At 47.0% G+C, this 57671-nt stretch carries 54 protein-coding genes, 1 tRNA gene, 1 other RNA gene and 1 pseudogene (1 of these 57 running past the window's edge); 29 read left to right on the top strand and 28 right to left on the bottom strand.

All coding sequences use genetic code 11. From position 1 onward, the window contains the following. Window positions 1-8, top strand: the end of a protein-coding gene (locus ACT53C_RS09385) for a beta-1,6-N-acetylglucosaminyltransferase (RefSeq protein ID WP_476145669.1). It extends 889 nt beyond the left edge of the window; 8 of the gene's 897 nt are visible here — the last part of the coding sequence; the start codon falls outside the window, past its left edge; its stop codon occupies window positions 6-8. Then, window positions 1-807, top strand: a complete 807-nt coding sequence (locus tag ACT53C_RS09380) for a glycosyltransferase family 2 protein (RefSeq protein ID WP_476145667.1) — start codon at window positions 1-3, stop codon at window positions 805-807. The genes ACT53C_RS09385 and ACT53C_RS09380 overlap by 8 nt, the downstream gene beginning before the upstream one ends. Before the next feature lie 21 nt (window positions 808-828). Next, complete coding sequence (locus tag ACT53C_RS09375; RefSeq protein ID WP_476145666.1) at window positions 829-1905, top strand: glycosyltransferase family 2 protein; 1077 nt, start codon at window positions 829-831, stop codon at window positions 1903-1905. A gap of 61 nt (window positions 1906-1966) precedes the next feature. Continuing rightward, window positions 1967-3379 carry an O-antigen ligase family protein gene (locus tag ACT53C_RS09370; protein WP_476145665.1) on the top strand — a complete coding sequence of 471 codons (1413 nt, stop codon included), beginning with the start codon at window positions 1967-1969 and terminating at the stop codon, window positions 3377-3379. Window positions 3380-3664: 285 nt separating this feature from the next. Continuing rightward, window positions 3665-4885 (top strand): glycosyltransferase family 4 protein, encoded by a 1221-nt coding sequence (locus ACT53C_RS09365; protein ID WP_476145664.1) that lies wholly within the window; start codon window positions 3665-3667, stop codon window positions 4883-4885. A 1-nt stretch (window position 4886) separates the two neighbouring features. Then, window positions 4887-6563 (top strand): GMC oxidoreductase, encoded by a 1677-nt coding sequence (locus ACT53C_RS09360; protein WP_476145663.1) that lies wholly within the window; start codon window positions 4887-4889, stop codon window positions 6561-6563. Then, entirely contained in the window at window positions 6532-7968 is a 1437-nt protein-coding gene (locus ACT53C_RS09355; protein WP_476145662.1) for an Atrophin-1 multi-domain protein, read from the top strand. The genes ACT53C_RS09360 and ACT53C_RS09355 overlap by 32 nt, the downstream gene beginning before the upstream one ends. Before the next feature lie 22 nt (window positions 7969-7990). Then, complete coding sequence (locus ACT53C_RS09350) at window positions 7991-9175, top strand: glycosyltransferase family 2 protein (protein ID WP_476145661.1); 1185 nt, start codon at window positions 7991-7993, stop codon at window positions 9173-9175. Window positions 9176-9207: 32 nt separating this feature from the next. Beyond that, window positions 9208-10326 carry an acyltransferase family protein gene (locus tag ACT53C_RS09345; protein WP_476145660.1) on the top strand — a complete coding sequence of 373 codons (1119 nt, stop codon included), beginning with the start codon at window positions 9208-9210 and terminating at the stop codon, window positions 10324-10326. Between the two features lie 85 nt (window positions 10327-10411). Here ACT53C_RS09345 and ACT53C_RS09340 read toward each other — a convergent pair whose 3' ends face one another. From ACT53C_RS09340 to ACT53C_RS09330, 3 genes are read right to left on the bottom strand one after another with little or no spacing between them, the layout of a single operon-like run. Further along, window positions 10412-11503, bottom strand: a complete 1092-nt coding sequence (locus ACT53C_RS09340) for an acyltransferase family protein (protein WP_476145659.1) — start codon at window positions 11501-11503, stop codon at window positions 10412-10414. A 52-nt stretch (window positions 11504-11555) separates the two neighbouring features. Beyond that, window positions 11556-12527: an NAD-dependent epimerase/dehydratase family protein gene (locus tag ACT53C_RS09335; RefSeq protein WP_476145658.1), complete on the bottom strand. Its 972-nt coding sequence runs from the start codon at window positions 12525-12527 to the stop codon at window positions 11556-11558. Between the two features lie 12 nt (window positions 12528-12539). Next, window positions 12540-14222, bottom strand: a complete 1683-nt coding sequence (locus tag ACT53C_RS09330) for an FAD-dependent oxidoreductase (protein ID WP_476145657.1) — start codon at window positions 14220-14222, stop codon at window positions 12540-12542. Between the two features lie 277 nt (window positions 14223-14499). Here ACT53C_RS09330 and ACT53C_RS09325 point away from each other — a divergent pair, with 277 nt between their 5' ends. The 4 genes from ACT53C_RS09325 (at window position 14500) to ACT53C_RS09310 (ending at window position 17984) form a co-directional block, all read left to right on the top strand. Further along, entirely contained in the window at window positions 14500-15270 is a 771-nt protein-coding gene (locus ACT53C_RS09325) for a WecB/TagA/CpsF family glycosyltransferase (protein ID WP_476145656.1), read from the top strand. 51 nt (window positions 15271-15321) lie between these two features. Beyond that, window positions 15322-16296, top strand: coding sequence for a UDP-glucose 4-epimerase GalE (gene galE, locus ACT53C_RS09320; protein ID WP_476145655.1), 975 nt, complete (start codon window positions 15322-15324; stop codon window positions 16294-16296). Window positions 16297-16743: 447 nt separating this feature from the next. Next, on the top strand, window positions 16744-17253 hold the full coding sequence (locus tag ACT53C_RS09315; RefSeq protein WP_476145654.1) for a PEP-CTERM sorting domain-containing protein: 510 nt from the start codon (window positions 16744-16746) through the stop codon (window positions 17251-17253). A gap of 215 nt (window positions 17254-17468) precedes the next feature. Then, complete coding sequence (locus ACT53C_RS09310; protein ID WP_476145653.1) at window positions 17469-17984, top strand: FxDxF family PEP-CTERM protein; 516 nt, start codon at window positions 17469-17471, stop codon at window positions 17982-17984. Between the two features lie 68 nt (window positions 17985-18052). Here the strand turns inward: ACT53C_RS09310 and dapC are convergent, their stop codons facing one another. Continuing rightward, window positions 18053-19243, bottom strand: a complete 1191-nt coding sequence (gene dapC, locus ACT53C_RS09305) for a succinyldiaminopimelate transaminase (protein WP_476145652.1) — start codon at window positions 19241-19243, stop codon at window positions 18053-18055. A gap of 15 nt (window positions 19244-19258) precedes the next feature. Here dapC and ACT53C_RS09300 point away from each other — a divergent pair, with 15 nt between their 5' ends. Next, the gene (locus ACT53C_RS09300) at window positions 19259-20179 is read left to right on the top strand and encodes a DMT family transporter (RefSeq protein WP_476145651.1); all 921 of its coding nucleotides are present in this window, start codon (window positions 19259-19261) and stop codon (window positions 20177-20179) included. On the opposite strand, the gene ACT53C_RS09295 is transcribed toward ACT53C_RS09300, so the two are convergent. The 11 genes from ACT53C_RS09295 to ACT53C_RS09245 all read right to left on the bottom strand — a co-directional run bounded on the left by ACT53C_RS09295 (window position 20165) and on the right by ACT53C_RS09245 (window position 31830). Further along, entirely contained in the window at window positions 20165-21946 is a 1782-nt protein-coding gene (locus tag ACT53C_RS09295) for an O-linked N-acetylglucosamine transferase, SPINDLY family protein (RefSeq protein WP_476145650.1), read from the bottom strand. The genes ACT53C_RS09300 and ACT53C_RS09295 overlap by 15 nt on opposite strands. Next, on the bottom strand, window positions 21943-23919 hold the full coding sequence (mnmC, locus tag ACT53C_RS09290; RefSeq protein WP_476145649.1) for a bifunctional tRNA (5-methylaminomethyl-2-thiouridine)(34)-methyltransferase MnmC2/FAD-dependent 5-carboxymethylaminomethyl-2-thiouridine(34) oxidoreductase MnmC1: 1977 nt from the start codon (window positions 23917-23919) through the stop codon (window positions 21943-21945). Before mnmC ends, ACT53C_RS09295 begins: the two co-directional genes overlap by 4 nt. 36 nt (window positions 23920-23955) lie before the next feature. Next, on the bottom strand, window positions 23956-25245 hold the full coding sequence (locus ACT53C_RS09285; protein WP_476145648.1) for a class I SAM-dependent methyltransferase: 1290 nt from the start codon (window positions 25243-25245) through the stop codon (window positions 23956-23958). 16 nt (window positions 25246-25261) lie between these two features. Further along, complete coding sequence (locus ACT53C_RS09280) at window positions 25262-26035, bottom strand: DUF1365 domain-containing protein (RefSeq protein ID WP_476145647.1); 774 nt, start codon at window positions 26033-26035, stop codon at window positions 25262-25264. After that, the gene (locus tag ACT53C_RS09275; RefSeq protein ID WP_476146043.1) at window positions 26032-27279 is read right to left on the bottom strand and encodes an NAD(P)/FAD-dependent oxidoreductase; all 1248 of its coding nucleotides are present in this window, start codon (window positions 27277-27279) and stop codon (window positions 26032-26034) included. Before ACT53C_RS09275 ends, ACT53C_RS09280 begins: the two co-directional genes overlap by 4 nt. 5 nt (window positions 27280-27284) lie before the next feature. After that, entirely contained in the window at window positions 27285-28229 is a 945-nt protein-coding gene (locus tag ACT53C_RS09270) for an acyl-CoA desaturase (RefSeq protein ID WP_476145646.1), read from the bottom strand. Between the two features lie 73 nt (window positions 28230-28302). Further along, window positions 28303-28800, bottom strand: a complete 498-nt coding sequence (locus tag ACT53C_RS09265; protein ID WP_313989159.1) for a lipocalin family protein — start codon at window positions 28798-28800, stop codon at window positions 28303-28305. A 38-nt stretch (window positions 28801-28838) separates the two neighbouring features. Beyond that, on the bottom strand, window positions 28839-29477 hold the full coding sequence (locus ACT53C_RS09260; RefSeq protein ID WP_476145645.1) for a DUF6134 family protein: 639 nt from the start codon (window positions 29475-29477) through the stop codon (window positions 28839-28841). Then, window positions 29474-30241 carry a DUF1295 domain-containing protein gene (locus tag ACT53C_RS09255; protein WP_476145644.1) on the bottom strand — a complete coding sequence of 256 codons (768 nt, stop codon included), beginning with the start codon at window positions 30239-30241 and terminating at the stop codon, window positions 29474-29476. Before ACT53C_RS09255 ends, ACT53C_RS09260 begins: the two co-directional genes overlap by 4 nt. Next, window positions 30238-30771, bottom strand: coding sequence for a DUF2878 domain-containing protein (locus tag ACT53C_RS09250; RefSeq protein WP_476145643.1), 534 nt, complete (start codon window positions 30769-30771; stop codon window positions 30238-30240). The genes ACT53C_RS09255 and ACT53C_RS09250 overlap by 4 nt, the downstream gene beginning before the upstream one ends. 15 nt (window positions 30772-30786) lie before the next feature. Next, complete coding sequence (locus ACT53C_RS09245; protein ID WP_476145642.1) at window positions 30787-31830, bottom strand: SAM-dependent methyltransferase; 1044 nt, start codon at window positions 31828-31830, stop codon at window positions 30787-30789. Between the two features lie 206 nt (window positions 31831-32036). On the opposite strand from ACT53C_RS09245, the gene ACT53C_RS09240 reads away from it, so the two are divergent. From ACT53C_RS09240 to ACT53C_RS09220, 5 genes are all read left to right on the top strand, one after another. Further along, window positions 32037-33824, top strand: coding sequence for an outer membrane protein assembly factor BamB family protein (locus tag ACT53C_RS09240; RefSeq protein ID WP_476145641.1), 1788 nt, complete (start codon window positions 32037-32039; stop codon window positions 33822-33824). A gap of 363 nt (window positions 33825-34187) precedes the next feature. Continuing rightward, complete coding sequence (locus ACT53C_RS09235; protein WP_476145640.1) at window positions 34188-34556, top strand: hypothetical protein; 369 nt, start codon at window positions 34188-34190, stop codon at window positions 34554-34556. A gap of 121 nt (window positions 34557-34677) precedes the next feature. Then, complete coding sequence (locus tag ACT53C_RS09230; RefSeq protein WP_476145639.1) at window positions 34678-35175, top strand: chemotaxis protein CheX; 498 nt, start codon at window positions 34678-34680, stop codon at window positions 35173-35175. 5 nt (window positions 35176-35180) lie between these two features. Continuing rightward, window positions 35181-36071: a response regulator gene (locus ACT53C_RS09225; RefSeq protein WP_476145638.1), complete on the top strand. Its 891-nt coding sequence runs from the start codon at window positions 35181-35183 to the stop codon at window positions 36069-36071. Between the two features lie 10 nt (window positions 36072-36081). Beyond that, window positions 36082-36840, top strand: coding sequence for a hypothetical protein (locus tag ACT53C_RS09220; protein WP_476145637.1), 759 nt, complete (start codon window positions 36082-36084; stop codon window positions 36838-36840). An 88-nt stretch (window positions 36841-36928) separates the two neighbouring features. Here ACT53C_RS09220 and ssrA read toward each other — a convergent pair. After that, window positions 36929-37294: a transfer-messenger RNA gene (ssrA, locus tag ACT53C_RS09215) on the bottom strand. 82 nt (window positions 37295-37376) lie between these two features. On the opposite strand from ssrA, the gene ACT53C_RS09210 reads away from it, so the two are divergent. Together ACT53C_RS09210 and aroA are read left to right on the top strand one after the other, a co-directional pair. Continuing rightward, window positions 37377-38246, top strand: coding sequence for a prephenate dehydrogenase (locus ACT53C_RS09210; RefSeq protein ID WP_476145636.1), 870 nt, complete (start codon window positions 37377-37379; stop codon window positions 38244-38246). 12 nt (window positions 38247-38258) lie between these two features. Then, window positions 38259-39557, top strand: a complete 1299-nt coding sequence (aroA, locus tag ACT53C_RS09205) for a 3-phosphoshikimate 1-carboxyvinyltransferase (protein WP_476145635.1) — start codon at window positions 38259-38261, stop codon at window positions 39555-39557. Window positions 39558-39563: 6 nt separating this feature from the next. Here the strand turns inward: aroA and ACT53C_RS09200 are convergent, their stop codons facing one another. After that, entirely contained in the window at window positions 39564-39791 is a 228-nt protein-coding gene (locus ACT53C_RS09200; protein ID WP_275355173.1) for a DUF2061 domain-containing protein, read from the bottom strand. Between the two features lie 94 nt (window positions 39792-39885). Between ACT53C_RS09200 and cmk the strand changes: the two genes are divergently transcribed. From cmk to ACT53C_RS09170, 6 genes are all read left to right on the top strand, one after another. Beyond that, the gene (gene cmk, locus ACT53C_RS09195; protein WP_476145634.1) at window positions 39886-40560 is read left to right on the top strand and encodes a (d)CMP kinase; all 675 of its coding nucleotides are present in this window, start codon (window positions 39886-39888) and stop codon (window positions 40558-40560) included. A gap of 207 nt (window positions 40561-40767) precedes the next feature. Next, a complete protein-coding gene (gene rpsA / locus ACT53C_RS09190) occupies window positions 40768-42234 on the top strand; it encodes a 30S ribosomal protein S1 (RefSeq protein ID WP_018985242.1) in 1467 nt (488 codons plus the stop codon). Window positions 42235-42248: 14 nt separating this feature from the next. Further along, window positions 42249-42536 (top strand): integration host factor subunit beta, encoded by a 288-nt coding sequence (locus ACT53C_RS09185; protein WP_018985241.1) that lies wholly within the window; start codon window positions 42249-42251, stop codon window positions 42534-42536. Between the two features lie 128 nt (window positions 42537-42664). Then, window positions 42665-43897 (top strand): lipopolysaccharide assembly protein LapB, encoded by a 1233-nt coding sequence (gene lapB, locus ACT53C_RS09180; RefSeq protein ID WP_194746693.1) that lies wholly within the window; start codon window positions 42665-42667, stop codon window positions 43895-43897. Window positions 43898-43948: 51 nt separating this feature from the next. After that, entirely contained in the window at window positions 43949-44644 is a 696-nt protein-coding gene (gene pyrF / locus ACT53C_RS09175) for an orotidine-5'-phosphate decarboxylase (protein ID WP_379076282.1), read from the top strand. Between the two features lie 110 nt (window positions 44645-44754). After that, complete coding sequence (locus tag ACT53C_RS09170; RefSeq protein ID WP_194746691.1) at window positions 44755-45066, top strand: ComEA family DNA-binding protein; 312 nt, start codon at window positions 44755-44757, stop codon at window positions 45064-45066. Window positions 45067-46121: 1055 nt separating this feature from the next. Here ACT53C_RS09170 and ACT53C_RS09165 read toward each other — a convergent pair. From ACT53C_RS09165 to ACT53C_RS09155, 3 genes are all read right to left on the bottom strand, one after another. Next, window positions 46122-46478 carry a hypothetical protein gene (locus ACT53C_RS09165; protein ID WP_275355188.1) on the bottom strand — a complete coding sequence of 119 codons (357 nt, stop codon included), beginning with the start codon at window positions 46476-46478 and terminating at the stop codon, window positions 46122-46124. A 594-nt stretch (window positions 46479-47072) separates the two neighbouring features. Then, window positions 47073-47192 carry a DUF4113 domain-containing protein gene (locus tag ACT53C_RS09160; protein WP_476145633.1) on the bottom strand — a complete coding sequence of 40 codons (120 nt, stop codon included), beginning with the start codon at window positions 47190-47192 and terminating at the stop codon, window positions 47073-47075. 681 nt (window positions 47193-47873) lie between these two features. After that, window positions 47874-47963: transfer RNA gene (locus tag ACT53C_RS09155), tRNA-Ser, on the bottom strand. Between the two features lie 322 nt (window positions 47964-48285). On the opposite strand from ACT53C_RS09155, the gene exaC reads away from it, so the two are divergent. Next, window positions 48286-49806 carry an acetaldehyde dehydrogenase ExaC gene (exaC, locus tag ACT53C_RS09150; protein ID WP_194746687.1) on the top strand — a complete coding sequence of 507 codons (1521 nt, stop codon included), beginning with the start codon at window positions 48286-48288 and terminating at the stop codon, window positions 49804-49806. Between the two features lie 101 nt (window positions 49807-49907). Further along, a complete protein-coding gene (locus ACT53C_RS09145; protein ID WP_194746686.1) occupies window positions 49908-50285 on the top strand; it encodes a DUF779 domain-containing protein in 378 nt (125 codons plus the stop codon). Window positions 50286-50364: 79 nt separating this feature from the next. On the opposite strand, the gene cheZ is transcribed toward ACT53C_RS09145, so the two are convergent. The 8 genes and pseudogenes from cheZ to ACT53C_RS09105 form a co-directional block, all read right to left on the bottom strand. Beyond that, window positions 50365-51045: a protein phosphatase CheZ gene (gene cheZ, locus ACT53C_RS09140; protein WP_194746685.1), complete on the bottom strand. Its 681-nt coding sequence runs from the start codon at window positions 51043-51045 to the stop codon at window positions 50365-50367. 2 nt (window positions 51046-51047) lie between these two features. Beyond that, window positions 51048-51446, bottom strand: a complete 399-nt coding sequence (gene cheY, locus ACT53C_RS09135) for a chemotaxis response regulator CheY (protein WP_194746684.1) — start codon at window positions 51444-51446, stop codon at window positions 51048-51050. A gap of 112 nt (window positions 51447-51558) precedes the next feature. After that, window positions 51559-52629, bottom strand: coding sequence for a protein-glutamate methylesterase/protein-glutamine glutaminase (locus ACT53C_RS09130; RefSeq protein ID WP_275355195.1), 1071 nt, complete (start codon window positions 52627-52629; stop codon window positions 51559-51561). A 26-nt stretch (window positions 52630-52655) separates the two neighbouring features. Beyond that, entirely contained in the window at window positions 52656-53264 is a 609-nt protein-coding gene (gene cheD / locus ACT53C_RS09125) for a chemoreceptor glutamine deamidase CheD (protein WP_124551641.1), read from the bottom strand. Continuing rightward, window positions 53261-54160: a CheR family methyltransferase gene (locus ACT53C_RS09120; protein ID WP_476145632.1), complete on the bottom strand. Its 900-nt coding sequence runs from the start codon at window positions 54158-54160 to the stop codon at window positions 53261-53263. The genes cheD and ACT53C_RS09120 overlap by 4 nt, the downstream gene beginning before the upstream one ends. 41 nt (window positions 54161-54201) lie before the next feature. Continuing rightward, entirely contained in the window at window positions 54202-54909 is a 708-nt protein-coding gene (gene fae, locus ACT53C_RS09115; protein WP_194746681.1) for a formaldehyde-activating enzyme, read from the bottom strand. A gap of 56 nt (window positions 54910-54965) precedes the next feature. Next, window positions 54966-57095: a methyl-accepting chemotaxis protein gene (locus ACT53C_RS09110; RefSeq protein ID WP_476145631.1), complete on the bottom strand. Its 2130-nt coding sequence runs from the start codon at window positions 57093-57095 to the stop codon at window positions 54966-54968. A 282-nt stretch (window positions 57096-57377) separates the two neighbouring features. Continuing rightward, window positions 57378-57671 (bottom strand): annotated as a pseudogene (locus ACT53C_RS09105) (methyl-accepting chemotaxis protein); the annotation flags it as partial.

Here is a 57671-nt window from a genome sequence, read left to right as displayed (position 1 = left end):
ATGGCTAAATATACAGCATTGATTAGAACCTATAATAGTTTGCCGCTGCTCAATGAGGTGATTGCGGCTTTAAACAAACAAACAGTTCCGCCGACTGATTATGTACTGGTAGATTCTTCCAATGATCCCAAACAAAAAGCAGAAATTAAAAAGCTGGGATTCAAGGTGGTGGATTACCCGGATGAGGCTTTTAATTATTCAAAGGCGATCAATATCGGAGTTGATAATGTAGAGACGGATTTGGTGCTGATTATCAGCTCCCATGTCATTCTTGAAGACCCGACCTTGATTGAGCGTGGGCTGGCGTTACATAGTTTTGACCACAAAGCCTATCTTGGTTTTTGTTTAACCCCAGGTCATATGGCGTCGCAACAATGGATTCCAGACTATGTGGATAAGAAGAACTTTGGGATGCGTTTTGCAGCATCCAACTCATGCACCTTGCTGGCAACGCACTTTATTAAAGTGCGTCCTTTCCGGGAAGATGTATTTTCAGCCGAAGACCAGGAATGGGCAGCTTATTATTTAAGAACGCAGGATGCCTATTTTTATCGTGTGATCTCTTATGACGTGAAATACCTGAACAGTTATGTCAACGATCAAAAAATAGTCAACGAATTCGTAGCGTTGGCTTATTTTACACATCCAAAACTGTTGGGATGGCATTATATTCTGTACAGGATAATGCGCGCAGGCTTTGCTAAGTTGAGGCGGCATCCGATGCGGGCTAAATTGCACATGGCCATTGCAAGAGAGTTGTATGCAGCCAGATACCAAAAACCGGTGAAAAAGTCGAAATATTTTTAAGACATATTTAACGCATTAATCATGGCTACTTTTGATATTTTATTGCCGGTGAAAAACGGCGCTGATTACCTTGCAGAGGCGATTCAAAGCCTGATTGATCAGACTTACAAGGATTGGCGTTTGCTGGTACTTGATCATGGCTCGACAGATGGTAGCCTTGAAATGGCACAAGACTTTGCGAAGCTAGATGCGCGTATTGAGGTACATCAGTTCTTGGACGCGGTTGGATTGTCTGGCTTGCTCAACAAAGGGCTAGAGCTATGCCGTGCTGAATATGTCATGCGCCATGATGCGGATGATGTTGCCATGCCTGACCGTATGCAAAAAACACTGGATGCATTTTTAAGCCATCCTGAGGTTGTCGTGGTCGGGGGGCATGCCATAAAAATTGATGCGGCAGGTAATGAAACAGGGTTTATTCAGGCGCCCACGCTACCTAATCGACTGCAAGCGGCTTTTTTCTTTAAAAATCCGATGATTCATCCTACTGTGACAATGCGCTTTTCGGCGATTGAACAAATGGGGATCCGCTACGGTATTGATTTTGTAAAACTGCTGCCTGAGTCTAAGCGTTTGACTGTCAATGGTCTTGCCGAAGATTATTATTTATTTGGCCAGCTTGGGGTGTTGGGCAAGTGCCTGAATATTGATGAAGTACTGATAAAGTACCGATGGCATGGTGGGAATGTGGGGGCCAAAAAGTTTATGGATCAGATTCAGTTGTCCATCAAAATTTCAAGGTATCTTGCAGAGCTTTTTTGTGCCCGCCATCAATTGCCAAATTTTGACCCTGCACCCTTTTGTACGTATGGGGGCACTGTGTTAAATCTAGAGGATGCAGTCGGTATTAATTTGCTTGACCGCTTTAACCAGATGGAGTCCGCTCTTGAAAAGGGAATAGGAGCCTCTGTAGGTTTACACCGGGAGTTGGCGTTCAGAGCAGTGATGACCACCAGAAACGAGATGGTAATGCTGTTTAAATATGCCTGTTTCCGTTTGAAAAACACTCCCGATCTGGATGAGTGGTATGCCGTGAAGAGCTGGGTTTCAAGAAAAATTAAACAGCGGCAGCTTGTGAGCGTCGCTTTATTAAAGTAATGTCGTTTTGTATGAGTAATTGTCTGCGCTCATCGAAAAATAGAAAAACTAAGGGTTTTCAGTGACCAGTCTGCTAAAACATAAAACCACCATCCTTTTGCTGTTACTAGCAACATTTTCCGCATTCTTTTTCGGATTGGTATCCTTTTTTCTGATCCAGTTTGTAGGCAAATTCTATGTCATCCTGGCAGCGTTACCAGTCGCAATGCTGCTGGGTTTGCTTTTTATCCTGAATCGCAATGTGTTCTTTATTCTGGTCGTGCTCAGCCGAGCATCTTTGGATTCTGTATTTAATGCGATCAAGTTTGGCAGCTTTGGTTTAGGGGCGGTGCTGAATGCGCTGGTTATTATTATCGCGATTCTCATGGTATTTGAGCGCCCCTTAAAACACGATCTCAAGCTTGAGCCGATCAAGCTCTCATGGTTTATTTTGTTAGTTCTCTCATTTGCATCGGTATTTTACGCGCCTGGCTTTGTGCCCAGCCTGAAGATATTTCTCATATTTGTGTCTTATTGCTCCATGTTTACGCTCGGCATGTATGTAATACAAAAGCCTGAGGATCTGAGCAAGTGGATGAAAATTATTATCTTTTCATCAATTATCCCGACCATTTATGGTTTGTTGAGCATGGCGCTGGGCTGGAGAGGCTATTATTTGTCCCTTAACGAGGGCATGCGTTTACAAAGTACCTTCCCACACCCTAATACCTATGCGCCATATCTGGTGATTGTGATTACGATAAGCTTTTATTTGTGGCGCGCCAAACCTTCCATTGTGTCACCTACCTTTAACAAGTTTTTGCCGCTTTATATCATGCTGCTATGTTTTCTATTGCTCATGACTAAAACGCGCTCTACTTGGGGGACTTGTTATCTGTTCTTTTTGCTATACGCCACATTTCACGAAAGAAAGTTCCTGTTACCCGTCTTGCTAGCTCCTTTGTTGGGATTGCTTATTCCTGACGTGAGAGATCGTGTGATGGACCTGGCACAAGGGACTGACTTTGGCTCAAATGGTTATGGCCGCTTGAATTCTTACGCCTGGCGCAAGCAGGTTTGGGGGGACGCTTTGCTATGGATGTCCAAGACCCATTACTTCTTCGGTTATGGCTTATCCAGCTTTATTCATTACTCACCGAATATTGTTCATGCCAATGCTTTTCAATTACAAACCGTGGAAATTAACGCTCACAATGTGTATGTGCAGTTGTTTTTTGAATTAGGCTTTTTTGGCGTGCTCGCTTTTTTGTTTTTGCTATTTGCACATCTCAAAACCCTGTTCTCGGTTTACTATAGAAATAAATTATTGATTTTCATGATGATCATTCTTTTGGTCCAGTTTATATTCATGTCATATTCAGACAATATGCTTGATTATCTGATTTATGAATGGTATTTGTGGTTCACTCTTGGTATCTCACTGAGCAGTGTCAAATTGTCGCAGACTCCCAACCCAAAGATTGCCCTCAAGTAAACATGCTTGAGTGATTGATTGTTTAATCAAGCGAATGAATTACTATTACAACATTGACCTTGGCGACGGGGCTACTTTCATAGGTTTGTCTCGACAAAGTACACCTCTGAATCAGCCCTGAATGCTGAGGGAGCAACCATGCTGGCAATGCTTTAGCTTATGGTTGTCACTCACACAGACCTCTGCTCGAAACAGGGAGTGATGGTTGGGGCGATGACGTTAAAACCCTAGTCTTGCGATGACTTGCACCAATTAATCTATAACAAAAACAGATGAGTTGAACACATGCGAATTGCTTATTTCACCAGTATTTACCCCAGAGCAACGGATACTTTCATACAACGTGAGGTCGCCGGGTTAAGGCGATTGGGGCATGAGGTTGTCACCTTGTCTACCAATAAGCCTGGTAGTGCACACCTGATTAGCACCGATCTTAAGGATATTTTCAGCAGTACGATCTACTTGCTGCCGTTTAATCCATTGTTGTTGGCATGGCTAAATATCAAAGGCCTGTTATTTAATACACGTGGTTACCTGAAAGCTTTGAAGGTTGCCTTTAAAACTGCCAGACCAGGCATTAAAGGATTGATTTACCAAATCTTTTATTTTCAAGAATCACTGCTTTTAGCCAAACAACTCCAGCAGCATGCCGTGCAGCATATACACAACCATTTTGGGGATAGTAGTGGCTCGATTACTATGCTCGCTTCGCTACAGACCGGGATTGATTACAGCATTACTTTTCATGGCCCTCACATCTTTTTTGAGCCGACATTACTGGCCTTGCGTGAAAAAGTGAAATTTGCAAAATTTATTGCTTGTATCAGTCAATATTGCAAGAGTCAGATGATGCTGTTTTCGGATGCTGAAGATTGGCATAAATTGCATATTGTTCATTGTGGCATAGACATGAATAACTACACGATCTGTCCGCGGCAAGGAGTCTCAACAGCTGATGAGCCTTTGAAATTGTTATATGTCGGCAGACTTGCTGCAGAAAAAGGCGTCCCCGTTTTACTGCGCAGTTTAATTGCATTGAAAAATGAAGGATATGCCTTTCACTTGACGTTGTTAGGTGATGGACCTGAACGCGTGGCACTGGAGGCTGAGGTGAAAGAGCACGGACTTGGCCAAATGGTCCATTTTGGTGGATTTGCCAGTCAGGAAACTGTTAAGCGTACATTGCAAGCCAGTGATGTATTTGTGTTGCCAAGTTTTGCAGAAGGAGTCCCCGTATCATTAATGGAGGCCATGGCATGTGGTGTTCCTGTGATAGGTACTAATGTTGGTGGTGTTACAGAGTTAATTGAGCATGGTGTTTCAGGCCTGGTTGTTGCCCCCTCAGATGAGGTTGCGTTAAAGAATGCTATCTCCAAGTATTTAGACAATCCAGCATTGCGTGACAGTGTAACGCAGGCAGCAAGGCAAGTGGTGGAGAAGAGCTTTAACTTGGAGAGTGAAATCAACAAGCTCGATCAATACATTAGTGAATACCAGAAAGCCTGACATGATCGGATACTTAAGCGACACGGATAAATCGGTTCTCGAGAGCTTTCCTATATGTATTATTGGTGCGGGGGCAGCGGGGATCAGCTTGGCTATTAGCCTTTCGAGGCAAGGTAAACGGGTATTGATGATTGAAGGGGGGGGCTGGAATGAAACGCCGGAATCTCTGGATGCTTACATTGGTCAAGCTTCTAAACCACATCCTCAAACCACCGAATTTAGGTATCAACGTTTTGGGGGGACTACCCACTTATGGGGTGGGCGATGTGTGCCGCTGGATTCACATGACTTTGCACACCGCGCTCATGTTCCTGACAGTGGCTGGCCCGATGGCGCGATAGATATTTCAAATTATTACGCCCAAGCCTTGGATTATTGTGATGCTGGCAAAAATAATTTTACCATCTCAGCTTTTGGCTCAAATGCAAAGCCAATTTTTAGTGAAGCACCCAAATTAGTCCCAGAGCTCAATGAGTATATTGAGCGGTATAGCTTGCCCACAGATTTCGGCAAAAAATATCGTGAGGAACTGACGAACTCTAACAATGTTTTCGTGTTGTTAGGGACAAGATGCACCAGCCTGAATTGCCGTATAGAAGATCCAGGAACGGTGAGTAGTATTACGATACACGATGGTCTGCAACCTTTAGATATTCGCGTAAATTGTCTGATATTAGCAGGAGGAGGGATAGAAACAACGCGCTTGTTGCTGGTGAGCCGTAAGAAAAATCCTGCTTGGAGCTATCTTGATGCGAGTTTGGGCAAATACTACGCCTGTCATTACGACCTGATTTTTGGGGCATTACGTATTCATAATGAAAAACCTGTATTTGACTTTCAGAAAACGCTGGAGGGCGTCTATGCCAGACGGAAATTACAATTTTCCGCGCAATTCCAGGCTAAACATGGTTTATTAAACTCGGCCTTCAGATTACATTTTCCAGCCTATGCTGATCCTTCGCACGGTAGTGGCGTGATGTCGACCATTTATCTCGCCAAATCAATTTTAAAGCCGGAATATCAAGCTATACTGAATCACGGAATGAACCAACCCACTCACAAAGGTCAACATATCAAGCACTTGATGAATGTCATCCTGGATATCCGATCGGTGATCAAGTTTGCATTTGATTGGTTGTTTAAAATAAAACTGGCCAAACGCAAAATTCCTTATACCTTAGTGGCAAACCGCAACGGTACTTACCCGATTGAATTTAACAGCGAGCAAGTGCCTGACGTCAATAACCGTATTGAGCTGCTAGAAGAGGTGGACCGTTTTGGTATGCAGAGGGTAGCCGTGCACTGGAAATTAACTGATCTTGATATTGCATCTGGCGTTAAATCCTTTCAATTGCTGAAGACGCAGCTAGAGAAAACAAATACTTGCCACCTTGAGTTCGATTTAAAGGCGCTTGAACGTAGTGTTTGCAATGCCTTGCCTGTAGGCGGGCATCATATGGGCTCGACCCGAATGGGCAATGATCCATCCACCAGTGTCGTTGATGTGAATTGCAAAGTACATGGTATCAACAACTTGTATATTGCCAGTGCGTCTGTTTTTACAACCAATAGCCATGCCAATCCGACACTTACCATCGTGGCGCTGGCGTTGCGTTTAGCAAATTATCTTTCATCAGAGGATTACAATGCTTCCACAAATATTCATGCGTCTAACTAGCAAACCACACATCAAGCTCGCTCATGTTATGTTAGTGGCAAGCTTTGCGATGAGTGCTCAGTTCAACAAGTCGCTTGCAGACCAATTTAGCACTTTTGAAAAACCATTTAGCGTCAATTCACTTTGGAATAGTAGACCAGTGAATCCTGTATTCAGTGACTTTGTTATCCCCACTTCTGATTATTATCCATCAATCCATAACGGACAGTACTCGACAGGCTGCTTCTTGGCAACAGAGTCTGACCCGCCAATGAAAGTGAAAGGGACAAAAGGGCAAAATGGTGTGTTTGATGCAGATGCCGAAACAATGGATCCTGAAATTACGCTGCCACATTGGCCTGCCGACCTGACGCCAGCCAGTGGCGGTGATGGGCATGCAGATATTTTTGATATGCCGAATGGTATTATCCATTCCTTTTGGCAACTCAAGAAAGTGGATGGAGAGTGGCGTGCGACTCATCATGGCTGGATGCCCATGCAGGGTACAGGTTGGGCGGATGCAGCACATTATCACCAAGGGGCGCGTGCAACTGGGGTTCCTGCCTGTGCTGGCATTATTCGCAAACATGAAATTGAGGATGGTCAACCTTATTATCATCATGCGTTGGCCATGTCATTGACACATAACGCATTATCAGCAAAACCACCTTATGTTTTTCCTGCCACCATTTCAGACCGGGTGGTCGATAGAAATGTTGGCCCTATTTCTGAGGGGTCGCTAATCATGTTGCTGCCAGATTTTGACATCAATACGATTAAAACCCCTGAAATCAAAAAGATTGCCAAGACATTACAGATTTATGGTGCTTATGTTGTGGATGAAAACGATGGTACGCCTTATGTGATTTACGTAGAGCGTGGCGGGAATCTCGATGTGCACAAGCGCTTTTGGAATAACACGGCTGCCGAGGAGCTGCAAACTTTACGCAAGAACTTGCGCAAAGTCGTGCAAACTTCAGGCTATCTTGATGCCGACGGCAAGTTGTTTAAACCAAACCAGAATGTCAATGTGTTGTCTTTAAGGGGGCCATGGTATTTGGAATCTGGCCCTACATTAGGCAAGTATGACACTTATAAACAGGCGGTCATTTTCGCGGATGGAAGCCGTAAAACAACACAAACCAATGAGTCTGGCCGCTCTATGCATACGGTGCTTTGGGCAAGACCAAAGAAGGGTGACCAGTACAAACTCACTGTTAAAGCCACTGGGGGGGCGCAGTTAAATTTAAAAGTACTGGATGCCCCCACACGGAAACAGGTGTACGAAACCGGCATGCTGTCAGACGGGCAGTCTTTGAGCATCACTTGGCCCATTGATAACTTTGTCCCCAAGGTTGTACTGACTAGTGGGACCAGTCCGAACTCTTCTGTTTCGGCTACGATGACAAAAGAAGAGCGGCCGTAGCCGCTGTAAAGAGAGAGCGAAGATGGAAAATATTTTGTTGGCGGTATACGGGATTGCGCTTATTTTGTTTGCGATCCCGGTGTTGGTGTTTTGTCTTCAGATTCTTTTTGCGATATTGCCTGGGTTCAAACCCAGACAATTTGCTGCAAGCCAGTCCAAAATTGCGATATTGATTCCGGCACATAATGAGGCCAAAGGTATTCAGGATACCTTGCGCTCAATCCAGGCTCAAGCAACGCCAACCACCAGAATCGTGGTAATCGCAGATAATTGCTCTGATAATACGGCTGAATTAGCTCGTGAAATGGGGGTAGAGGCAATAGAGCGTCAAAATAAAGAGTTTCGTGGTAAGGGCTATGCTTTAGACTTTGGCATTCAATTTCTCAAGCAAGATCCGCCTGAGATTTTGCAGATATTTGATGCCGATTGTCAGATTTCTACCGGCACGATTACAGCACTAGCAGAGTCTGTGCGTATCAATCATCGTGCGATGCAAGGGTTATATCTGATTCAGTCCGGTCAGGAGGCAAAAGTTTCTACACGATTGTCCGAGTTTGCTTATGTCGTAAAAAGCTGGACGCGTCCTTTGGGCTATTACCGTCTGGGTATGCCCATGCCATTGATGGGGTCCGGGATGGCTTTTCCATGGGTACAAATTTCGACCGCTAATCTTGCACATGGCAGCATTGTTGAGGATATGAAGCTTGGTATCGACTTGGCTAACCAGCGGCTGGCACCAAAATTCTGCCCAGAGGCATTTATCAGTAGTCTTTTTCCTGAACACAGTGAGGGTGAGGCTTCTCAGCGTAAACGTTGGGAGCATGGTCATCTGGGCATGATCGTTGAGGAGGGGCTTCCCTTGTTATGGAGCGGCATACGGACACTTGATCTGGAAATGATCGCTATGGCGCTAGATTTGTGTGTGCCACCACTGGCACTTTTATTTTTACTGGTATTGATGTTTGCGTTTATTTCTGCATTGGCAACTGTGTTGACAGGGCAAATCATGCCTTGGGGCTTGGGCGTCGGCTTATTGGTTCTTTTCAGTAGTTTTGTGTTTATTGCCTGGTTAAAACATGGGCGCAACATCCTGTCCATGACTGCATTGCTCACGTTTGCACCTGTGTATGCTTTTCGTAAAATCAAACTTTATCTGGGATTTTTTATCAACAGACAGGTCGACTGGGTGAAGTCCAGAAAAGATTAAGTCAGCGATCAATTGCCTCGAAAGTTACCGGTATGAGTTCAGTAGTCACCCCTAAAAATAAAGTAGATGAATTAGAAAGCATTCGAGGCATTGCTGCATTGATTGTCGTGATGTATCACATTCCAAGCTGGAATGGTTTTTTGAATGATATTCCGTTGATCAGAGGCGGTGGTATCATGGTTGACTTGTTTTTCGTTTTGTCTGGCTTTGTGATTTGTTCGGCTTATGGCAATCGTCTTTCCAGTTTTAAAGAGGTATTACAGTTCCAGTTCTTGCGCTTTGGTCGTCTTTATCCAATCCATTTGGTTTTTTTATTGACGGCGCTTGGTATAGAAACCCTTAAGTATGTATTGCAAGTACATTGGGGAATTGAAAGTCATAGTAAACAGCCTTTTGTGCAGAACAATCTGGCCGCTTTTTTTCGGGAACTTTTTCTGGTAAAAGCATTTTGGCCCAATGAAACAGCAATGTCTTTTAATAGTCCTGCCTGGTCTATTAGTGCGGAATTTTATACCTATATTTTCTTTGCACTGATTGTACTTTGGTTTAAAGCGTTCAAAACATTCATTTTTGCCCTGATTGCAATTATCAGTATTTATGTTTTATATGCATTTAATCCAGAAGATTACAATTTCATGTTGCGATGCTTGGCAGGTTTTTTTGTCGGATGCCTCACTGCTTTTGCCGTACAAACAGCCAAAAATAAGCTTTATGCCACGATGGGCTGGCTGATTCCGATCGCAATCATATGGATTGTCATGATTGCGTCCAGTGCACAAGGTTACACTGGAACTGCGTTGTGGATTTATCCTGCAAGCGCGGTATTGATTGGGGCGATTGTGTTGAGCCCGGCCAATGTTTTCAAAAAAATTCTTTCTCATGCCTGGCTGGTGTGGCTGGGAACTCTCTCTTACTCGCTTTATATGGCGCATGGCGCCGTGCTCTGGGGCTATCAACAGGTCATTCGTGTGCTTTTCCATCGGCCTGAGCTAATGATTCATCAGATATCGACACCGCAATTTACTCCGCTTGAGGCTACTGGCTTAGTTTCAGTTTTTCTGGTGATAGTGCTTGCTGTATCGTATCTTGCATATCAATGGATAGAAAAGCCTTTCAGGGAAAAATCAAGGGCAATATTGCGCGCAAGATAACTTCAAGCTGCATCAATTGCAGTGTCTGTACTGCGTCAAAATTAAGGGGGAATGAAGCACTCATCCCCTCCTGCGTAAGGGTACTCTAATATTTAATACGCTGGCTAAGCTTGATGACAGGCTTCTCAATAAACTGGTACATGAGTAAGGCTGCCAATACACATGCCAGTGTAGCCAATCCAGCGACGGTGATATCTGTAACAATACCTGGCGCTAAGAACTTCCTGACAACTCTGGCCACAATTCCCAACAGGTTATTGTGAATCAAGTACAGACTGTAAGAAATTAACCCTAAGGTTTGTATTGGTCTGTAATTTAGCCAGCTGTTCATTTTATTTTTATAAAGAGCAATCTGCATTGCAATGGCAGCTATGCCTGCGGTGAGTGCAAATAAATCATGCTTGAGAACACCGATGACGAGAAGCCAGACAAAAAAGAAAACAGTGTAGTTTCTAAAAAAGGCTACCTCAGGCTTGTTTATTAGCCAGCCTACTAGGGCGCCCGCGCTAAATGCATACCAGTAGTAGATGAACAAAAGATGTTGACTGGCATAAGCTTGCCAATCCGGGGCATATTCAGCAAATGTTAACCAGAGCAGGGCGGGTAAGGTGGCAGCAATCAATACCAAATGGTGTTGGATAGTGAATGATGCGAATCGTGAAGCCAGGTAAATGATGATGCTGAAGACTAGGTAGAATTGAATTTCGTAACATAAGGTCCAATACACGATGTTAATTGGAGGGCGCTGAAAAAAACCTTGTAAATATAATAGGTGGGCAATAATAGTGGTTGTATCAGGAAATTGAGTGTTGGGCTCAACAGTATGAATTTTTACGTATAGCAGGATTAAACTCACTAAGATGCCAAAGTAATAGGGGGGGGAAAGTCTAATGAGTCGCCGTAACATGAAGTTGGTTGATTGTATCGTCCCCATCACCTTATGATTGGTTGTAACCGCCATTACAAAGCCACTCAGCACAAAAAAAACTGGAACGCCAAGGTTCCCATATTCGAAAATGATGGCCGAAAGGCCTTTTCCTATGTACTCGGTCAGCAGTTCAACGTGATTGCCATGAAATAAGTGATAAAAGACGACCCAAAGAGCTGCCAGGCCGCGAAGACCATCAGCAAATGCATAGCGATTTTTGGCAACTGGATTGATCAAACTATGTTGCATGATAGAGGCCTTATTGGGAGAGGTTGGGTGTTCTGATGAGTGGATATTCAAGTTAGGAATGTTTCAACAACCAGTCAATAGAGTCGTGCAAACTGTCTTGATAGCTCATGTAGTTAAAGTCATGCTCTTGACTAAATTTTTCTGAATTCAAAAAAATATGCTGATCAAAAAGACGCACTAAACTTGGCGGCAGTGGCTCAGGTAACCAGTCAGACTTTTGACCAATTTTGCGCAGCAGAATCTGCCCTATCTTGATCCCTGGGCTGACTATTTTTGAGTCCAGTTTAAGTTGTAGCCGAGCTATCCGTTTAACCGGAGTTGCCCCAATGGCCGTAGCCAAGTCGAATAAGTATTCATTCCATCGCGGACTATCTGGTGCTGAAAGGTTATATTGCTTATGCTCTCCCGCGTTCACAGGCATTTCCAATCCTATCTGTATGGCTTTGACCACATCATCGACATGGACGAGATTGCTCCAGCCATCTCCAGCCTCACCCAGATCCCCTAAGCGGTATGTTTTCAGCAGGTTGGCTGGACGACTGACCCATAAATGACTACCCGGTCCATGTACGCATCCAGGCCTAAAAGACACGACTTGTCCACCTGCTTGAGCATAAATATCCATTTGCCGTTCGGCTTCGCATTTTGCGGCAGCATACCAGCCATATTCAGGATCAAAGCTGCTCAGTTCAGTGATATTGCCTTCGTTCCCACCATACACTGACATCGTGCTTAAATGCACGATTCTAGGCTTATTGCTCGCGAGAGCGGCTTCTACCAGTATCCGTGCACCTTGACCAATCGAATATTTATCGCCTGCCACACAATTAACAACCGCATCAACTTGCCCTAGGGATTCAATCAGGGCTTGCAAATTAAGACTATCCAGTGTGATATGTCCCTCTTTGAAGGTAGAGGTCAACCGCCCCCGGGAAGCTGCAATGGTTTCATAATTACTTTGTTGAAGTTGAGTCAGCAAACGACTGCCAACATGTCCTGTTGCACCTAAAATTAAAACCTTCATTGGTAAGTCCCATTAAATAGTTGAATGCTTTGCTTGCTGACTTGCACCAAGTGTCGTTGCGAGATGGTCAGCCAGTCTCAAGCTCATCGCCGTAATCGTTAAGGTTGGGTTGGCTTGACTACTGGTTGGGAAGACTGCTGAGCTAGCGATAAATAAATTATCCACATGATGCACTTTGCAATTAGCATCGACAACGGACTCTTCAGTGTTCGTGCCCATTCTCGCAGTGCCAATGTGATGGCCTCCATAGGCACCGAATCTGGTCAGATCCTCTTCAAGTTGCGCTGGGTCATACTCAAAGCTGCCAATGCCACTTTTTTTGAACTCTTCAACAAAAACATCCAGACTCTTTCGGACAGAGTCGATATCTTCGGGCAAATATTGCCAGTCAATTTTCACTTTAGGCATGCCTAACGCATCCTTTTCATTCAATAAAGTGATGCGACTATTGGGATTGGGATACTGCTCGCTATGAATCTCAAGCGTAAACTGGTTGCTCTTGTTATTCAAAATGACAGAAGGGAATTTACGCTTAGCCAAGGTTCTGCGTGTGATCCAGTTATACAAAAACATAAATGTATCAATAGGATCCATGATGATATTAATCAGGTGCTTTAAATATGTGCTTGCTGTTGCCTTGCCATCTTTCAGGCGCTTTCCATATTCATAACTGATAAAGTTTTTTGCCAGAAAGAGCCCAGACAACACACCAATTCGATGCGATGGGTCTACGATTTTAGGGAAGTGTAATCTGGCAACCATATTGCCAACTTTAAGCCGACGCTGGGTTTCTGCAGTTAAGGACATTCTCCGTCTACAATAGATTCCTTCAGCCGAAACTTCATAATCATGTCTGACATTGGTGCTTGAGCCATCAATCGTTAACTTGCCAAGGTTGCCGGCGATATGACATTGGTAGTACCTTCCAACCAAGTCGTTTTGATTTCCAATCCCATTTTTACAGATGTCATTCGAAGCAAGCAACAATCTTGCGACCTCTATACCACCAGTGGCCAGCACAACATGCTTGGCTATCACACGGTATTGACGCTGATCTAGGCTGCGAACATCCAAATGGCTAACATGATCTGCGTTGGGGTTTAAACGAATGCCGGTGCAGTTGGCACCAAAAATGACTTCAATATCTTGCGCTAACTCCAGTCTTTTGCGGTAACGGCTGCCTACATTCGTCGGACAAGAGAAGCGCTCCATGTTGTTAGTCAGTAGCTTATCGCTTTTAAATCCTTGAAACATTGCCTGCTTGATGGGATCGAATGCTATATCAGCATCATATGCATACTCACCTGCTTCAAGAAACTGGTTGGCTACTTTAAAATATGGCAGAAGATCCTCGTAGGTAATGGGCCAGCCACTTCCAGGCAAATAATCACGCTTTTCAAAATCAATCGGGTCAAAAGGCATACAGCGCCCCCCCCAGATTGCCGTGGACCCACCTAATCTTCTAAGACGGTATTTATCAGGGGGGCTATGGAGCTTTTCGTCAGCAACCTCACCGCTATAAAGCGCTTGTGTTTCTGAATGGTTTTTTTCGAACCCTGACTCTAATAATAAAACTTTCAATCCACGCCCTGAGAGCGATAGTGCCATTGCCACACCGGCAGCACCAGCGCCTACAATACAAATATCTGCATTCAACGTTGAGTCAGGGTTGATGTTCGTGATGTTTTTAATCATTTTTGAGTGCTTCTAATGGCTGTCTGATCTGGGGCATGATTGCTTTGAATAACACAAAGCATACAACAGTTTTTGGTCACTTTAATTATTGGGCAGTGATTTTTTTGGCTGTCAGCTCAGGATGAAAAACTACACCATTGCTCTGGATGGGTACTCGATATGGTGTAGAATCAGGCTGAAATTGGGACTTCTCTATTTATCCTAAGTCTCGTTAGCAGAGTTTTCAAATTCCCTGAGTATAATTAAAGCTTCACGCAATTAATTATTGAGATCATCGATGGAACCAAATACCACCTCGCCCAACACCGCGAGCAATAGCATTGAAATCGCTGGAATCGAAATCATTAATACAAGCTCAGCTTCACTGTTTGATATGATGTATGCAAACGGACAATCAAATAAAAAAACGATTCTTTTTTTTGCGAATAGTAATTTAATTGTCAATTGCCGATTACTTTTTAAACAGTTTAAACATGCGATGGAAAGCGTCGTTATTGCTAATGATGGAATAGCGCTTAACATCGCTGCAAAAATCGTGCATGGAAAAACTTTTCAAGAGAATTTGAATGGTACAGATTTTTCGCCATTCTTCCTTGATCACCTTTCTGAATCAGTTAAAATTTTCTTGTTAGGGGCAAAGCCAGAAGTTGTTGTCAAAGCAAAAGACTTCATTAGCCAACGCTTCCCAAAACATATAGTTGTGGGTTGTCAGGATGGTTATTTTGACCACGCAGATAGCGGTGCGGTGATTAATATCATCAACGCCTCAGGCGCAAATGTACTATTTGTGGCGATGGGGAACCCGATTCAAGAACAATGGATTCTTCAGCATCAGCATGCATTAAACACAACCTATATCTTGGGTGTCGGGGCGCTGTTCGATTTTTGGTCAGGTAATAAAATACGGGCCCCTTTGATTGTGCAAAAGTTAAGGCTGGAATGGTTGTTTCGCCTATGCCAGGAACCACGTCGGCTCTTCAAACGCTACACATTAGACATGTTCATATTTTTATATATCGCTATTCGGTTTTCAGGTAAGAGAACGTAGGTATTTCAGTCAACCGTGATTGAGAGATTTCTTTAAATTAAGGGGTAAATTGTGCGTATATTGGTCGTTGGTGGTGCCGGTTATATCGGATCACATATGGTAAAAATGCTTCTTGGACGCGGTTATGATGTCATCACACTAGATAACTTATCCAGCGGCCATCGTGATGCCGTGCTTGGCGGCACATTCGTTGAGGGCGACTTGGCTGATTCAGAATATTTGCGAAAGGTGTTTGCCACTTATCAACCAGAGGCTGTAATGCATTTTGCTTCTTACATTCAGGTTGGTGAATCTGTACGCAAACCTGATATTTATTACCGAAATAACGTAACGAATACATTAAACTTACTTGATACCATGCTTGAATATGGTGTGAAAAAATTTATTTTCTCATCGACGGCTGCGGTTTTTGGTGAGCCGGATTACGTACCGATTGATGAGGCTCACCCAAACAGGCCATTGAATCCCTATGGTCGCTCGAAGTGGATGATTGAGCAAGTCTTGGCAGATTACGACAAGGCTTTTGATTTTAAATCGGTCTGTTTACGTTATTTTAATGCTGCGGGCGCCGATCCTGAAGGACAGTTGGGTGAGCGTCATGATCCTGAAACGCACCTCATTCCATTGATTTTACAGGCGGCTTCAGGGCGGCGAGAAAATATTCATGTGTTTGGTCGTGACTATGACACACCTGATGGCACTTGTATTCGAGATTATATTCATATTGTAGATCTATGTTCTGCACATTTGGCAGCGTTAGAATACTTGAACAATGGTGGCAGCAGTGAGCGCTTTAATCTTGGGAATGGTTCAGGTTTTTCGGTAGAAGAAGTTGTTAATGCAGTACAAAAAGTGTCTGAAAAAAAAGTGACGGTCGTGAATGGCCCAAGGCGGGATGGTGACCCTGCCCGGTTGGTTGCAGACTCTGCACGAGCAAGAACAATTTTGGGTTGGCAGCCAAAATTCACTGACTTGGAAACCATTGTCGGGCATGCATGGCAATGGGAGCTTAAACAAGTCAATTAAAAATTCAAGTCACCATACAATAAAGGCATCTATTGATGCCTTTATTGCTTCCTTGCTGAATCAGAACAAACCTCTCTACAACATGTGGTTCAGCTTAAGTTTCACTAGATGTTGTTTTGTAGATAAATCGACTCTCAATCTCAATTATCTAAAAATTATATTCGTGATAATTACTTTTCTGGTGCGTAAATTGTAAAAGATCGTGTAGAATTATGCATCATAATAGTGCATTAAAGTGCTGTTGAAAGCTATTAAACGTGCAGGGAACTCACTCGCAGATTGTTTTTGAGAGGCAGTTTCCATAAAAAAAGATTTATATTCAATGACTTGAGTTTTTTGGCATAAATTTTGCTATTAATTGCAACAATAGTTGTTGTAATTAATATTACTTAATCAAGTTTTCAGGCTGCTGTAGTTTAAATCTTTAATTATAGTTGAGGAGAGGATATGAAAGTTTCTACGTTTTTGAGTTCCATGGTTTTTGCGTCAGCTGTTACTTTTTCGGGTCAAGTATTTGCATCTACATCAACTGTTACTGCTCTGGGAAACTTAAATACAGCTCCTGCTGTTGACTATAAGCTTTTGGATATCAGCGGCTTATTCTTACCAGATTATTACACTTTTAGCTTAAGTACACTCTCAAATGTGAATGTGGACTTTAGCACATTGGCTGGCATTTCAATTGGTTCAAAGTTTAGCTTGTATGATAGTACAGGCAACACTTTAATTAAGTCTTATAACATGCCCAATGTAACCATTTTGGGTGGCCCTGAGTTAATCTTTGCGGGCTTGTCAGCCGGTGCTTATCAGTTTAAATACAATCCAGGACTGATGACTGCTTCTTTGGGAACTAAAGTAACTTTCACAGCGATTCCTGTTCCCGAGCCTGAAAATGAAGCCTTGATATTTGCAGGACTAGGATTGATAGGTCTTATAGCACGTAGAAAATTTGGTTAAGGATTGTTGACCTGAAGCCAGTTGTGATGCCATGACTGGCATTTTGTGCATTAAAGTTTAGCTTGAATCTATTTGATAAGCTTTTAATAAGTTTTGTCTTTGCGTTTGAGTTGAGTGAGTTTTAGTTTTTTGACGTTCAAATTAGTACTAATGGGTAGTATCATAACCTAGTAAATTAAGCTATATTATTAAAATAATTATTGAGGAGAATTAATATGCGCAAACATATCAACTTAGCAGCCATTGCTTTGTTGGCGTCTTGCTTTGCATCAAATGCGGTGGCTAATAACGTTGCTTCTTTAGGGATGGGGACGACAAATTTAACTGTTACGATTCCAAGCAGCTCTTCCAGCCCAACTACTACATTTGAGGATATTTATAATTTTACGCTAGGCAGCGCTGGTACTATCAATTATCAGGTAACTGAAGTTGAGCAAGTTTATGCTTACCTCGGCCCATCAGGCCCAGCAGTCGCTCAGATATATGACATTGTGAATAGTTCATTTACTTATGGATTATATAATTCATCAAATGCACTGGTTACAAATTTAAGCAATCTGTCTGCTGGCAGTTATTCTTTTAAAGTGTCAGGCACGACAACAGGTTTGTTAGGTGGTCAGTATGCTTTAAATGTGAATATTGCAACTCCAGTGCCTGAAACGGAAACAAAAGCACTATTTTTCATTGGTTTGGGTGCACTTGTTTTTATTGCACGTAGAAAATTGTCCTAATTTTTTACCAAACTAAAAAAGCCAGTTGCAAATTGCAACTGGCTTTTTTGTTTTATGCATTAACTTTTTTAGTTGAAAAAATCATATATTCTTTGCGTAGCCGCAACCGTTTCTTCGTTGGAAGCGACTAGAGCCATTCGAATAAAACCTTGCCCAGGATTGACGCCATGTGCTTGACGGGCGAGATACGAGCCTGGCAGCACGGTGATATTCAGGCCTTGATAGAGCTGTTTTGCCACAGCTGTGTCATCTTGCTGCGTATTGATCCACAGGTAAAATGCGGCATCAGGTAATTGCGTTTGCGGCCAAACGGTTTGCAACCTTGGTGTGACTGCAGAAAATTTTTCACGATAGAGTGTACGGTTCTGTTGGACGTGCGCTTCGTCATTCCAGGCGACGATGCTTGCAGCCTGCACGGCCGGATTCATGGCGCAGCCATGGTAGGTGCGGTATAGCGCAAACTTTTCTATAATCTCTTCATCCCCTGCGACAAAGCCAGAGCGCATGCCAGGCACATTTGACCGTTTGGACAGTGAGCTGAACATGACAATGCGTTTAAACTCGCGACCAAGTTGATGCGCGGCTTGCAAGGCACCCACGGGCGGCAGCGCTTCATCAAAATAGATTTCCGAATAGCATTCGTCTGAGGCAATCACAAATCCGTATTGATCAGAGAGTTCAAACAGTGTTTTCCAGGCCGCAATGTTCATGACTTTACCAGAAGGATTACCGGGACTGCAGACAAATACCAATTGCGTGCGCTTCAGCACATCACTAGGGACTTGCGTGAGATCCATCACAAAATCATTCTCGAGGGTGGTATTGATAAAGTAGGGCTGGGCGCCTGCCAGAAATGCAGCACCTTCGTAAATCTGGTAAAACGGATTTGGTGAGATGACCACTGGCGCTTGTGAGCCCGTGTTGTCTATCACCGCTTGCGCAAAGGCGAATAATGCTTCGCGGCTGCCATTAACCGGCAAGATGGCTTTATCGATATTGAGTGCCGGTATCTGGTAGCGGCGCTGTAGCCATTGATTGATGGCTTCACGCAAAGCCGCTACGCCGATTGTGGTAGGATAGCTGGCCAGTCCGCTTAGGTTGCTCGCCAGTGCTTCAGAAATGATGGCTGGCGTGGCGTGCTTGGGCTCACCGATAGACAGGTTAACGTGGCTATACTCAGGATTCGGCGTCAGTCCTTGAAACAAGTCGCGCAGACGTTGAAAAGGGTAGGGCTGGAGAAGATTTAAATGTGGATTCATAGGTGTGTATTATAAGTGACGCTTTCGCATAAACAAAAAGCTTCGCAGCAAAAAAAGTGGGCATCTTTGGCCCTGGTGTATGGCGCCTTGTGCTGGGGCGTGATTTGGTACCCTTACCGGCTGCTGAATGAGGTCGGTCTGTCTGGCGTGCAATCTAGCGTACTGAGTTATTTCGTGGCCTTGGTAATTGGTATGGTTCTATTCTGGCGGCGGTCAGCTTATATCTCGCAGATTCCTTTTTCAGCTTATGGCTTAAGCCTGGTGGCGGGCTGGACCAATCTCGCTTATGTGCTGGCGGTGATTGATGGCGAAGTCATGCGGGTCATGTTGCTGTTTTATCTTTCGCCATTGTGGACGCTGCTGTTGGCCAGAATCTGGTTGCATGAGCCCTGGCATCTGCCGCAACTGGCGGCGATAGGCTTGTCTTTGCTTGGTGCGACCTTGATGCTGACAGATGGTCTATGGATTTGGCCGTGGCCACAATCCACCTCAGATTGGTTAGCGTTATCCGCCGGCATTGGTTTTTCGCTGACCAATGTGATTACCCGTTACTCCACCCACCTCTCAGTTGCGGCAAAAGGCATGCTGGTGTGGCTGGGCGTATTTGGCTTATCTATGCTGGTACTACTCTGGCTCAATGGGGTGAATGGCTTTGCATTTGTCACGGATGTGACACCTATGATGGGGCTTTGGTTGGTGTTGATCGCATTGCTACTGGTTTCTGCCACCTTACTTGTCCAGTATGGCGTCACCAAAATCCCGGCCATTCAAGCCTCAGTGTTATTTATGACCGAGTTGATTGTCGCCGCCATCGCCGCCTACTTTTTGGCACATGAAACGATGTCTGTGACAGAAATGATGGGCGGCCTGTGTATTATTGCCGCTGGCGTATTGTCAGTCGTCACCGCGGAGACGGAAGATTCAGCCGCTGGATAAAAGCAATTGCTGATACGCCTGCTCAAGCTGGCGGCAGAAATTGTCCGGGCTAAACAGGCGATTGGCATGGTTTTGCAAGCGCGCTTTGATGGCGGCTAATACTGCTGGCTTTTGTGCCAGCATGATCGCACGTTGCTCCAAAGCCTGCCAATCCTGGCAAATACACTCCTCCAAGCCGAGTTGTTTGAGCAAACTTGTGCTGACGCGTGCCGGGAAGGTGCTGCCTTGCACGGTAAGCAAAGGAATGCCTTGCCACAGCGCGTCACTAGCAGTGGTATGGGCATTATAGGGGGCGGTGTCCAGCATTAAATCTGCATGCTGCTGCCTGGCGATGTGTTGTTCGATACTGGTGCGCGGCGCGAAAATCAAACGATCAGCAGCGACGCCCAGTGCCATGGCAGCGTTTTTCAAATGCTTGGCTGCCCAGATATTGCCTTCGAGCAGCCACAATACACTGCCAGGGACCTGTTTTAAAATCCGCATCCAGCAGGCAAACACCTCAGGCGTAATCTTGAAACTCTGGTTAAAGCAGCAGAACACAAAGCCTTGCGCTGGCAAACCATGTGACTGGCGGCTACCTGCGTCTGTAGTGGGGCGACGTGCATTATTCGGTTGATAGCAGGGCAGTATGATCGCCTGCTCCGCCAAGGCCACTCCTGCCAAGGTTTCATCCACGATAATCGCATCGTATAGCGGTACACCATTTAGCATGCCCATGCTGCCGGGATACCCCAACCAGTTGATGTGCTTGCGCGCCGGTTTATAAGCGGCGACGCCGCTGCGACTGCGTTGAGTAAAGCCGGTTAAGTCTACCAGCAGGTCAATCTCCGCTGCGCGCATATGCTGCGCCACCGCTTCGTCTGTCATGTTGCTGATTTCCAGCCACTGATCTGCGGCCGCATGAAAAGCGTGCCATTCGGCAGACTGATCATTGTGGCTATTACTGTATAACAGGATTTCAAACTGCTCGCGATGGTGCGCAGCGATGACCTCAGTGACCAAATAAGCCAGGGGGTGTTTACGAAAATCCGAGGATAGATAAGCCACTTTGATGCGCGCACCTGCTGATTTGGCCGCTGGCGGAGCCAGTGGTTGGATGTGCGCGTAATGTTGTTGCGCCCAACGGCTGGCACAGGCTAACTGCTCCTGATCAGTGGTGCCTGGCATGGCCAGAAAGGCAAATGGCGGGATTTGTGCCTGAGGCAGCGCCTGTAACGCGTGACGCACCTCTGCAATGGCTTGCTCAAGCCCTTGCCAGTCAGCCATATGCTGTTTTTGATGGATCCAATGCACCTTGGCGTGCAGCAGTTTGGGATTTAATTGCAGGGCACGCGCATAGGAAGCCACTGCCAAGTCCAGCTGGCCTTGCTCACGGTAGGCATTGCCCAGATTGTTATGGCATTCTGCATCTTGCGGATCCAGTTGCAATGATTGCTGGTAGTGCTGGATGGCTAGCGCGGTTTGCCCAAGTTTGCGCAGGCTATTGGCCAGATTAAAATGCACATCGGCCTGCTGCTTGTCTTGTGCCAGTGAACGCCTGAAAAAGGTGGCTGCCAAAGTTTCATCTCCGCGCAGGCTGGCCACATTACCGAGTTGCATCAATATCTGCGGATGTTCTGGCACCAGTTGCAGGGCGTGCTGAAAAGCGCTTTCCGCCGCATTGGCTTGCTTGGTTTGCAAATAATACCGTCCCAGCTCGTAATGCAGTTCCGGGTCATCTGGCGTGCGGCTGAGCTGCTGCTGAAGTTTGGCTAGCTGATCAGTCATGTTTTCTCTTGCTCACTAAACGGCTGTAGCAATGGCTTCCAGCCGGCCTGTTTAAACAATAACCGTTGCGGATGCAGACCTAGCCAAAAAGTATCCTCAGAGAGTTGTGGCAAGGCATAGCCAAAGTCTTGCAGTATGCGTCTGGCTAGTATGGCTGCACAATAAGGGGCCGTCATCAGGCCTTTGCTACCGTGCGCTGCATGTACATACAACCCTTGTGCAGCGGGCAAGTCAGCGAAGCTGCTGACGGACGCATGACTGTCCATCAAGTCTTGTAACGGCAAAAGCGGACCCACATAGGGTAAATAATCCGGCGAGCCACAGCGTAGCGAAGCCCGTGCCGAGATCACGGCCGTGTGCGCCACTGGACCAAATTGTGAGCTAAGCGTGCTCACCATATGAAGATTTTGCTCGCTATCTTCAGCACGCACGCTGGTATCCGTCTCGCCTGGCGCAAAGGTGGCCCCCATGGCATGCGTTCCTTGATACGCTGGGGTTAGGTAGCCATCCCCACACAAGATGGTACGCAAGGGTTGCATCGCCGGTTGCGCGGCAATCACCCCCATTTGTCCACGCACCGGATTGAGCCACATCCCACTCTCAGGAATTAAAGCTGCCGCTTCAGCCGCATTACACACCACCACGGCATCAAACGTGCCCAAGGGGCTGCTATCACTGAATAGCTGCCAGCCGGAAGAAATGCGTGAAAGCTTGTCGACCTCCTGCGCTAAATGCAGCCTAATTTTTGGCTGCTTCACCATCTGCTGGCAAGCCAGCACCGGATTGACCCAGGCCCCGTGCGGGAAATATAAGCACTCATGGCCAATCTGAACGCCCGCGCATTCACTGGCTGTTGCTGCCGTCATTTTGTGGAGCAGTGGCATATCGACGCCAAGCTGTTCATAGCGGGCGGCAACTTTTTGCACGCGTTTATGTTCACGTGGGCTGGCACCGAGTTGTAATAACCCGACGCTCTGGAAGCCGTCCTCGCCCAGATTGAGCTGCGCATAATGCCGCAGGCTATAACTATAGCTACGCCAGGCGAGCTGGTCATTCATCGGTTTTTCGGCATTGAGCCTGGGATAGAGCATGCCTCTGGGATTGCCAGAGGCCCCCGTCGCGACTTGCGCCGCACGCTCAAACACATGCACTTCACAGCCGAGCGACGCCAATTGATTGGCCGTGCTGCAGCCCGCAATCCCTGCACCTATGATGGCCACTTTAGGCAGCGGGTTGATCGCTGATGCAGTCGTCGTGGGCCAATTTCCACATAACATTTCACGCTTGTTGCCAAAGCCTTTAGTTTTTTGGACCGCAAATCCGGCGGCTTGCAAGCCGCGCTTGACCACGCCCGCACTGGTAAAGGTGGCAAACGTGGTGCCTGCGTGCGCACAGGTGGCCATGCTTGCAAATAAATAAGGTTGCCACATTTGCGGATTTTTGGCCGGCGCAAAGCCATCGAGAAACCAGGCATCTGCCTTCAAAGTGAGCTGAGGCAAATAATGCGCACTGTCCCCGATAAACAATGTCAGACTGGCCGAGAAGGAAGGCAGCTCAAGCTGGTTAATGCCGGGCTGTAACAAGTGATATTGTGCGCAGAGCGCCGCGCTTGCTTCGGCCAGTTCTGGAAAATGCGCATGCGCGGTTCGCAAATCCTGCAAGGTGAAGGGCGCAATTTCGACGCTGACAAAATGCAGGTGGGCGTGAGCAGGGGCGGTGTCACGCCAGAGCTTGAGAGCCGCCAGAAAATTGAGGCCGCTGCCAAAGCCCGTCTCTACAATGACAAAATGACTCGCTGTGTCGGTCGGGAGCTGCTGCCAGCGTTCAGCCAAATGGTTATGCTGCAAAAACACATAACGGGTTTCTGCCAGCCCATGCTGCGGATGCTCGGGACTGACAGAAAAATAAACATCATCGAATTGGGGGGAGTAGGGCAGGCCATTGCGCCACTCCAAGACTGCATGTGTACTCATGCCGCCAAGTTTATCATGGCCGGAGCATGCGCTGCTTTAGGCCACGCGCTTAAGCTGACGATAACCAGGTTTGGCCAACAGCAAATGCACGTCGCCCAGCGCGCATTCTGCAAAGCCACCCTCGCAGTAACTCAGGTAAAAATCCCACATGCGAATAAAGGTCTCGCTATAGCCCAACCGCTGTACGGCATCGATGTTGGCAAAAAAGTTTTCTCGCCAGAGACGCAAGGTGGTGGCATAGTCCAGGCCAATATCCTGCAAGTCCACCAGCCGCAAGTCGCTGGCGCGCGTCATGCTAGCCAGCATGGCAGTGTTCGATGGGATATTCGAGCCTGGAAAAATATAGCGCTGGATAAAATCCACGGAGCGGATGGCACTGTCATAACGCTGATCCGCAATCGTAATGGCCTGAATCAATGCAACACCGTTGGGCTTCAATAACTGGCTGACTTTGTTGAAATACGTGTCGTAGTATTGATGACCGACCGCTTCTATCATTTCGATTGAAACCAGTTTGTCGTATTGCCCATGCAGATGACGGTAATCCTGCTTGAGCAGCGTGATGCGGTCTTGCAGTCCTGCTTCCGCGATTCTGCTTTGTGCCAACGCATATTGTTGCTGCGAAATGGTGGTGGTGGTCACATGGCAGCCATAGTGTTTGGCCGCATAGATGGCGAAGCCGCCCCATCCCGTACCAATCTCAATCACGCGATCGTTGGCGCTAAGCTGTAACTTCTCGCAAATGACCTGTAACTTACGCTCAGAAGCCGCTTGTAAACTAGCGGGTTCCGTGTCAAACATGGCAGAGGAATACATCATGGTCGGGTCCAGAAATAACTGGAACAAGTCATTACCGAGATCATAGTGCGCGGCAATATTCTTTTTGCTGCCTGCCTCGCTGTTGCTATTGAGCCAGTGAAACAGTTTGAGCACGGGCTTGCTTAGCCATTGATAGCCGCCTTCCAGTGTGTCCATGACAGATTGATTAAGCACCATCAGGCGGATCACATCGGTTAATGTGTCTGCTTGCCAGTAGCCGAGCATATACGCCTCGCCCGCACCAATGCTGCCGCCAAATGCAATTTCGCCATAAAAACGCGCATCAAGCACGGTAATGCTGGCTTGAATCTGGCCTGGTTGTGCCTGGCCAAACACATGCGTTTCTGTGCCATCCACAAGCGTAAGCTGGCCAATCTGCAGTCCTGCCAGGCGTTTGAGCACCTGCGATTTGGCCAGTTGCGCTACCCACTTGGCGCGGCTTTTGGCCTTGAGCGGTTTGGTCAGGGTGTCCGTTGGCAAGGATGAAGGGCTGGGAAGGGTATTCATAGTATTCAATTCAGCGTCAGGTATTTTGATCAGGATGGGGATAGAACGGCACTTTTTTGAGCCAAAGCCGCAAGGCTTGCCAATAAATGGCGGCAATCACTTTCAGTGTCATCCACGGGTACTGCCACAACAGGCGATTCAAGGTAGCCGCCTGCCAGGGCTGTCTGTGTAATTTCAAGGTGGCAAAAAACATGGACTGTTGATCTCGCCAGTTTTGCATATGCACGTTGATGACCTCCGCCGGCAACGAAAATTGCCATTGATACTGGATATCCATAGGCATAAATGGCGAAACATGAAAGTCTTTTTTGAGGCTGAATACACCATTCTCGGCCGTATTCATGGCATGCACATAAGCAAACCGTTCTTTCCATGGAGTATTGGTGATGTGGCTCACAATCGCTTGTAATTGGCCTTGCTCATCGTGGCAGTAATAAAAACTCACCGGATTAAAGCAAATACCCCAGTAACGGCAATGGGTCAGCAAGCCGATGCGGCCCAGTGGACGCTGCCCGGTTTCCTGTTCAACCAGGTTGCGCACGCTGACATCCAGCGGCTCGTGGCTGGGCCCCAGATAGTCCTGGCGCCGAAAATAAGCCAGATTTGGTTTAAGATAAGACCATAAGCGATTGTTTTTAAATAGCTTTGGCAATTCATCCAGATCCAGATACAACATAAACAGCCGGTAGCGAAAACCATGCAGGGTTGGCTGCAGCCGCTGATGGCTCACCCAACCCGTATAAATGGCACTTTGCAAGTCGTCTGTTTGCAATGCTGCGGGGGGACTCATAAATGCATCGCCTGAAAATGTTGTATGGCCGCCAGAGCACTGACCACGCCGTCCTCGTGAAAACCGTTGCGCCAGTAGGCGCCGGCATAGCCAGTCCGGTGTTTGCCACTGATCTCGGCATGGCGGGCTTGTGCCTGGGCGCCTGCCAGCGTGTACAAAGGATGGCGGTAGTGCAGCTTTTTAATCACCTTGTCTGGCGCGATGGCATCGGTGTAGTTCAAGGTGACCAGTAAAGGCTCGCTGGACTGGATGCCTTGCAGGATGTTCATGTTATAGGTGACCTGCACCTTGTCTGTCGCTTGCGCCGTAACGTGGTAGTTCCACGCCGCCCAGGCTAGCTTGCGTTGCGGCATCAGACGGGCATCCGTATGCAGATATACCGTGTTATCCTGATAGGGAATGGCGCCTAGGATGTCGCTCTCGGCCGTTGTGGCCTCAGCGCCCAATATCTGCAAGGCTTCATCACTGTGGCAGGCAAAAAAGACAAAATCAAACCGCTGTGATTGCCCGTTTTGCGTGGTCACCGTGACGCCCTGTGTATCGCGTTGCACAGCCTGCACTGCTGCATTGAGCTGGATACGGTCACGATAGCCGGCAGTGATTTTTTCCAGATAGCGCGCAGAACCGCCGACGATGGTGCGCCACTGCGGCCGCTGGTCTACCGTGAGCATGCCATGATGGTGGAAAAAGCGCACAAAGAAGCGGGCAGGGAACTGCAGCATCTGTTCGGCATCAGTTGACCAGATTGCGGCCCCCATAGGCACGATGTAGTCGCGTATGAATTGGCTTGAATATCCCTGCTGTTTTAAATAGTCACCCAGCGGAATTTCATCGCCTGCAGCGAGCAGAGCCAGTGAGGTTTTGTTAAAGCGCAAGATATCCAGAATCATGCGGTAAAACGCTGGAGACAGTAAGTTGCGGCGCTGGGCAAACAGACTGTTTAACGTCGTACCGTTATATTCCAGCCCGCTGACTTCGTTGCGCACGCTAAAGCTCATATTGCTGTCACGCCAGACGACACCCGTTTCACGCAAAATGCGCTCAAACTCAGGATAGGTTTTATCGTTAAATACAATAAAGCCAGTATCTACCGCATGCTTCTGGCCACCAACCGTCACCTCATGTGTGTGCGTATGGCCACCGATGTAGTCGTTAGCTTCAAACAGGGTGATGTCATGCTGCTGATGCAAATAATAGGCAAGGGTATTACCAGCGATACCGCCGCCGATAATGGCAATCTTCAATCCCATTACAGCGGCCTTTCCTGATGATGCTGATCACGCACCTCAACCGGTACTTGCTTTAAATTCCAGATTAACCCCAAAGCAGCCAGAATTCTCAGTCCGTAATAGGTCAAATCAATCTCCCACCAGTAAAAACCTTGCTTGACCGAACCCGGAAAATGATGATGATTGTTGTGCCAACCTTCCCCCAGCGTTAGCAGGGCAATCAGCCAGTTATTGCGACTGTGGTCGCGCGTGGCATAACGGCGGCTACCCCAGACATGCGCCAAGGAGTTGACACAAAAGGTGGCGTGATAAAGCGCCACGGTGGACACCACAAAGCCCCACACCAGTAACTGCCAGCCGTTGGTTTGTAATTGTGGCGCATAATGTGCCAGGGCAGTCCCCAGTAAAAAGATGCCTAAAGCCAGTGCGAGCGGCACCAGGCTGTCAAAACGGTCCAACCAGCAGAGTTCACGAAAACGCGTCAATTCACGCACACGCTCTAATTGCGTCTTGAAATTGGCATGGCTCAGAAACCAGCCTAAATGACTCCAAAGCAAGCCATGCTGGTGTGGGGAATGAATATCTTGCGGCTGATCTGCATGCACATGATGACTACGGTGATGGGCAGCCCACCACAAAGGACCGCGCTGTACTGCAGTGGCTCCAATCAAGGCAAATAAGAACTGTCCGGCGCGCGAGGTTTGAAAGGTCTTGTGGGCAAAATAGCGATGATAAAAGCCGGTAATCGCAAACATGCGGATCAAATAAAGCCCGATGGCAAAGGCCACCGCAAAAGGACTCCAGCCCACCCAATATAAAGCGATCAGGGCAAGATGCAGGCCAACAAACGGCAGCACCCGCCACCAGTCTATGCTCTCCGCATGCGCACTGGCTGGCGGCTGGTAGCGCTGGTTATCCAGCCAGCCAATGAGCCGCCATAGCAGCCCGGTGATTCTGTGTTGCATGATTCGTCCTCTCTCAAATACGCGTCGCCTGTTGCGCGTATGGTGATGTTTGTTTGATCAACAACTCACCCTTTTATTGTGGTTGATGTTTGAAAACCTCTAGCTTGCTGGTGTCGTAGCCCATGGCCCGGATTCTAGCGACCAGTTGTTCATAGCTGGCCTGATCCAGTGTTGGTTTCCTCGACATCAGCCAGACATAATCCCGTTTGTTACGCGCAATGATCGTATGCTGGTAATCCTGGTCCAGGTAAGCAATCAGGTATTCTGATTTGAACGGCCACACAAACTGCATGCGCCACTCGGCATTGCCAGTGCCCGGCACAATAAAACCCGTCGGGTGATAGACTTTAAGTGGGCCTGTGAAACTGCCCTGACGAAAGCTGAAAGTAGTGGCAATGCTGCCATCCGAAGTCTTTTCATAGCGCTCAACCGGATTGTAAGGATCCTTTTCAATGAAGGTCGGGATCGCTGCAATCACATACCAGTCGCCCATAAAACGGTCCAAATCCACTTGCTCAACGGTTTTAATCGGAGGCAAGTTTTGGCAAGCGGTCAGAGAAAAAATACCCATTATACAAATCACTTTAAATAATTTATTCAACATATTGATTAAATAAGTTTATATTTAATTTTATAGCCTTCTGGCGTAATCGACTCCAACGCCACCCACTGCTGTTGCTGATCGTACCAAAGCGTAATTTTCAGTTTGTCTTTACCCTTTAAGCGGCCATTGAGCCGGTATTGATGGGTGAGGGTGGTCTGACCTTTCACCTCTATAGTTTTGCTGCCTTCATCCGTGACAGTCACATCCAGATATTCTGCATTTTGTGGGTTAAGTAAATGGGATTGCTTGAGTATTTCGGGATTCCAGTAAGCAAAGGTCATGATACAGCCTGGCAGGGTTTGCGCACTGCCATTTTTCTCAAGTACAAACTGATTATTTTGTATCGCCCCTTTGACGTCGGTGATTTCTTTATTTTCCTCGGTGTGTGCCGTCAGTTGAGATAGGCAGTTGCCTTGCCACTGTTCATCGGCCTGGTGCTGGTAGCGATAGGCATTAATAAACAGCACTTTGACCTTGAAATTGGCGCGACTTTGCAATTGGTTCTGATCCAGGCTAAAGGTGTGCGTCCCAATTTTTTGCTGGTCCAGATAGACCTCAAATGACCACTCCTGCGCCCGTAGGGGAATAGCGAATAACAGCGCCAGGCCAGTTAAAGTGCATCGCGTGATAACCTTAATTCTCATTTTTCAGCTCGCTTGGGGATCCCGGGAATAAATGCATTAGTATTTTTGACGTATTCGGCATACCCGGGACGACGGCTGTGGATAGTCTGCTCCATCAAACTCACACCACTGACTTTTAACAGCAAGAACGTCATCAAAAGCGGAGACACCCAAACCCAATAGCTCGCTGATGACGCCGCCAACAGCGCAAATCCCCACCAGATCAGACACTCACCAAAGTAGTTTGGGTGGCGGCTGTAGCGCCATAAACCAGTATTCAGTACCTGGGTTTGATGTCCGGTGGAAGCCCTGAATCGTGTGAGCTGCAAGTCCGCCACCACCTCCCAATATAGACCGAGCACAAATAACAATACGCCGGCCAGGTCCAGCCAATTCAAGGCAGCAGTGCTTGAGATGGCCGCGAACAGTGGATAAGAAATGATCCAGGCCAGCAGCGCCTGAAAAGCGAACACAATGTAAAGGCTTTTCAACCAGAAATAAGGCTCATTGTTTTTGCGTATCGTGTCATATCGATGATCTTCTTTACCCCAGTTGCGCCAGGTTAAAAAAATACTCAACCTTAGCGACCATAAGGTCACTGCGAACAGCATTAGGCAGGCGCGGAATGAAAGGTCTTGCATGAATATGGCGGTGACATAGGCCGTGATGGCAAAGAACAGGCTCCACATGCTATCCACATGGCTGTAGTGTTTGGTGATAAAACTTAAGAACCAGCCGCAAAGTGCAAACAACACAATCGCGATCAGCGCGTAGTAATAAATCATGTTTGCTCCAAAGCGAGAGACTGGTTAAAGCGATGACGTAACCACAGCATGAGTGGTAACAGAGTGGCCCATTCAAAGGCAAACCAGGCCAGGCTATAAAGGCTTGGTAATTGAATGGCTCCCACACTTTCAGCCCCTAAATAAGCAAGCGGGCCGAACACTGCCCCCAGCATGAACGCCAAGGCATATTTGTGTTGTAACCAGCGCATGCTGACGTTCAGCGTGGTGGCAAAGGCAAGCCATAAGGCCAACATCCAGAGTGGGATGTAGGCCAACCACTGCGTATGGTTTTCAAATAGGATCCATTGCAACTTATATGCAAATTGGTCTGCCGCTGCGCCAATCACTGCCGTCAACAAGAGCGGCAACGTTTGCGGCCAACCCTCGACCAGCGATAGATGCAGCAGGGTATAGAGCAACACTGCAGCGAAAACGGCTGTACTCAAGCCGGGTTTAGCGGACAATACGCACAGCCACCAGATCACTTGAAAAGAAATAAAATTAAATATAATCAATTTCTTATTGGTCATATTTAATCTTTCAGATTATCGTTTGGCAAACAAATAGTGGCTGACCCACCAGGTCTGGCCATGGTTGTAACCGAACAGTTCTGCGCAGGCCATGAAAAAAATCCGCCAACGTTGACGCCACATTTCTGCATCGGCCTGGCCATAGATAGACGCAAGGACAGGGGTCAGTGCCTGATGGTTTTGGTCCATCAGTTGCAGCCAGGCATTCGCCGTTTTTTCATAATGCGTGCCGTCCCAGCGCCATTTGTCTACCAGTTTCAAATCATCCTGAAAATACAGCGGCAAATCATCACTAGGCATCATGCCACCACTAAAGAAATACTGGCTCATCCAATCATCTTCCGCTTTGACATCAAAAGCATAAGGGGTGTAGCGATGGACAAAAATATGCTTGAAAAACAAACCACCCGGCTTAAGCCAGCGCGCCACTTTGCCATAGAGCACTTGGTAGTTGCGCATGTGTTCAAACATTTCAACCGAAACAATGCGGTCGTAAGTTTGCTCAGTATCAAACACATTCATGTCTGCAGTGAGGATATGAATGTTTGACAGACCACGCGCTTTTGCCTGACCCATAATATATTCACGCTGCGAAGCGGAGTTTGAGACCCCCGTAATCTGCGCCTGCGGATAATGGCTGGCCATCCATAGCGTCAGCGAACCCCAGCCGCACCCCAGCTCTAAAATATGTTGACCATCCTGCAACTGGGCATGTGCACAGGTTTGCGTAAGCGCAAGTTGCTCGGCTTCATCAAGCGTACGTGTGTCCGGCAACCAGAAACAGCTACTGTATTTGCGATTGCGGCCTAAACAATATTGATAAAAATTGGCAGGTACTTCGTAATGCTGTGCATTGGCTTTTTCAGGCAGTGGCGCGATCTCTGCCTGAGCCATTGCCTGCACAAATTGGACCAGACTTGACTGCGCTTGCTCACAATCCTGTTCAGAAATTTCTTCCAGCCTTGATTTGCACAAGCGCTGAATGCCTTTACGGATCAAAGCATCAGAGAGGTAGCCTTTTTCAGCCAATTTTAAGGCAAATGTTACAGGTGAAGTCATGATGATAATTATTGTATTAACTAAATGATTCTAGTATAAGTCCATTCGTCCTTCCGATTAGTTTCATGGATAGAAAACTTTTTATCACATCCAAAATTTAGGTGAATGTTGCTGGAGTTTACAGAGGGATATGCTGAACTCGTTGCCGGATAAGTTTTAGGTGTATACTAACCTGTATAGTTAAAAATATAGCCGGGGTTATCATCATGCAAAACAACTCTTCGACGGTATCTGCTGTAGTGACACTTTCTGTCATGCTTATGGCTTGTTCGCATGCCAGCAAGCCAGAAAAAACGGCTTCCGCCAATGTCGATTGGCCAAGTTACGGCTTGAATCTGAAGGCGCAGCGTTACTCTGCCTTGTCTCAAATCAACCAGAAAAACGTTCACCAGCTTGGGCTCGCCTGGAAAGTGGAAACCGGTGTAAAAGCCACGTTTCAAGCCACTCCGATTGTGGTCAGTGGCGTCATGTATGTCAGTTTGCCCTACAACCATGTGTTGGCGCTGGATGCAACGACGGGTCAACAGCTATGGAAATACACGCACGACCGCAAACCAGACTGGCCAATGTGCTGCGGTCCAGCTAACCGTGGCGTAGCCGTGGCAGAAGGCAAAGTGTTTATTGGTACAGTGGATGCCAGGCTGATTGCATTGGATGCCAAAACGGGCGCAAAGCAGTGGGATATTGATGTCGCCGCTAATCAGGTGAGCACCGAGCACCAGGACGCCTTAAGTGGTGATGACCCCAATAAAACCCGCAAAGTGACAGGGGGCACCGGGGTAGGCATTGCGATGGCCCCGGTTGTTTACAATCATAAGGTCATGATCGGCATTACCGGTGTCGGCTATGGCTTGCATATTGATAATCCTCGCAGTGATGCGCCCTTGGGCGCGGTGATCGGCGTCACTGGCCGTTATGGCCGTCCAGGCTTTTTGGCAGCTTATGACGTGAATGATGGTCATCAGGTCTGGCAGTTTGATACGATACCCAAGCAGGGTTGGGAAGGGCAGTTTGTGACTAAAACGGCCGATGGCAATCAGTTTCACAGAGACACCGCCGCTGAGCGGACAGCACTTAAAGACTACCCTGACGCCGCAAAATTTGGCGGAGGCTCAGCCTGGAGTACACCAGCCATTGATACCACAACCAATACCCTATACTTTGGCACAGGCAATCCCTCACCTCAAATGAACGATATTTCGCGCCCAGGCGATAACTTATATACAGTTTCTTTAGTGGCGCTCGATACCGAAACCGGTCAATACAAATGGCATTATCAACAAGTCCCTCACGATCTTTGGGGCTATGATCTGGCAAGCCCACCAGTCCTGTTTGACTATCAACTTCATGGCAAGACTATTCCTGCCGTGGGGCAGGCCAGTAAAACGGGCTGGTTTTACATTCACGACCGCAACACGGGTCAGTTCTTGACCAAGTCAGCCCCATTTGTGCCACAACACAATTTATTTGCCAAGCCAAGTCAAGAAGGTACTGTCATCTATCCAGGCATTTTAGGCGGTGCCAACTGGTCACCTGTCAGCCTCGATGAAAAACATCAGAAAGTTTATGTGGCTGCAATGCATAGCCCGATCAAATATACCGTTCACGAAACCACAGTGAATCCGGGCGAAAAACCTATTCGCTATGCAGCCAGTGAACCCACAGACGACCCTAGATGGGGCGTACTCAGTGCAATTAACCTGACTGATGGCAATATTTTATGGCAGCGAAAAACGAATCAACCATTAGTTGGTGGTGTTTTGAGCACTGAAGGCGGTCTGCTTTTTTGCGGTGAGGGTGCTGGTGCATTTGCTGCATACAACAGTAAAAATGGTGATGTGTTATGGCAATATCACTCGCAATATGGTGTGAATGCGCCACCAATTACATATATGGCTAAACAGACTCAATATATTGCAGTGGTGAGTGGCGGTAATTCATTGTTCGGTTTTAATCAAGGCGATGCAATCTTGGTATTTAAGCTTTTGCAGTAATGCTAAGTATCTATTTAATCTATTTTATAGATTAACAATCCCAACATAATTATTAAGACATATCTAAGGCGAATAAACTTTGTTTTTCGCCTTCTGATAAATGGCGAAGCTTCGTCCTTTTTTTGTTCGCATAATGTATATTATGTTAAATAAAACCCAATAAGCTGTCTCTTGGATCAGTTTGATTAATAAAAGCGTTAGGCAAAATCCTTATGCGAGAGCCACTAACTCTTTAAATTAACGCTTTACTGGTGCTTTTCTAAATAAAAACTCACGACATATTAAAGATTGAAAATAAATCAATATTTACATTGTCTTACAAAGTGCTAGTATTAGCTTTCAAACAAGAAAAAGGGAAGAAACATGAGGGAAGAAAAACAAATCGCAAAAGTACAAACGCAACTAACCCTGCTCTGGTTCTTAAAAATTGGGGAATTCTTAGGGACCATTGATCAGCAGAAACTTATCCATCAGTTAAACTTGAAGCCTATTGTCCTTAGAAGATGGTTGTTTGGTAAACAAGAGGTACCACACACAATCATGCATCAAGTAAAACAACTAGCCTATGCACCGCCACGCTCACGCAAGTGTAGAAAATTACGCATGACTGCGTGTGGTGAACAAGATTTAGCTTCGCTGAAGGTAAGGTGTGAATGGAAGATCCGCTTTTTTGATGAGATGAATAAGCGAGCAAAGTACAAGTTTTGTAAGAAGTTAAAGCGGATCATTTAATCCAAAGCGTAAATCCAATGAATGGCAATTGAAAAATTTGCACACTTTTTACGCCATTTATTCAGCCTTCAATCCTTTTTAAGCTGCGTTAGCATCAATATCCTATTGTTGGAGATGCTACATGCAGCTTTTGCCTACACAGGAAATGGTGAAAAAGATATCTGACTCCTGGTCGTTTGTGAGCGGTTCCGCTTTCAACTTCAAGGAAAGTCAGCGCTATACATTTCACAATCATGACAACCTCATGGCGGTTGTTCTCCCACTTTATATTGACCAATTGCCGCAGCATGAGTCGATTGCGATTGGCTTGATATTGGATGATGCTGAAGCGCACAAAATCGCATCTCATATGTTTGGCTTGTCTTCTGAGGAGTTATCCGATGAGGATGTCAAAGATGCCAAAAAGGAAACATGCAATATCATGGGGGGCGGCTTGATTGTGGATAAGCACAGTGAATTGGGTCTGCCAAAAGAGATTCCTTTAGAAGAGTTCTTTGAACTCCAAAAAACGGCGACATTTAGCCGTTTATTTGTAAGCGATAAACCAAACGAAGACCTGGTGAATCTGGTGATCTTCGATGTAAATAATCATAAGTTTTCAGGGGTATTTTCATTATGAGCTCAATGACGGGTGAAGCAGCCAAATTCTTGATTGTGGATGACAGTCGCGCAATACAAAGTATTATCAAACGTGCGATTGAAGGATGTAATTATCCAAAGCTAGAAATTCAAACTGCGACGGATGCTGAAGCTGCGATGACTATTCTTGAGGGCTATCGCCCTGACTTGATTATTACTGACTGGCACATGCATAAAATCAGTGGCCTTGAATTTTGTCAGCATGTCTGCCAAACATATGGGAAAAAAATCCCCATTGGCTTTGTCACCACGGAATCCGCCGCCGAAAAAATTGATCAGGCCTATCAAAGTGGTGCAAGATTTGTAATTAACAAACCATTCCAAGATATTGATTTAATATCAAAAATACTGGATATTATTCCAGTGGGCGGGGTCATCGAGCAGCCTCCTGCTATCCCTGAGAATCTTGCGACTAGCCATCAAATGCTCTCAAGCATGCTTAAGGGTCAGGCTTTTACGCTAGAGCCCTGCCCTCCACTGGGCTTAACGGATTTGACTGAAAACAATTTAATTGGATTGTTTGGCGAAAACGGGAAAACACCCCCCGTCAATGCGCTTGCAATCATGGAAATGAATGCTGTAGGACTGTTGTGGGCGTTGAGTAATGAAAAACCAGAGATACTTAAAACCATTGTCGCCAGTGGCAACGCCAGTAATGATCAATTAGATGAGGCGAGAAGGTTCATGGATGAGTTTGGCGCGGGTATGTCAATTGGACATAAAAATGGTCCATTGAAGCTGGCTAGATCAAGTATAGTCAGTCGGCAATTTCCCCGCCTTGAGATGTCGTTGAAGAGCAATGCTGGCCGTATGGATTATCGAATCCATGTACCAGAAATCGGGACAGGATTTATTACTTATATCAAACTCCTGTAAGGAGAATAGGATGCCATTTTCTTGGGGTGAATTACTGAGCGGTGCCGGGATTATCGTTAGCTTGGGTGCCGCCTTTTTATTAGTCAAGTTGCTCATCAGCAATACATTACAGCAGGAAAAGTTTTTTAACGCACTGGGTAAGTGCTATACAGAGCTCGAATCATCCAGCGATCGACTAGACACGCTCTGTACTATTCTGGATAGAAGATTTTCCAACTACGAGGAAAACCATAAACAATCAGATCCATTGTTAATCAATAGTATACAGCGCTTTGATAAAGTAGCACAGGAGATCAGGGATCGCCTGGATGATTTGTTGCTATCGGAAGCCTCGGATAACATTATTGCTGAGCGATTGAGTGAGCCCGTGCTGCAAGAGCTGAATAAATTGCAAACACATCTAGAGCAAATGGCTGGTCAACTCCAGCGCAATAACAATTTGTCTGCTGACGAAAATGTCGAAATGGCTGCCATGAGAAAGCGGATTGAAAGCTATCAATCCATGATGATGAAAGCAAGATCAGAAGCCAAAGAGTCTGAAAACACCATAGCGGAATTGCGTCAGGAAATACAGCAACTACAGGTCATGAACAATCACCCACTGCAATCAGCCAATGATGCATTCACAAAAGAGCTACAATTCCAACTGAATGAAATGGAACAACAAAAACGCAGACTTGAGGAACAGCTTGCAGCATTAACCACAGAGAAACAGCGCAATGAAATCGAGAAACAATTCATTGAAGACCGATTTATGGAGTTATCCTAACGCAGATGCAAAACAAAAAAGCCACCCAAAGGTGGCTTTTTTGTTTACGCTCATTGTTCAATCAAATCAATGCATTGAACATTTCAAATGGTGGAGCTGGGGGGAATTGAACCCCCGTCCGCAAGCCCTCCACAGACAGTTCTACATACTTAGCTGTGTTGTTTATATTTAACCAGGCACCCACCAACGAGCAAGCAGATGACAAGCGAGTTGCCTTGGATTTAATGCCTTACCAAGCAACCCGGTAAAGCACGATCCTCTCTAAATGACGCTGCTGCCGGTTACCCGGCCCGACCGAGAGGCTCTTCGGTGCAGCGTTCAGCCGGGATTAAGCGGCTAAAGCGTAAGTTTCGTCGTTTGCGACTATACTTTTTCAGATGGATTTACGAGGGAACCTGAATCCTCGGTATGCCCTGCACTGCTTTGCAACCCACGTCGAAACCGGGTCAGCCCCAATACAGACTTTGGATTATACGCCTTAAACGGTGGTGAGCCAAACTTAAAGGCGCATTGCTTCGACATGGTACAATTTATAAATGTTCAAGAAAATTGTGATTTTTGGGGTAGGTTTAATAGGGGGCTCCATCGCGCTGGCCCTAAAAAAACACCCGGAGGCTCCTCACATTGTTGGTGTGGGCCGCGCTCAACAAAGCTTGCAGGAAGCACTGGATTTGGGTTTGATTGACAGTGCGGAAACGGATATTGCTTCTGCACTGCACGCGGCGGATCTGGTTATCATTGCCACTCCAGTGGCGCAGACGCCGGCGATTTTAAAGGCCATCCGCCCCTATTTGGACGAGTCGACCATTATCACAGATGCCGGCAGCACCAAGTCGGACGTGATGGCGTACGCGAGGGCCGAACTTGGGGACCAGGTTAATCAATTTGTGGGTGGTCATCCGATTGCTGGGGCGGAAAAAAGTGGTCCTGCCGCTGCCATGGCTGATTTGTATCTCGGTAAGAATGTCATTCTGACGCCTGATGCGCAGACCTCTAACTCAGCGCTGGATCAAGTCAGCATACTTTGGCAGCAATGTGGTGCAGTGGTTTCGCACATGAGTGCGCAAGAACATGACAGCGTATTTGCAGCCGTCAGCCATTTGCCGCACCTGCTTGCCTTCGCACTGGTGGAGGATCTGGCCAAGCGTAGCAATGCGGAATTGTTGTTCAAATTTGCCGCCAGCGGTTTCCGCGACTTTACGCGCATTGCAGGCAGTCATCCTGAGATGTGGCGGGATATTGCACTGGCTAACAAAACCGCCTTATTAAGTGAACTTAGGCTCTATCAACAAGCGCTCAGCGACATGACGGCACTCTTGGAGGCTGATGACAGTCGTGCTTTGCACGATTTGTTTGAACATGCCAGCCGTGCACGTAATGACTGGGCCAAGTCAAAAATTCAATAATTACCAATCGCTATGGAACAACTGCATTTACCCGCTGCCCACCAAGCCCAAGGCGCAATTACCTTGCCTGGCTCAAAAAGTATCTCAAACCGTACGCTATTGCTCGCAGCACTTGCTGACGGTGTCACTGTCATTCGCGACTTGCTCGCCTCAGACGATACCGCCAGAATGCTGGAGGCCTTATCAGCGTTAGGCGTCAAGCTGGAAAATATCTCTGAAAATGCCTGGCAAGTCACGGGCTGTGGCGGCAACTTTCCCAATAAGCAAGCGGATTTGTTTCTGGGCAATGCGGGGACGGCCTTTAGGCCCTTGACTGCCGCACTGGCATTCTCAGGCGGTGACTACCATCTGCATGGGATTGCGCGCATGCATGAGCGCCCGATTGGCGATTTGGTGGATGCCTTGCAACAGGTGGGCGCGCAAGTCAGCTACCTGGGGAATGCGGGCTACCCTCCCCTGCAAATTTCGCCAGCGCAGCTGGATGTCAGTCAAGCGATCAAAATACGAGGTGATGTCTCAAGCCAGTTTTTGACAGCCTTGTTGATGGCCTTGCCGCTAACAGGCCAGCCGGCCAGTATTGAAGTGGTAGGCGAACTGATCTCCAAGCCTTATATCGAAATCACGCTCAACCTGATGCAACGCTTTGGTGTGACCGTGCAACGGGATGGCTGGCAGCACTTTTACATTGCTGCTGGTGCGCGTTATCACGCGCCAGGAGAGATATATGTAGAGGGTGACGCGTCAAGTGCCTCTTATTTTATTGGTGCGGGTATTGTTGCGGGGGACGTCACCGTCAACGGCGTCGGCGCGCAAAGCATACAAGGCGACATCCGCTTTGCTGAAGCGGCCAACCTCATGGGCGGACGGATCAGCTATGGCGACAACCACGTGCGTGCTGAAAACACAGGCACATTGAAGGCGATTGACCTTGATTGTAATCACATCCCCGATGCGGCCATGACTTTAGCCGTGATGGCGATGTTTGTGCATGGCGATTCGGATCAGGACCGTACAACCACCCTACGCAATATCGCCAGCTGGCGCGTAAAAGAGACCGACCGCATTGCAGCCATGGCAACAGAGCTGCGCAAAGTCGGGGCCACAGTGGTCGAAGGCCCGGACTACATTCAGGTCACCGCCCCCTTGCAACTGACCCCTAACGCAGTAATTGATACCTATGATGACCACCGCATGGCCATGTGCTTTTCATTGCTCAGCCTGGCCGGCGTGCCCATTACCATTAATGACCCCAAATGTGTGGGTAAAACCTTTCCAGAGTACTTTAAGGTATTCGCCAGCATTGTTCGCTAGCCATTCTCAAGCCGCATACGCCCACTCATGCTCGTCAGGCTCTGCGGCAGGCGCCACGTCGTGAGAATGCTGATGCTGTTGCCAGGCACGCTCGTGAAAATAAAACACCACGGTGTTGCAGGCCGGTTCAACCAGCGCCATCAGCCCACCCACCAGCAGGCTGCCTGTGAAAAGATAGGCAATGGTGAACGCGACGCTAAAATGCAGCATGGCAAAAGACATGGTTTTAATCATGGTGTGCTCCTTATTAACGATGCAGCCATAATATAAAAGCCAAAAGTCAAAATCCAATTCATTGTTTTTAACTGATTGATAAGTAAAATTTATTATGAATAACCCTCTCCCTCCAGTCATTGCCATTGACGGCCCTTCTGCTTCTGGCAAGGGCAGCGTCGCTGAACGCGTGGCTACCCATTTTGGATTTCATTACCTGGACTCGGGTGCGATTTATCGTCTATTGGCTTATGCAGCTGCTCAACAAGCCGTGGCCTGGTCAAATGCTGATGCACTGGCTGATATCGCGACACAGATGCAGATCAAGTTTGAGCATGGCCAAGCTTATTTAAACGGCGAACAAGTCAGCCACCATATTCGTACAGAACAGATGGGCAAAGGGGCCTCTGAAGTCGCTGTCCACCCTGCCGTACGTACCGCGCTGTTGCAAACGCAACGCAATTTCAGGCAAGCCCCTGGGCTGGTTGGTGATGGCCGCGATATTGGCTCTGTCATTTTCCCGGATGCCGGATTGAAAATATTTTTGACAGCCGCGGTCGAAACGCGCGCAAAAAGACGCTACGATCAGTTAATTCAACGCGGCGATCACGCAGATTACGCTTTGATTCTAGCTGATTTGCAGCAGCGCGATTTACGCGATAGCCAGCGCGCAGTCGCGCCACTCAAGCAATTGCCAGATGCGGTTTTGCTGGACACCACCGACATCAATATTGAGCAAGCGGTGAATATCATTATCGAAGCATTTAAAAAAGCGGCGCAAACTAAATAAAAACACACATAAGTCATTGAACCCAATAATTTTTTTGTGTATAGTCTTGGATTCGGGTTGCTCAAGTCACGCTTGGGCAATATTTTTTAAACCTTTTCCATTGTTGGCGCTTTTGCCTTGCAATGGCTCGCTGCAAGATGCCTGTCTTCATGCGAGTAAAAATTGGACAATTTTTTAATGGCTTCTATTTCTAATACATCCTCTTCCATGGAATCTTTTGCAGCCCTCTTCGAAGAAAGCCTGGCCCGCCAGGAAATGCGCGCTGGTGAAGTAATCACCGCCGAAGTAGTTTCTGTAGACAATGATTTCGTTATCGTGAACGCCGGCTTGAAATCCGAGAGCGTAATTAACGCCAGTGAATTCAAAAACGCACAAGGCGAACTGGAAGTTGCCGTTGGCGACTTCGTTAAAGTAGCGATCGAAAAACTGGAAGATGGTTTTGGTTCTACACAACTTTCTCGCGAAAAAGCGAAGAAAATGCAAGCATGGCTGGATCTGGAAGAAGCCATGAACGAAGGCCGTGTAGTTAAAGGTTTTGTCAGCAGCCGTGTTAAAGGCGGTCTGCGCGTTTCTGTCAGCGGCATCATGGCTTTCTTGCCAGGCTCACTGGTAGACATTCGTCCAGTTAAAGACACCACTCCTTACGAAAACAAAGAGTGGGACTTCAAAGTCATCAAGCTGGATCGCAAGCGTAACAATATCGTGGTTTCCCGCCGTGCTGTGATGGAAGACACCTTGGGTGCTGACCGTGAAGCATTGTTGGGTAGCCTGACTGAAGGTGCTGTGATCAAGGGTATCGTTAAAAACATCACTGACTACGGCGCGTTCGTGGATCTGGGTGGTATCGATGGCCTGTTGCACATCACTGATTTGGCATGGCGCCGTGTGAAGCACCCATCTGAAGTGCTGACCGTTGGTGAAGAAGTTGAAGCCAAGATCCTGAAATTCGATCAAGAGAAAAACCGTGTTTCTCTGGGGATCAAACAATTGGGCGACGACCCATGGGTGGCATTGAGCCGCCGTTACCCAGTCGGTACACGCCTGTTCGGTAAAGTGTCTAACCTGACTGACTACGGTGCGTTCGTTGAAGTAGAACCAGGCATTGAAGGTTTGGTACACGTGTCTGAAATGGACTGGACCAACAAGAACATCCACCCGGGCAAAATCGCTCAACTGGGCGACGAAGTTGAAGTGATGATTCTGGAAATCGACGAAGACCGTCGTCGTCTGTCACTGGGCATGAAACAGTGCAAACCAAACCCATGGGATGATTTCGCTGCAACCCACGCTAAAGGCGACAAAGTTTCAGGCCAGATCAAGTCTATCACTGACTTTGGTGTGTTCATTGGCTTGCCAGGCGGTATTGATGGCTTGGTACACTTGTCTGACCTGTCCTGGACTCAGTCTGGCGAAGAAGCGATCCGCAACTTCAAGAAAGGTGATGAGCTGCAAGCTGTTATCTTGGGCATTGATGTTGAGAAAGAGCGTATCTCTCTGGGCGTTAAACAGTTGACTGAAGATCCAAGCGGCAACAGCGCACCAATTGGCGAAGACAAAGGTGGTAAACCAAAAGCCAAAAAAGCAAAAGCGGATGATGTCATGATTGATGAAGCTTCTGCCGGGACAACTAACCTGGGTGCTTTGCTGAAAGCCAAACTGGATAGCAAAAAATAAGAAGGCTTTAGATCATGACAAGATCTGAACTAATAGACCTGCTTGCCCAGCGCTTTCCGCAACTTGTGCTGAAAGACGCAGAGTTATCCGTCAAGACCATCCTTGATGCAATGACGGAAAACCTGGCAACAGGTGAGCGTATCGAAATACGCGGTTTTGGCAGCTTTAGCTTGAACTACCGCCCGCCTCGTTTGGGACGTAACCCGAAAACTGGTACCAAAGTACAGGTGCCAGCGAAATACGTGCCGCACTTTAAGGCTGGTAAAGAGTTGCGTGACCGCGTAGACGCGATCGAATCTTAATTTTTGTGATTCAGCAGTAAAAAACGGTATCTTCGGATACCGTTTTTTTTTGGCCGCTCAGACCGCTATTGATGGCGCATTGAGGAGCGCTTGGGTAAAATGTCATGTGATCAAACAAGAGAGCTTTTATGCTGGTTGAATTCGAGTATTGGTGGTTATTGATTCTGCCTCTGTTTTTTACATTGGGCTGGATTGCAGCCCGCGTGGATATCAAGCAACTGATTGCTGAATCCACCTCATTGCCAGCCACCTATTTTAAAGGTCTGAATCTGCTCATTGCTGACCAGTACCACAAAGCGGTAGATGCGTTCAGTGAAGCGCTTTATATGAATAAAGACTCGCTGGAACTGCACTTTGTACTGGGGAGCCTGTTTCGCCGCACAGGTGAGACAGACCGCGCGATTCACTTGCACTTAAACCTGCTCGAAAACTACGAACTCACCGAGCAGCAATCGACATCAATCAAAGTAGAATTGGCGCAGGATTACTTCAAGGCAGGCCTGTATGATCGTGCCGAAGAAATTTTTCAAACACTGCGCCATACTCGCTATGAACAAGCGGCCTTACGTCACCTGCTTGAGATTTATGTCAAGGAACGCGAATGGTCACTCGCCATTGGCATTGCCACCGAATTAGAGCGTTCGTCAGGCGTGTCTTACCGCAAAGAGGTCGCTCAGTATTATTGTGAATTGGCTGCAAATGCCATGATCAAGCAGGATTGGTCCTCTGCAAAAGTCCAACTCGAACAAGCGCTGGACGCCAATAAGAACTGTGTACGCGCAAACGTCTTATTGGGCGATATCGCTGCACATCAAGGCCACCATTCCGATGCAATTGCCCTCTGGAAACGCATAGAAATGCAGCATCCAGAACATCTGGGCCTGGTCGCGCAAAAAATGCTTAAAAGCTATGCTGCGCTGTATGGTGAAGAGGAAAGCGAAGGCGACCTCAAACTGTCCAGAGGCTTAAAGGAAGGCCTGAGCCAACTCCATTACTATCTGGAGTTGTATCAACTCAGTAGCATTATGTCGGTGTTGTATGAGGCCACCCTGCAGGCTGAAGGTGCGGATAAAGCGGCAAAACTCGCCCGCAATGAGTTGATCCGCAAACCCAGCCTCAAATCGCTGGATCAATTGCTCCAAGCGCGCGCCATGCTCCAGGATGAACAACATGATTTACAGTTGATGCAGCAAACCGTTCGCAATGCCATCGGCGACCGTGCCGCCTATTATTGCGACCAATGTGGTTTCCGGGCCAAACAATATCATTGGCAATGCCCAGCCTGTAATGCCTGGGAGTCGCTGCCGCCCGAACCCACTGAAGCGACCATTCGAGATATCAAGTTACTTAAACGAAAATAAAACCGTTTGGCGCCCTTCCCCAACCCGTTTCATTCCTAAGACAATTCCTTTATGACCGACAGTAAAATTGTTGTTGCCCTGGATTATGCAGATGCCAAATCGGCAATCGCGCTAGTAGATCGGCTGGACCCAAGCCTGTGTAAACTCAAGGTGGGTAAGGAACTGTTTACCGCCGCCGGGCCTCAGCTTGTCGAACAACTGGTTGCGCGGCAATACGATGTGTTCCTCGATCTCAAATTTCACGATATCCCGAATACTGTGGCAAAAGCCTGTCAGGCCGCCGCAAATTTAGGCGTATGGATGGTCAATGTTCACGCCAGTGGTGGGCAACCCATGATGCAGGCTGCACGTGAAGGCTTGGATAAGGCCTTTGGTGATCAAGCGCCGCTGCTAATCGCTGTCACGGTATTAACCAGTATGGACACGCCAACGTTGCATAGTTTGGGGATCCAGCGCACCCTGCCTGAACAGGTGCTCGCATTGGCCACACTGACACAACAATCTGGCTTAGATGGTGTAGTTTGTTCAGCACAAGAGGCCAGCATGCTCAGAAAAGCATTGGGGCCTGACTTTTGTCTGGTCACCCCGGGCATTCGCCCCAAGGACTCGGCAAAGGACGATCAAACCAGAATTGTGACGCCTGCAGATGCCATCGCATTAGGCGCCAGCTACTTGGTGATAGGCAGGCCAATTACACAAGCAGATGACCCAATTGTTGCATTAAATACAATTATTAAAAATATTTAACATTTTTAAATTAATTTAAGGGCATTAACCGTCCGATCATGAACGGGCTCAGTAGAATTAAAAACAGGCGCAATGCCTGTTTTTTTATACTTAACGATTCTGGAGGTCATATGATGAAAACGCTTATGGGTTACCTGATGTATTTCCTTTTATTGCCAGCCGCTTATGCGGTGGTTGATATCAATACGGCCAGCCAGGCTGAACTTGAAAGCCTGAATGGTATCGGTCCGGCCAAGGCGCAAGCCATCATTGAATATCGAAAAAAGAGTGGTGGCTTTAAGTCAGTGGAAGAGCTGGATCAAGTGCCAGGCATAGGCCAGGCAACCTTGGCAAACCTGAAGAAAGATGTAAGCGTCGGCGCCAAGAAAGCAACTGCGGCTGAGGCTAATAAAACCGAAAAAGTAGCAGAGAAAAAGAAATAACGATCTACATTAAACAAAAAGCACCCTATTGGGTGCTTTTTTTATTTGGCGGAGAGAGAGGAGTAAAGGCTTCAACAGATACATAAGCGACTGCCGTAACTATTGGAAATATATACAACCGTATGAGCATTCTATACACTACTTTTAGCAGGTATCCCATGCATAGCTTTAGTTCTCTTAATATACGTCCTTCGACTGCTCATTCTTAAAATCCTCAAACATGTCGCACCTGAGAGCAAGCTGAGTCTCATTGGTTTTATGTGCAATTGACCTGACGTTCTACTAACCCTAACCGCTTTCTTAATATGAGTAAAACTCTGTCCCTCTTAATACATACTTCTATCTTGCTAACCTTTGCCTCATGTACAACAACGTTCAAGGGCGACTATAAGTCCATCCATAATGGGCTTAAGGCCTGTAATGAATCATTTTGTATTCATCTAGATGAACGATTTGAGATGATTGTTTCTAGATATGACAGACAGGGAGCATTCAAAGAAAGAGACTTGCTCATACAGTCCCAACACAACTGGCTGATGCATCGGCAAGAAGTCTGCAATATTGATGCTTGGCGCTCATGCTATCAAAAGCTTACATAAGAACGTTCGGGGTACTTTTATCAGCAGGAATACTTAGCTGAGCTTGGGTTACCTCAGTGTAGTGTAATTAGTGGCGGGTATCCAAAAGACTCTAACATTGATGGAGAGCTTGTTTATTATCCAAGTGCGGTTACACGCTTCGTATGTAAATCAAAGTGTGAAAGCGGTGAAATAGCTAAAGCAAAGAAATATCCTGATACTTGGGCTTATTGTCAATTCGGCAAAGAGACGATTGCTTCGTACAACATCCAAGAGCCAGAACACTTAGCACCATTACCGTTTATTCCGAAAAGTGGTTTCGGTGTGCCTCAAGATGTTGAATAAGCTTTTGTCTGTCCACTTGGAGTACACCTTGACTGGATGTCAGGCAGCGGCCCTCATTCAGTCAGTTTATGATTCCTTGGACAATTAATTGACACATTCAACTAATAGTTTTCAGACGCTATACTTACAATCTTACCCAGTCAAAGGTTGGGCGTTTCCACAAGTTTTACTCCACCATCGTTTGAACCACTTCGCCTCTGATCTTTCAATCTTATTCTTGGGCTTGTTTAAGTCAATAATTATGCTTATAAAGCTTATAGTTCTCATGTTGAAGGCTTTTATAAAGCGAATTGATTCTGAACCATCATTCTTTATCAATACACCACAAAGCTCACGGTGCTCTTCATGCTCGTTATATGCCAGCTTTGTGAATTTATAAAGCTCTAAGTTGGCAGGATATTGATTGCGGATAATATCTTTGATTGCTTCGTCTGCAAACTCCTTATCCGGCATTGCTGCTATGGCTTGCCCGTCTGGCCTTTCTGTCATTGCATTCCGAAGACATTGTGTAATTTGATTGGAGGAGGTTGATGGGTCGTAGCATTTCAGTATTCCAGCCGCTTGAGCATGGCTACTAAAGATTAAGCAACACATTAACACTAGTGTTCTGCCTGCGTTTACGGTCATAGATATAGCGGTTATATTTAATTGTGGAGTTGCTATTGACCTTGATTATCGAGTGTACTGAAGACCACTACATCACGGTTAAGCGTAGAGATGTTGAATTATAAAACGGGGAGAGATAAGTAATATGTCAAAGTTGATGATTAGTATTTGTCTGGTTTTGCTTTCCTCCTGTGCAAATAAAGCCGTTAAAGAAATCGCTATACCCACAAAACAGGAAGATTTTAAATTTGACCGCTACAAGAGACTCACATGCGGCGGTTATGCAATCTTAGACTACGCATTGGAAATTGGAGAAAGTACATCGTACTACAAAGAGAACACCTCGGAGTTTGTATGTGAACATCCGAATAGTCCCTTACCATCTTGCCTTCCACCAAACTGGTATGCAAATGGATGCGATAAGTACGCTTTTGCTTACAGACGACTCGCAATTAAAAACTTCTCAAAAACCAAACCCTAAGCCCTCACCTCAGGCAACTCCTCCCAGCTAGAAAAGTTAGGACTCTTAAAGCCACGGACACCCTCAGAGGCCAGCTTAATAGTCCCTCGGGAATACTTGCTATTAATGGAGTCCATGAGAGTCATTAAAGCGTCCGCCCTAGCCCGCCCTTTACCAAACCCAAACATATCAGCCTGTCGCCCAGCGGCTGGCACTAACTCAGTTAGCATCACACCGCACATCTGATAATAGATGCCTGGCTTAAAGAGTTTCTTGAGAATCCAAAGGGCAACCCTATTTATCTGGACTGTTTGTCTGTAGGTGCTGGGAAGGCTAACGAGTGACTGGCCCCATAATACTCAGCTTCATCAAAGGGGCTATTCTGAATAAAGACCATCACAACACTGGCTATACGCATGTATTCCTGTGGACAGTTATGGATACCCTCTTTAAGTAACTCTCTCGCTACCTATTTTCTGAATAGTTGATTAAATCACAAGGGTATTCATATCTATATCTATCTTACTTAATTCAGGATTACCTTAAGTTTAACTCCAAGCGCCCCGCCCTCTCTCCATGTCTCGATTAAGCCGGACGAGTCTACAGCCTCAAAGGCAATACGATGAGCAAAAGGTGTTGTCAATGTGTTGAGGGTTGATGCTAAGCGTTACATTGTTTATTCCTTATATACGTTGAAAATGAATATCAACGAGCTAGGAACATCAGGCAAACGTAAGGTAAAAGCGCAAGGTAAAAATAAAAAACCTGTTATCCGTAACTTATTAATTAGTAACAGAAAACAGGCCTTATTTTACTGCTGGCGGAGAGAGAGGGATTCGAACCCTCGATAGAGTTGCCCCTATGCCACCTTTCCAGGGTGGTGACTTAAACCGCTCATCCATCTCTCCGAAAGAAGGCGGGATTATACCCATAAAAGTTAAAGACGCCAAATCATTTTATGGTGTAATCACTGGCGACTTTCACACTGCATATGGCCTGTTTAGGGCTAGCAAGATGTCAGGTCTGCTATCTTATAAAACAGTATAAAGTTGGCTAAAAAGCTTGCTTTTGTTATTTTTAAGGTTTAATGTTTAGCACACAAACACACGGCTAAGCCTTATAAAATAAGGTGTTAACGTATGTTTATCGCGATATCTAGTTGCGATTTGATGTAGGCGGTTTGGAGAGCAGTTCTGCTACGATATTAATAGAAAAAACACAGGAGTTACTATGAGTTTGGATCTTCTCAAGGCGATGGGCGTTAAAGTGCCCTATAAAGCCAAGTATGATAACTTTATCGGTGGAAAATGGGTTGCACCGGTCAAAGGTGAATATTTTGATGTCATCTCGCCTATTACTGGCAAGCCCTACACTCAAGCTGCACGTTCTAGCGCCGAGGATGTTGAATTGGCATTGGATGCAGCGCATGCAGCAGCCGATAAATGGGGCAAGACTTCTGTCGTTGATCGCTCCAACTTGTTGCTGAAAATTGCTGATCGCATCGAGCAAAACCTTGAGTTGATCGCGACTGCGGAAACCGTCGATAACGGTAAGCCTATCCGCGAAACCATGAATGCCGATATTCCATTGGCAGCAGACCATTTCCGCTATTTTGCCGGGGCGTTGCGTGCGCAAGAAGGCAGCATTAGTGAACTGGATGAACATACCGTTGCCTACCACTTTCACGAACCACTAGGCGTGGTCGGCCAGATTATTCCGTGGAACTTCCCTATTCTGATGGCCGCCTGGAAACTGGCGCCAGCTGTGGCCGCGGGTAACGTGGTGGTAATGAAGCCTGCAGAGTTCACGCCGATTAGCCTGCTGATCCTGATGGAAGTGATTGCTGATTTGATTCCACCTGGCGTCATCAACATCGTCAACGGCTTTGGCCGTGAGGTAGGTGCCCCACTCTCTACCAGCAAGCGTATTGCGAAAATCGCCTTTACTGGTTCGACAGCCACCGGCCGTTATATTGCCCAGGCTGCAGCCAGCAACCTGATTCCAGCAACCCTCGAACTGGGTGGCAAATCGCCTAACATCTTCTTTGAAGATATCATGTCTGCCGATGATGATTTCCTGGATAAAGCTGTAGAAGGCTTGGTGCTGTTTGCATTTAACCAGGGTGAAGTCTGTACCTGCCCTTCCCGTGCGTTAATTCAGGAATCCATTTACGACAAGTTTATGGAGCGTGTATTGCCACGTGTTGCCGCCATCAAACAAGGTAACCCACTTGACCCCAACACCATGATTGGTGCGCAGGCATCCCAAGACCAAGTGAACAAAATCCTCTCCTACATGGATATTGGTCGTCAGGAAGGTGCGCAGTTATTGTGCGGAGGTGAGCGTAATGTACTGAGCGGTGATCTGGCTGAAGGCTATTACATCAAGCCGACCTTGTTCAAAGGTCATAATAAAATGCGCATCTTCCAGGAAGAAATTTTTGGACCTGTGCTGGCAGTGACCACCTTTAAAGATGAAGCTGAAGCACTGAGCATTGCCAACGACACCATTTTCGGCCTGGGTTCAGGCGTCTGGTCGCGTGACGGCAGCCGCGCTTACCGTATGGGCCGTGGCATCAAGGCTGGCCGCGTTTGGACTAACTGCTACCACGCTTATCCTGCGCATGCCGCATTCGGTGGCTACAAAGAGTCCGGCATTGGCCGTGAAACGCATAAAATGATGCTGGACCACTACCAGCAAACCAAAAACCTGCTGGTCAGCTACAGCCCGAAAAAACTGGGATTCTTCTAAATCTTGGCGGGAATGCTAAAACAGACATTTGTTTGATCTAAAGGAGCGAATTTTTCGCTCCTTTTTTTATCTATCTATCACACTATAAACAGGGGAAGAGCATGACTGAACGTGTTTCTGCAACGCCAGCGGCCATCGCGCTCATTGAGCAATTAACCGCCCAGCATGGCCCAATTGTATTTTTTCAATCAGGCGGATGTTGTGAAGGCAGTGGCCCGATGTGCCTACCAGCCGCCGAATACATCGCCAGTCCGATGGATGTCAAACTGGGAACCTTGCCAGGTGGTGCTATTTTTTACATGAGTGACAGTCATTTCAGCTTTATGCACAGTACGCACACCATCCTCGATGCGATGCCGGGCTCGAGTGGCTCATTTTCACTCGATTGTGGCAGTGGCATGGCCTTTATCACGCGAGGCCGCTTATATTCGGATGAGGAACTCGCTGCGCTAAAACCTGAAGAGCGCGTCGGGCTTTAATACGTAGAAGTCTGCCTGATCAATAAAAAAGGCATCCTAAGATGCCTTTGCCAGGACGACACTGGATAAACGCTGTGAATTAAAAGCCCAGGCTTTCCAGCAGATCATCCACCTGTTCCTGATTGGCGACCACATCCACTGTGTTATGTGGATCAATTTGTGGACCATTCATCAAGGAGTCCTCGTCTTTTTTGGCCGCAGGAGAAAAATCTACCAACACTTGCACCAATTGTCTCTCCAGGTCTTGTGCCAGTGAGGTCACTTTTTTGATCACCTGGCCGGTCAGATCCTGAAAGTCCTGCGCCATCATGATATCCATCAGCAACGATTTGGTCGTCGATGTGTGTTGACTGACCAGTGACATATATTCCAGTGTTTCATGGACAACAGCATCGTATTCCGATTTGAGCGAAGCGCGCTGCATGACTTCTTCCCAGCGTTGCTTCAACACCGCAGCCCGATCAGATAACTCTGACTGTAAAGGCGTGGCCAGATCAGTGGCGTTCAGCACACGCTCAGCCGCCTGTTCAGTCATTTTTGCCACATAACTTAAACGGTCTCTGGCATCAGGAATTTCCTGCGCGACTTGTTCCAGCACCTTGTCATAGCCCAGTGCACTCAGATTATCGTGCAAGGAGCGGGTCATGTGTCCAATCCGGCTGATCATTTCCTCTTGCTGATTGGGACTCATCGTGGAAATCAGGTTAGAGGCAAGATCCATCGCCGCATGATCCTGATTCGGATTGATCGCTTCGGTCATGGTTACACCTCGCCTTTTTCCAATTTTTCAAAGATTTTGGATAACTTCTCTTCAAGTGTGGCCGCAGTGAAAGGCTTCACCACATAGCCACTCGCTTTGGCCTGGGCCGCAGCAATAATGTTTTCTTTTTTTGCCTCGGCAGTAACCATCAATACAGGCAATTTGGATAATTTGCTGTCTGCACGGATATTCTGCAACATGGTCAAACCGTCCATGTTGGGCATATTCCAGTCTGAAACCACGAATTCAAAGTCACCATTGCGCAACTTGTTGAGGGCATCTGCACCATCTTCTGCTTCTTCAACATTGTTATAACCAAGTTCTTTGAGCAGGTTGCGCACAATTCTACGCATCGTAGAAAAATCATCCACTACCAGAAATTTAGTATTTGGGTTGCCCATTTGTTACTCCGCTATCATTTAATTACTAATCCCGTAGCCTGTATTATGGAACGAACCATGGTCAATGCTAATCAGGATAAAGCTGGGATTTACCGGTTTATTCCTCACAGTACTATACGCGAATGGCGCGTTCACTGTTAGTTGCAAGATGTTGTAGCACCAGACGCGGTAAGTCTTTTAAATGCCCGACTTCGTGAACACCACCATGCGCAACCGCTTCGCGTGGCATACCATACACCACACAGCTTTCTTCGTTTTGGGCAAAATTGAAAGAGCCGGCATTCTTCATGCGCAACATGCCCGCGGCGCCATCTTTGCCCATGCCCGTTAAAATGATCCCGACGGCGTTTTTACCGGCGTTTGTAGCCGCTGAATCAAACAATACATCGACTGATGGCTTATGTCTATTCACCGGCTCGGCGTCAGATAAACGGGTGACATAGTTGGCGCCACTTCTGGCGAGCAGTAAATGCTGATCCCCTGGCGCGATATAGGCATGGCCAGGCAATACACGCTCACCATCTTCGGCTTCCTTGACGGCAATTTTGCACAGACTGTCCAGACGACTAGCAAAGGACTTGGTGAAGCCTGCAGGCATATGTTGGGTAATTAAAATGCCGGGGCAATCAGAAGGCATCTGCATTAAGAAGGACTTGATCGCTTCGGTGCCGCCAGTAGAGGCGCCAATAATCAGCAGTTTTTCACTACTGATGAGCGGATTGCGGATGGGACTTTGTTGCATCTGCGTATTAGACGCTTTGGCAATACTTTGCAAGGTGCTGATTTTTGCCCTGGCAGCAACACGGATCTTGTCAGTAATCTCGGCGGCATACTGCTGCATGCCCTGGGTAATGCCCATTTTGGGTTTGGTGACAAAGTCGGTGGCACCCAGCTCCAGTGCACGCAAAGTGATTTCAGAGCCTTTTTCTGTCAGCGTGGATACCATAAGCACGGGCATCGGACGCAAACGCATGAGTTTTTCTAAAAAATCCAGACCGTCCATGCGTGGCATTTCTACATCCAGCGTGAGTACATCCGGATTCAACTGTTTGATCATCTCGCGCGCGACCAGCGGATCCGGTGCGGTTCCAACCACTTCCAGATCCTTGGTGTCGTTAATGATTTCGCTCAACAAACTGCGTATCAATGCCGAGTCGTCAATCACCAGCACTTTTGTTTTCATGGCATAACCCCTTGTTTTAATTATTATTAGAACAAATCGATATCTCCACCCACATCGTTGGTTTGCAGCTTGCTGGAGTAAGCTTGCTCGCGCTTGACCAAGGTGTAGTTGTTCAATTGTTTCAGCTTTTTAACCAGTACTTTACCGGTTTTGGGAAAGAAATAAACCTTGCGGGGATAAATATCCAGCAAATCTTCGCCGGTGACTTTAATCCCTTCTTCTTTCAGATACTTTTTGACAAACGCAGCATTGCGATCACCCACGTTATTGGTGGTAAAGCTGCGCAAGACGTTGCCGCCCCCAAAAATTTTAGCTTCGAGGTTTTCGCGCTTGGCGCCGTTACGCAACAGCTGGTTGATCAAGACTTCCATGGCATAAGTGCCATAGCGCATCGACTCAGAAATCGGGCTGTCCTTGTCTGCACTGCCCCCCTCGGGCAACATGAAATGGTTCATGCCACCAATGCCGGTACGGCTGTCACGGATACAGGCAGAAACACAGGACCCAAGCACGGTGACAATCAACATGTCCTTGTCTGTGTAGTAATACTCCCCTGGTGAAATTTTGGCAGCATTGCAATTAAATGTTCTGTCAAAATACAGGGTGTTAGAAATTTCTTCTTGCATGACACTCATAGCGATTTCCGATGCGTAAAGAGGCTGGAACGTGCCGCGCCACTGGTTTTTAATTTATAGACGGTTTTTCCCAACAGTTGCAGGTGGTCGGACACATACAAAAAGTTTTCTGAATGGCCTGCCAATAACAAACTGTCTTCATGCATGAGGTTGACAAATTTTTCAATGATTTTGCCTTGTGTCGGCTTGTCAAAATAGATCATGACATTGCGGCAAAAAATCACATCAAAGACATCATGAAATGGCCATTGTGCATCCAGTAAATTCAATTGGTGAAAATGAATCAGGTCACGGGCGGCTTTTTTGACACGGACCAGGCCGTCATGCTTGCCTGTGCCACGTTCAAAAAATTTGCGTACACGACCGTCATCCATTTTCTTGACCCGGTCTAGCGGGTACACGCCTGCACTCGCCGTCGCCAGCACATTGGTATCAATGTCTGTGGCAACAATTTCTACAGGCGGTTTCAAGCTATTAAACGCTTCGCAAGCGGTGATCGCAATCGAATAAGGCTCTTCGCCTGTCGATGCCGCAGAACACCAGATACGTAGCGGTTTTCCTCGCCGGTTGGCTGACAGCTTCACCAGATGTTCGGCCAAAATCGGAAAATGATGTTCTTCCCGAAAAAACGAGGTCAAATTAGTGGTTAGCGCATTGGTAAATGCCTGCCACTCATCCGCATTGTTCTGCTGCTCGAGCGTGTCCAGATAGTGTTTGAAACTATTCATGTCCAGCGCGCGCAAACGCCTTCCGATTCGGCTGTAGACCATATCGGTCTTTGCATCGGATAATGAAATGCCTGCATGGCGATAAATCAGACTTTTAATTCTGACGAAATCATCGCGCGTAAACAAAAACTCGCGATCTTCTTGCTCTTGTTTTTTTAATGCACTCACTTCGTTATCCTATGCAAATCCGCGGGCATACACTGCCAGAATTAAGCGCGTGTCGTGTTGATACGCTCTCTCATTTGTGAAATGGCCAAATCAACTTGCTGATCATCTTTAACTTGGGTTTCATAGCTGTTTTTTGCATGCTTGCTGCGCTCTTGCATTTGAGAAATTGCTAAGGCAGCAGCTTTGTCTTCAGCACGACGGTTTTGTGCTTCCGGAGTTTGTGCAGCAAATGGATGCAGCGCTTCCTTGTACTGCTTCACAACGTCAGCAGCTTTAGGCTCACGCGCAACGGCGGCTTTAATCGCCATTTTTGTTGCACGGTAGTTCCAGTCCTGGATACGGTCATCCATGTCAGCTTTACTGTCGATGAATACACCAACACAGATAAACACATCATCTGCTTCTTCCAATGGGATCGTGCCATCAGCGACGCAATCCATCACAGCCATGGCTACACCACGTTGTGCCGGGCCAAACATTTGTGTTGCCTGACGGCCATCTTTGATGGTCACCTTGTTAAACATTACGGTGTTTGGTTTTACCATCATATTTGGCGCTGCAATCGCCAACAAACCGTTTACGCCTTGTTTTTGGTCGGTGAGCGTACGACAAAATGCGTCTTCTGCAGCGCTACCGCGTGGACCCATAATCAAGTCAATGTGGGCCACATTTTTCAAATCCAAACCACCTTCTGGACGCTCTTCGATGACTAAACCTTCGCCAATCAATACTCGATCAATCACTGCCATTTTTAACTCCTGATATAAAAAGTACTACTTTATTAAAGGGCGTTCGCTACCCTGCCCTAACCGTTGCTGACCTGACGATAATCATCGTCCCAGTCTGCATTTCCTGCGCGATGGCTGGACGCTTTTGCCTGTCCATCCACAATAAATACCCCTACTGCGCTAGCCAACTCATTTGCGTGATCCATCAGGGATTCTGCAGCCGCAGCAGCCTCTTCAACCAAAGCTGTGTTTTGCTGCGTCACATCATCCATGCGGATCACCGCATCGTTGACCATGGCGATGCCGGTACTTTGCTCATTCGATGCCGATGCAATTTCACCAATAATCACACTGACCCGTTTCACGGAATCCACGATTTCATGCATCGTGTTTCCAGCTTCCTGCACCTGACGGCTACCTTCTGCTGTTTTGTTCACGGAGTCAGTAATCAATTCTTTAATTTCACGTGCGGCTACGGATGAGCGTTGCGCAAGGCTACCCACCTCGGCCGCCACCACTGCAAAACCACGACCTTGCTCACCGGCCCGGGCTGCTTCTACCGCTGCATTTAGCGCCAGAATGTTGGTCTGGAAGGCAATGCCGTCAATCACGGAAATAATGTCTTCAATCTTGCGGGCACTCTCATTGATATCACTCATTGTGGCCACCACCGCACCGACAACCTCGCCACCTTTGACGGCAACTTGTGAGGCCTGTGCAGCTAAATTATTCGCCTGCTTGGCGTTTTCGGCATTCTGCTTCACTGTCGATGCGAGCTCGTCCATACTGGAAGCTGTTTTTTCCAGGTTGGCCGCTTGGTCCTCCGTACGGCGACTCAAGTCGGCATTGCCCTGGGCAATTTCCTTGGCAGCAATATTGATAGATTCCGCTGCGGTTTTCACCGTCAACACTGGCTCTACAATCATGTCCAGCGTATTGTTCATGCCTTGCACAATCTTGCGATAATCACCTGGGTGTCTGTCTGCATTGGCGCGGACGGTGACACGACCCTCTTTGGCGGCTTCAGCAAGCATTTGGGCGTCTGCATTCAAGGCTTTCAGGTTGCTGCGCACTTGCTCTATGGTTTGATTGATTTTTGCCTTGAGGCCCGGGAACTGCTCCAGCGGTGCATCAAAATTACCATCACCAAACGCTTGTACGCAGGCCATGGCTTTTTGATTCAACTCGATATGTCCAGCCACGATATTGTTGATACTTTCAGCCAATAATGAGAACTGGCCTTTAAACATGTCTGCACGCAGGGTCATATCAATATTGCCTTTTTCGTGCTCGGCATTGACCCAGTTTACAGAGTCTACAATCCCTTTCAGGTTGCCGCGGATACGATCTACGCTCTTGTTCATGGCGGCTTTCTTGCCTGGCATGGCTTCCAGTTGCGCCGTCAGGTCACCCCGGCCAATACTGTCCATGACTGCAATAAAGCGCTCGGTTTCGGTCACATAGCCATGAATCATGCGATTCACAACGTCAGCCACCACTTTAAAATCACCCTGCAATTGACCGCTATTCAAACGCGCATCCGTTTCACCTTCGGCATGGTTTTTAGCCATTGCTGTCAGATCCTGAATCAATGCCTGTACGTTAGATTTGAGGCCATCGAAGCCTTGATTGAAGGCATGCAAATGTTCTGGCAAGCGTTCAAGCTGCGTATTCAGCTCACCACGACCCAGCGCCTCAACGGCGCGGCCGGCTTTTTCCATACTGGCCACATGCATGTTTAACAGATGGTTCACGCTTGCGGCAGACTGGCTCAGCTCCCCTGCAAACGCAGTCACATCCAGCTGCGCGTTAAGGTTGCCTTTGGCATGCTCGGCTTCTATCAGCGCCAATTGCTGTTTGAAGTTTGCAAAACCGGCTTTTGACTGATTGATTGCATCTGCCACAGAGGCTGTGGCTGCGCTTGTCTGCACAGCAAAGTCACCCTGCGCAAGAGATTGTGCGGCTTGCAGTGTTTGCAAGGGCTCGCCACCTACCACGTGCTTCACTGAAGCGGTCAGACTGCATGCCATGAATATGGCCAACAGCGTTAATCCTGCATGAAGCATGAAACCCATACCTGAACCGGTATTTAAAACCAGTGGTGCCAACAGACTGCATACCAGCACGCCCAGTATCATCGTCAGTTGTAATGAAAGCTTAGTACGAGAAAGTCTTCCCGCAAGCGCACCCCATTGATCAGCGAACATGCGTTTCACTCCTTTTTTCCAGATCCAGATAATTTATTATTTGGTCTATTTATCGACCTATGTCAGCGATTATTCAGCATGCAAGCCACTTTTGAATTGCATGTAAAAAGGGGAAATTTGGTTCTTTTGCGGTAATTGCCCCCCTAAAGAAATTCTTATCGTCGTAATTACTTACCTGGCAGGGTGGTTTTGATCATGGGGATTATTCGAGCCATTTAGCCTTTGCAGCAGCAAACAGGGGGATTTAAGCTCTATGTGCTGCTACAGAAAGCAATTTGGCGCTTAAAAACTTTCCCAGCTATGATCGTGCGTGCCCGTTTTGAGCAACTTGCCCAGATCACCAGCGCCACGGCTTGGGCTGACTTTATGTCTATGCATGGCAGTCAGGTTGACTGCATGTTTTTTCTCAGACGCGCGGTGCGTGTTTGCGTGCGCACTGGAAAACCCGCCAGCGGCCACGCCCTCAAGTTTAAACTGACTAATGGCATCGGCTAATTGATTGGCCTGATCGACCAGGGATTCAGCCGCAGCAGCGGCCTCTTCAACCAGTGCAGCGTTCTGCTGGGTGGTTTCATC

This window comes from Methylophilus sp. DMC14 (genome assembly GCF_056314085.1).
The sequence above is the reverse complement of the archived record's forward strand: the minus strand, read 5'-3'. Positions and strand labels throughout refer to the sequence as shown.

What these genes read in the sequence shown, in the direction of transcription:
- ACT53C_RS09165 (WP_275355188.1), bottom strand. Translation starts at nt 46,478, where the DNA reads ATGACAGAAAGGCCAGACGGGCAAGCCATAGCAGCAATGCCGGATAAG.
- aroA (WP_476145635.1), top strand. Translation starts at nt 38,259, where the DNA reads ATGGAACAACTGCATTTACCCGCTGCCCACCAAGCCCAAGGCGCAATT.
- ACT53C_RS09285 (WP_476145648.1), bottom strand. Translation starts at nt 25,245, where the DNA reads ATGAATACCCTTCCCAGCCCTTCATCCTTGCCAACGGACACCCTGACC.
- ACT53C_RS09230 (WP_476145639.1), top strand. Translation starts at nt 34,678, where the DNA reads ATGCAGCTTTTGCCTACACAGGAAATGGTGAAAAAGATATCTGACTCC.
- ACT53C_RS09240 (WP_476145641.1), top strand. Translation starts at nt 32,037, where the DNA reads ATGCAAAACAACTCTTCGACGGTATCTGCTGTAGTGACACTTTCTGTC.
- ACT53C_RS09170 (WP_194746691.1), top strand. Translation starts at nt 44,755, where the DNA reads ATGATGAAAACGCTTATGGGTTACCTGATGTATTTCCTTTTATTGCCA.
- ACT53C_RS09280 (WP_476145647.1), bottom strand. Translation starts at nt 26,035, where the DNA reads ATGAGTCCCCCCGCAGCATTGCAAACAGACGACTTGCAAAGTGCCATT.
- ACT53C_RS09220 (WP_476145637.1), top strand. Translation starts at nt 36,082, where the DNA reads ATGCCATTTTCTTGGGGTGAATTACTGAGCGGTGCCGGGATTATCGTT.
- mnmC (WP_476145649.1), bottom strand. Translation starts at nt 23,919, where the DNA reads ATGAGTACACATGCAGTCTTGGAGTGGCGCAATGGCCTGCCCTACTCC.
- ACT53C_RS09310 (WP_476145653.1), top strand. Translation starts at nt 17,469, where the DNA reads ATGCGCAAACATATCAACTTAGCAGCCATTGCTTTGTTGGCGTCTTGC.
- cheZ (WP_194746685.1), bottom strand. Translation starts at nt 51,045, where the DNA reads ATGACCGAAGCGATCAATCCGAATCAGGATCATGCGGCGATGGATCTT.
- ACT53C_RS09160 (WP_476145633.1), bottom strand. Translation starts at nt 47,192, where the DNA reads ATGGACTCCATTAATAGCAAGTATTCCCGAGGGACTATTAAGCTGGCC.
- ACT53C_RS09110 (WP_476145631.1), bottom strand. Translation starts at nt 57,095, where the DNA reads ATGTTCGCTGATCAATGGGGTGCGCTTGCGGGAAGACTTTCTCGTACT.
- cheY (WP_194746684.1), bottom strand. Translation starts at nt 51,446, where the DNA reads ATGGGCAACCCAAATACTAAATTTCTGGTAGTGGATGATTTTTCTACG.
- ACT53C_RS09145 (WP_194746686.1), top strand. Translation starts at nt 49,908, where the DNA reads ATGACTGAACGTGTTTCTGCAACGCCAGCGGCCATCGCGCTCATTGAG.
- pyrF (WP_379076282.1), top strand. Translation starts at nt 43,949, where the DNA reads ATGACCGACAGTAAAATTGTTGTTGCCCTGGATTATGCAGATGCCAAA.
- ACT53C_RS09365 (WP_476145664.1), top strand. Translation starts at nt 3,665, where the DNA reads ATGCGAATTGCTTATTTCACCAGTATTTACCCCAGAGCAACGGATACT.
- ACT53C_RS09210 (WP_476145636.1), top strand. Translation starts at nt 37,377, where the DNA reads ATGTTCAAGAAAATTGTGATTTTTGGGGTAGGTTTAATAGGGGGCTCC.
- ACT53C_RS09330 (WP_476145657.1), bottom strand. Translation starts at nt 14,222, where the DNA reads ATGATTAAAAACATCACGAACATCAACCCTGACTCAACGTTGAATGCA.
- fae (WP_194746681.1), bottom strand. Translation starts at nt 54,909, where the DNA reads ATGGCAGTGATTGATCGAGTATTGATTGGCGAAGGTTTAGTCATCGAA.
- ACT53C_RS09250 (WP_476145643.1), bottom strand. Translation starts at nt 30,771, where the DNA reads ATGACCAATAAGAAATTGATTATATTTAATTTTATTTCTTTTCAAGTG.
- ACT53C_RS09260 (WP_476145645.1), bottom strand. Translation starts at nt 29,477, where the DNA reads ATGAGAATTAAGGTTATCACGCGATGCACTTTAACTGGCCTGGCGCTG.
- cmk (WP_476145634.1), top strand. Translation starts at nt 39,886, where the DNA reads ATGAATAACCCTCTCCCTCCAGTCATTGCCATTGACGGCCCTTCTGCT.
- ACT53C_RS09225 (WP_476145638.1), top strand. Translation starts at nt 35,181, where the DNA reads ATGACGGGTGAAGCAGCCAAATTCTTGATTGTGGATGACAGTCGCGCA.
- ACT53C_RS09315 (WP_476145654.1), top strand. Translation starts at nt 16,744, where the DNA reads ATGAAAGTTTCTACGTTTTTGAGTTCCATGGTTTTTGCGTCAGCTGTT.
- ACT53C_RS09380 (WP_476145667.1), top strand. Translation starts at nt 1, where the DNA reads ATGGCTAAATATACAGCATTGATTAGAACCTATAATAGTTTGCCGCTG.
- ACT53C_RS09360 (WP_476145663.1), top strand. Translation starts at nt 4,887, where the DNA reads ATGATCGGATACTTAAGCGACACGGATAAATCGGTTCTCGAGAGCTTT.
- ACT53C_RS09340 (WP_476145659.1), bottom strand. Translation starts at nt 11,503, where the DNA reads ATGCAACATAGTTTGATCAATCCAGTTGCCAAAAATCGCTATGCATTT.
- ACT53C_RS09350 (WP_476145661.1), top strand. Translation starts at nt 7,991, where the DNA reads ATGGAAAATATTTTGTTGGCGGTATACGGGATTGCGCTTATTTTGTTT.
- ACT53C_RS09185 (WP_018985241.1), top strand. Translation starts at nt 42,249, where the DNA reads ATGACAAGATCTGAACTAATAGACCTGCTTGCCCAGCGCTTTCCGCAA.
- ACT53C_RS09295 (WP_476145650.1), bottom strand. Translation starts at nt 21,946, where the DNA reads ATGACTGATCAGCTAGCCAAACTTCAGCAGCAGCTCAGCCGCACGCCA.
- exaC (WP_194746687.1), top strand. Translation starts at nt 48,286, where the DNA reads ATGAGTTTGGATCTTCTCAAGGCGATGGGCGTTAAAGTGCCCTATAAA.
- ACT53C_RS09355 (WP_476145662.1), top strand. Translation starts at nt 6,532, where the DNA reads ATGCTTCCACAAATATTCATGCGTCTAACTAGCAAACCACACATCAAG.
- ACT53C_RS09375 (WP_476145666.1), top strand. Translation starts at nt 829, where the DNA reads ATGGCTACTTTTGATATTTTATTGCCGGTGAAAAACGGCGCTGATTAC.
- lapB (WP_194746693.1), top strand. Translation starts at nt 42,665, where the DNA reads ATGCTGGTTGAATTCGAGTATTGGTGGTTATTGATTCTGCCTCTGTTT.
- cheD (WP_124551641.1), bottom strand. Translation starts at nt 53,264, where the DNA reads ATGAGTGTCATGCAAGAAGAAATTTCTAACACCCTGTATTTTGACAGA.
- ACT53C_RS09345 (WP_476145660.1), top strand. Translation starts at nt 9,208, where the DNA reads ATGAGTTCAGTAGTCACCCCTAAAAATAAAGTAGATGAATTAGAAAGC.
- ACT53C_RS09245 (WP_476145642.1), bottom strand. Translation starts at nt 31,830, where the DNA reads ATGACTTCACCTGTAACATTTGCCTTAAAATTGGCTGAAAAAGGCTAC.
- ACT53C_RS09255 (WP_476145644.1), bottom strand. Translation starts at nt 30,241, where the DNA reads ATGATTTATTACTACGCGCTGATCGCGATTGTGTTGTTTGCACTTTGC.
- dapC (WP_476145652.1), bottom strand. Translation starts at nt 19,243, where the DNA reads ATGAATCCACATTTAAATCTTCTCCAGCCCTACCCTTTTCAACGTCTG.
- ACT53C_RS09270 (WP_476145646.1), bottom strand. Translation starts at nt 28,229, where the DNA reads ATGCAACACAGAATCACCGGGCTGCTATGGCGGCTCATTGGCTGGCTG.
- ACT53C_RS09200 (WP_275355173.1), bottom strand. Translation starts at nt 39,791, where the DNA reads ATGATTAAAACCATGTCTTTTGCCATGCTGCATTTTAGCGTCGCGTTC.
- ACT53C_RS09130 (WP_275355195.1), bottom strand. Translation starts at nt 52,629, where the DNA reads ATGAAAACAAAAGTGCTGGTGATTGACGACTCGGCATTGATACGCAGT.
- ACT53C_RS09325 (WP_476145656.1), top strand. Translation starts at nt 14,500, where the DNA reads ATGGAACCAAATACCACCTCGCCCAACACCGCGAGCAATAGCATTGAA.
- ACT53C_RS09235 (WP_476145640.1), top strand. Translation starts at nt 34,188, where the DNA reads ATGAGGGAAGAAAAACAAATCGCAAAAGTACAAACGCAACTAACCCTG.
- ACT53C_RS09265 (WP_313989159.1), bottom strand. Translation starts at nt 28,800, where the DNA reads ATGGGTATTTTTTCTCTGACCGCTTGCCAAAACTTGCCTCCGATTAAA.
- rpsA (WP_018985242.1), top strand. Translation starts at nt 40,768, where the DNA reads ATGGAATCTTTTGCAGCCCTCTTCGAAGAAAGCCTGGCCCGCCAGGAA.
- ACT53C_RS09335 (WP_476145658.1), bottom strand. Translation starts at nt 12,527, where the DNA reads ATGAAGGTTTTAATTTTAGGTGCAACAGGACATGTTGGCAGTCGTTTG.